The 57,671-nt window shown below is 74.6% G+C and carries 46 protein-coding genes (1 of these 46 running past the window's edge); 26 read left to right on the top strand and 20 right to left on the bottom strand.

Translation table 11 applies throughout. The features are described 5' to 3' along the window. The 7 genes from LG396_RS15975 to LG396_RS15945 form a co-directional block, all read right to left on the bottom strand. Positions 1-1,480, bottom strand: partial view of a PQQ-dependent sugar dehydrogenase gene (locus LG396_RS15975; RefSeq protein WP_225795287.1) — the 5' portion only. 620 nt of this gene lie to the left of the window's left edge; 1,480 of the gene's 2,100 nt are visible here — the first part of the coding sequence; the start codon lies at positions 1,478-1,480; the stop codon falls past the left edge of the window. 330 nt (positions 1,481-1,810) lie between these two features. Further along, positions 1,811-2,896 (bottom strand): mechanosensitive ion channel family protein, encoded by a 1,086-nt coding sequence (locus LG396_RS15970; protein ID WP_018836677.1) that lies wholly within the window; start codon positions 2,894-2,896, stop codon positions 1,811-1,813. A gap of 412 nt (positions 2,897-3,308) precedes the next feature. Next, on the bottom strand, positions 3,309-3,947 hold the full coding sequence (locus LG396_RS15965) for a LuxR C-terminal-related transcriptional regulator (protein ID WP_225795388.1): 639 nt from the start codon (positions 3,945-3,947) through the stop codon (positions 3,309-3,311). Beyond that, positions 3,944-5,692: a sensor histidine kinase gene (locus tag LG396_RS15960; RefSeq protein ID WP_225795286.1), complete on the bottom strand. Its 1,749-nt coding sequence runs from the start codon at positions 5,690-5,692 to the stop codon at positions 3,944-3,946. Before LG396_RS15960 ends, LG396_RS15965 begins: the two co-directional genes overlap by 4 nt. Before the next feature lie 263 nt (positions 5,693-5,955). Further along, positions 5,956-6,447: a transglycosylase SLT domain-containing protein gene (locus LG396_RS15955; protein WP_018836674.1), complete on the bottom strand. Its 492-nt coding sequence runs from the start codon at positions 6,445-6,447 to the stop codon at positions 5,956-5,958. Between the two features lie 327 nt (positions 6,448-6,774). After that, positions 6,775-7,932, bottom strand: a complete 1,158-nt coding sequence (locus tag LG396_RS15950) for a winged helix DNA-binding domain-containing protein (RefSeq protein WP_225795285.1) — start codon at positions 7,930-7,932, stop codon at positions 6,775-6,777. Between the two features lie 110 nt (positions 7,933-8,042). After that, positions 8,043-8,936, bottom strand: coding sequence for a universal stress protein (locus tag LG396_RS15945; RefSeq protein ID WP_078523957.1), 894 nt, complete (start codon positions 8,934-8,936; stop codon positions 8,043-8,045). A 422-nt stretch (positions 8,937-9,358) separates the two neighbouring features. Between LG396_RS15945 and LG396_RS15940 the strand changes: the two genes are divergently transcribed. Next, the gene (locus LG396_RS15940; protein ID WP_037742097.1) at positions 9,359-10,435 is read left to right on the top strand and encodes a S1 family peptidase; all 1,077 of its coding nucleotides are present in this window, start codon (positions 9,359-9,361) and stop codon (positions 10,433-10,435) included. A gap of 103 nt (positions 10,436-10,538) precedes the next feature. Here the strand turns inward: LG396_RS15940 and LG396_RS15935 are convergent, their stop codons facing one another. Then, positions 10,539-11,336: a diacylglycerol/lipid kinase family protein gene (locus LG396_RS15935; protein WP_225795284.1), complete on the bottom strand. Its 798-nt coding sequence runs from the start codon at positions 11,334-11,336 to the stop codon at positions 10,539-10,541. Positions 11,337-11,447: 111 nt separating this feature from the next. Beyond that, positions 11,448-13,055: an FAD-binding oxidoreductase gene (locus tag LG396_RS15930; protein ID WP_225795283.1), complete on the bottom strand. Its 1,608-nt coding sequence runs from the start codon at positions 13,053-13,055 to the stop codon at positions 11,448-11,450. Positions 13,056-13,134: 79 nt separating this feature from the next. Here LG396_RS15930 and LG396_RS15925 point away from each other — a divergent pair, with 79 nt between their 5' ends. Beyond that, positions 13,135-13,734 carry a TetR/AcrR family transcriptional regulator gene (locus LG396_RS15925; protein ID WP_018836668.1) on the top strand — a complete coding sequence of 200 codons (600 nt, stop codon included), beginning with the start codon at positions 13,135-13,137 and terminating at the stop codon, positions 13,732-13,734. Then, complete coding sequence (locus LG396_RS15920) at positions 13,731-15,317, top strand: glycerol-3-phosphate dehydrogenase/oxidase (RefSeq protein ID WP_225795282.1); 1,587 nt, start codon at positions 13,731-13,733, stop codon at positions 15,315-15,317. Before LG396_RS15925 ends, LG396_RS15920 begins: the two co-directional genes overlap by 4 nt. Here the strand turns inward: LG396_RS15920 and LG396_RS15915 are convergent. The 5 genes from LG396_RS15915 to sucC form a co-directional block, all read right to left on the bottom strand. Further along, on the bottom strand, positions 15,301-16,116 hold the full coding sequence (locus tag LG396_RS15915) for an SGNH/GDSL hydrolase family protein (protein WP_225795281.1): 816 nt from the start codon (positions 16,114-16,116) through the stop codon (positions 15,301-15,303). The two genes, LG396_RS15920 and LG396_RS15915, sit on opposite strands and share 17 nt — an antisense overlap. A 124-nt stretch (positions 16,117-16,240) precedes the next feature. Next, entirely contained in the window at positions 16,241-17,776 is a 1,536-nt protein-coding gene (locus LG396_RS15910) for an aldehyde dehydrogenase family protein (RefSeq protein ID WP_225795280.1), read from the bottom strand. After that, on the bottom strand, positions 17,773-18,207 hold the full coding sequence (locus LG396_RS15905) for a carbonic anhydrase (RefSeq protein WP_225795279.1): 435 nt from the start codon (positions 18,205-18,207) through the stop codon (positions 17,773-17,775). Before LG396_RS15905 ends, LG396_RS15910 begins: the two co-directional genes overlap by 4 nt. Continuing rightward, on the bottom strand, positions 18,204-19,079 hold the full coding sequence (gene sucD, locus LG396_RS15900) for a succinate--CoA ligase subunit alpha (protein WP_225795278.1): 876 nt from the start codon (positions 19,077-19,079) through the stop codon (positions 18,204-18,206). Before sucD ends, LG396_RS15905 begins: the two co-directional genes overlap by 4 nt. A 5-nt stretch (positions 19,080-19,084) precedes the next feature. Next, positions 19,085-20,218, bottom strand: a complete 1,134-nt coding sequence (gene sucC / locus LG396_RS15895; protein ID WP_225795277.1) for an ADP-forming succinate--CoA ligase subunit beta — start codon at positions 20,216-20,218, stop codon at positions 19,085-19,087. Positions 20,219-20,383: 165 nt separating this feature from the next. On the opposite strand from sucC, the gene LG396_RS15890 reads away from it, so the two are divergent. The 4 genes from LG396_RS15890 to LG396_RS15875 all read left to right on the top strand — a co-directional run bounded on the left by LG396_RS15890 (position 20,384) and on the right by LG396_RS15875 (position 26,930). Continuing rightward, a complete protein-coding gene (locus LG396_RS15890) occupies positions 20,384-22,093 on the top strand; it encodes a thiamine pyrophosphate-binding protein (protein ID WP_225795276.1) in 1,710 nt (569 codons plus the stop codon). 9 nt (positions 22,094-22,102) lie between these two features. Continuing rightward, positions 22,103-23,332 (top strand): formyl-CoA transferase, encoded by a 1,230-nt coding sequence (frc, locus tag LG396_RS15885; protein WP_018843055.1) that lies wholly within the window; start codon positions 22,103-22,105, stop codon positions 23,330-23,332. Positions 23,333-23,335: 3 nt separating this feature from the next. After that, a complete protein-coding gene (locus tag LG396_RS15880) occupies positions 23,336-25,474 on the top strand; it encodes an acetate--CoA ligase family protein (RefSeq protein WP_225795275.1) in 2,139 nt (712 codons plus the stop codon). A gap of 70 nt (positions 25,475-25,544) precedes the next feature. Next, positions 25,545-26,930: an OFA family MFS transporter gene (locus LG396_RS15875; protein ID WP_225795274.1), complete on the top strand. Its 1,386-nt coding sequence runs from the start codon at positions 25,545-25,547 to the stop codon at positions 26,928-26,930. Between the two features lie 133 nt (positions 26,931-27,063). On the opposite strand, the gene LG396_RS15870 is transcribed toward LG396_RS15875, so the two are convergent. Both LG396_RS15870 and LG396_RS15865 read right to left on the bottom strand, forming a co-directional pair. Next, positions 27,064-27,753: a GntR family transcriptional regulator gene (locus tag LG396_RS15870; RefSeq protein ID WP_018836657.1), complete on the bottom strand. Its 690-nt coding sequence runs from the start codon at positions 27,751-27,753 to the stop codon at positions 27,064-27,066. Between the two features lie 127 nt (positions 27,754-27,880). Continuing rightward, entirely contained in the window at positions 27,881-29,131 is a 1,251-nt protein-coding gene (locus LG396_RS15865; protein ID WP_225795273.1) for a molybdopterin molybdotransferase MoeA, read from the bottom strand. Between the two features lie 150 nt (positions 29,132-29,281). On the opposite strand from LG396_RS15865, the gene LG396_RS15860 reads away from it, so the two are divergent. The 16 genes from LG396_RS15860 (at position 29,282) to LG396_RS15785 (ending at position 50,236) form a co-directional block, all read left to right on the top strand. Next, entirely contained in the window at positions 29,282-30,358 is a 1,077-nt protein-coding gene (locus LG396_RS15860; RefSeq protein WP_225795272.1) for a 2-dehydropantoate 2-reductase, read from the top strand. After that, a complete protein-coding gene (locus LG396_RS15855) occupies positions 30,355-32,307 on the top strand; it encodes a molybdopterin oxidoreductase family protein (RefSeq protein ID WP_225795271.1) in 1,953 nt (650 codons plus the stop codon). The genes LG396_RS15860 and LG396_RS15855 overlap by 4 nt, the downstream gene beginning before the upstream one ends. Next, positions 32,298-34,160, top strand: coding sequence for an NAD(P)H-dependent oxidoreductase subunit E (locus LG396_RS15850; RefSeq protein WP_225795270.1), 1,863 nt, complete (start codon positions 32,298-32,300; stop codon positions 34,158-34,160). Before LG396_RS15855 ends, LG396_RS15850 begins: the two co-directional genes overlap by 10 nt. Next, positions 34,157-35,029 carry a 2Fe-2S iron-sulfur cluster-binding protein gene (locus LG396_RS15845; protein WP_225795269.1) on the top strand — a complete coding sequence of 291 codons (873 nt, stop codon included), beginning with the start codon at positions 34,157-34,159 and terminating at the stop codon, positions 35,027-35,029. Before LG396_RS15850 ends, LG396_RS15845 begins: the two co-directional genes overlap by 4 nt. A gap of 6 nt (positions 35,030-35,035) precedes the next feature. Beyond that, positions 35,036-35,887, top strand: a complete 852-nt coding sequence (gene fdhD, locus LG396_RS15840) for a formate dehydrogenase accessory sulfurtransferase FdhD (RefSeq protein ID WP_225795268.1) — start codon at positions 35,036-35,038, stop codon at positions 35,885-35,887. Between the two features lie 218 nt (positions 35,888-36,105). Beyond that, complete coding sequence (locus LG396_RS15835; protein WP_225795267.1) at positions 36,106-36,732, top strand: TetR/AcrR family transcriptional regulator; 627 nt, start codon at positions 36,106-36,108, stop codon at positions 36,730-36,732. 164 nt (positions 36,733-36,896) lie between these two features. Further along, a complete protein-coding gene (locus tag LG396_RS15830; RefSeq protein WP_037742041.1) occupies positions 36,897-37,814 on the top strand; it encodes a hypothetical protein in 918 nt (305 codons plus the stop codon). Continuing rightward, positions 37,811-38,806: an ATP-dependent sacrificial sulfur transferase LarE gene (gene larE, locus LG396_RS15825; RefSeq protein ID WP_225795266.1), complete on the top strand. Its 996-nt coding sequence runs from the start codon at positions 37,811-37,813 to the stop codon at positions 38,804-38,806. Before LG396_RS15830 ends, larE begins: the two co-directional genes overlap by 4 nt. Further along, a complete protein-coding gene (larB, locus tag LG396_RS15820) occupies positions 38,803-39,552 on the top strand; it encodes a nickel pincer cofactor biosynthesis protein LarB (protein WP_100298296.1) in 750 nt (249 codons plus the stop codon). Before larE ends, larB begins: the two co-directional genes overlap by 4 nt. 140 nt (positions 39,553-39,692) lie before the next feature. Beyond that, positions 39,693-40,949 carry a nickel pincer cofactor biosynthesis protein LarC gene (larC, locus tag LG396_RS15815; RefSeq protein ID WP_225795265.1) on the top strand — a complete coding sequence of 419 codons (1,257 nt, stop codon included), beginning with the start codon at positions 39,693-39,695 and terminating at the stop codon, positions 40,947-40,949. Between the two features lie 61 nt (positions 40,950-41,010). Beyond that, entirely contained in the window at positions 41,011-43,374 is a 2,364-nt protein-coding gene (locus LG396_RS15810; RefSeq protein WP_225795264.1) for an HAD-IB family hydrolase, read from the top strand. Further along, on the top strand, positions 43,371-44,609 hold the full coding sequence (locus LG396_RS15805) for a zinc-dependent alcohol dehydrogenase (protein WP_018836137.1): 1,239 nt from the start codon (positions 43,371-43,373) through the stop codon (positions 44,607-44,609). The genes LG396_RS15810 and LG396_RS15805 overlap by 4 nt, the downstream gene beginning before the upstream one ends. Before the next feature lie 131 nt (positions 44,610-44,740). Beyond that, entirely contained in the window at positions 44,741-46,318 is a 1,578-nt protein-coding gene (gene larAH, locus LG396_RS15800; protein WP_225795263.1) for an NPN-dependent hydroxyacid isomerase, LarAH14/15/16 family, read from the top strand. Then, complete coding sequence (locus LG396_RS15795; RefSeq protein ID WP_018836139.1) at positions 46,315-47,343, top strand: lysophospholipid acyltransferase family protein; 1,029 nt, start codon at positions 46,315-46,317, stop codon at positions 47,341-47,343. The genes larAH and LG396_RS15795 overlap by 4 nt, the downstream gene beginning before the upstream one ends. Before the next feature lie 411 nt (positions 47,344-47,754). Continuing rightward, positions 47,755-49,416 (top strand): bifunctional 3'-5' exonuclease/DNA polymerase, encoded by a 1,662-nt coding sequence (locus LG396_RS15790; protein WP_225795262.1) that lies wholly within the window; start codon positions 47,755-47,757, stop codon positions 49,414-49,416. A 40-nt stretch (positions 49,417-49,456) separates the two neighbouring features. Beyond that, positions 49,457-50,236: a putative protein N(5)-glutamine methyltransferase gene (locus LG396_RS15785; protein ID WP_037742023.1), complete on the top strand. Its 780-nt coding sequence runs from the start codon at positions 49,457-49,459 to the stop codon at positions 50,234-50,236. Between the two features lie 47 nt (positions 50,237-50,283). Here LG396_RS15785 and LG396_RS15780 read toward each other — a convergent pair whose 3' ends face one another. Next, positions 50,284-51,444: a glycoside hydrolase family 183 protein gene (locus tag LG396_RS15780; protein WP_225795261.1), complete on the bottom strand. Its 1,161-nt coding sequence runs from the start codon at positions 51,442-51,444 to the stop codon at positions 50,284-50,286. Between the two features lie 117 nt (positions 51,445-51,561). Next, positions 51,562-52,383 (bottom strand): SAM-dependent methyltransferase, encoded by an 822-nt coding sequence (locus tag LG396_RS15775; protein WP_225795260.1) that lies wholly within the window; start codon positions 52,381-52,383, stop codon positions 51,562-51,564. A gap of 166 nt (positions 52,384-52,549) precedes the next feature. Between LG396_RS15775 and LG396_RS15770 the strand changes: the two genes are divergently transcribed. Together LG396_RS15770 and LG396_RS15765 are read left to right on the top strand one after the other, a co-directional pair. Continuing rightward, entirely contained in the window at positions 52,550-52,972 is a 423-nt protein-coding gene (locus tag LG396_RS15770; RefSeq protein ID WP_225795259.1) for a limonene-1,2-epoxide hydrolase family protein, read from the top strand. Then, on the top strand, positions 52,969-53,757 hold the full coding sequence (locus LG396_RS15765; protein WP_225795258.1) for an SDR family NAD(P)-dependent oxidoreductase: 789 nt from the start codon (positions 52,969-52,971) through the stop codon (positions 53,755-53,757). The genes LG396_RS15770 and LG396_RS15765 overlap by 4 nt, the downstream gene beginning before the upstream one ends. Here the strand turns inward: LG396_RS15765 and LG396_RS15760 are convergent. Further along, positions 53,730-54,740: an ArsR/SmtB family transcription factor gene (locus LG396_RS15760; protein WP_225795257.1), complete on the bottom strand. Its 1,011-nt coding sequence runs from the start codon at positions 54,738-54,740 to the stop codon at positions 53,730-53,732. The genes LG396_RS15765 and LG396_RS15760 overlap by 28 nt on opposite strands. A gap of 60 nt (positions 54,741-54,800) precedes the next feature. Between LG396_RS15760 and LG396_RS15755 the strand changes: the two genes are divergently transcribed. Continuing rightward, complete coding sequence (locus LG396_RS15755; protein WP_225795256.1) at positions 54,801-56,105, top strand: MFS transporter; 1,305 nt, start codon at positions 54,801-54,803, stop codon at positions 56,103-56,105. Here the strand turns inward: LG396_RS15755 and LG396_RS15750 are convergent. After that, on the bottom strand, positions 56,077-57,576 hold the full coding sequence (locus LG396_RS15750; protein ID WP_308190108.1) for a glycoside hydrolase family 30 protein: 1,500 nt from the start codon (positions 57,574-57,576) through the stop codon (positions 56,077-56,079). The genes LG396_RS15755 and LG396_RS15750 overlap by 29 nt on opposite strands. Between the last annotated feature and the right edge of the window lie 95 nt (positions 57,577-57,671).

Here is a 57,671-nt window from a genome sequence, read left to right as displayed (position 1 = left end):
GCGCGTCCGGGTTCTCCGAGAAGTAGCCGTCGCCGTACTCCAGGACGTAGAGGGCGCCGTCCGGGCCGAACTCCAGGTCCATGGGGTTGTCGACGGGCGGCTTCCCGACCCCCTGGGCGACCGGGTTGATCGCTTCCACGGCGCCGGAGCGGTCGAGCCTGAACTCCTTGATGTAGTCCCGGCCCCACTCGGCGAACAGCGGCGTCCCGTCGTAGTACCGCGGCCAGGCCACGGCCCGGTTGCGCACCTCGGTCGACCGCTCGTACTCGTACGCCGGACCGGCCATCGGGGCGATGCCGCCGGTGCCCAGGCCCGGGAACTCGGCGGACTGGCCGTAGGAGTACCAGACCTCCGGCTGCTCCACCTCGGGCAGCTCGGTGCGGCCGGTGTTGTGCGGCGAGGTGTTCACCGGCTCGGCGCAGTCGAAGGGCTCACCGGAGGTCCCGGTGGCGAAGTCGTGGTCGTTGTACGGCATCTTCGCGGTGGCGCAGTACGGCCAGCCGTAGTTGGCCGGCTCGTCGAGCACCAGCCACTTGCCCTGCCCGGCGGGGCCGCGGGAGTCGCTGGCGGCGCGGGCGTCGGGGGAGTAGTCGGCCACGTAGACGTCGTCGGTCTGCGGGTCGATCTCCATCCGGTACGGGTTGCGCAGGCCCATGGCGTAGATCTCCGGCCGGGTCTTCTCCGTCCCCGGCTTGAAGAGGTTGCCCCTGGGTATCGCGTACGAGCCGTCGCCGCGGACCTTGATGCGCAGCACCTTGCCGCGCAGGTCGTTGGTGTTCCCGGAGGTCCGCTGGGCGTCGAACGCCGGGTTGCGCCCGTCCCGTTCGTCGATCGGCGTGAAGCCGTCCGACTCGAACGGGTTGGTGTCGTCACCGGTGGTCAGGTACAGGTTGTCGTTCGAGTCGAAGGCGATGTCGCCGCCGACGTGGCAGCAGATGCCGCGGTCGACCGGGACCTGGAGGATCTTCTGCTCGGTGGCGAGGTCGAGGGTGTCGCCCTTGAGCTTGTACCGGGAGAGCTGCAGGTAGCCCTTGTAGCGGTCCCAGTCCTCCTGCGTGCCCTCGAAGGGCGCGTCGCCCTCGTTGACGGGCGTGTCGGGGTCGTCGACCGGGGTGTCCAGCGGGGGCGAGTAGTAGAGGTAGACCCACTTGTTCTTGCGGAAGTCGGGGTCGATGGCGACGTTCTGCAGGCCCTCCTCGTCGTGCTGGTACACGTCGAGTTCCGCGGCCAGCTTGTTCACGCCGCTGTCCGGGTCGTTGAGCCAGACCTTGCCGGCGCGGGTCACGTGCAGGACCCGCTTGTCCGGCAGGACGGCGAGGTCGAGCGGCTCGCCCGGGCGGTCGTTGAGTGTGATCTTCTCGAAGGCGGAGTCAGGCGGCGGCTGCTCGGCGGCGTCCGGCGCCGCCGCGGTCGCGCCGGGCGCGACCAGCAGCGCGGCGCTTACCGCGCCGGCGGCGAACAGGGCCAGTCTTCGTAGCATTTCCCCTCCCAGGGGCTGGACGACAAGGCGGCTGGACACGCTCCTGGGTGGTCGGCCCGTTCGCGCCGTCCTTGATCGGCCCGCGCGCTGCGGCTCGTGCGCGGCTTCAGGTCCCCCCGCCGGTCACGTCCCGACATGTGACGGCGGCCGGTTGGAGATTAGACCTCTTTCGACGCAACGCCAATGCCTACGACCAGAATCGGCGCCACTTTGTCTTTGAAAAGAGCAAACTAGGGCTCGAGTGCGGACGGTTCGGCCCCGCCGGGCGGGGAGGGATCACCGGGCGGGGCCGTACGGAGGCAGGGGTGGCGGCGCCGCGGACGCCGCGGTTCAGCCGAGGGTCTTGCCCGCGGCGGGGACGTCCGACGCCCCGCGCTGGCGCGGCAGCAGCGCCGGGGCGTCCTGGTGGTGCAGGACGACGTTGCGGACCGGGTGGGCGATCTCGATGCCCTCTTCCCGGTAGCGCAGTTGCAGCCGCTTGATGAACTCGTGCTTGATCCGGAACTGGTCGCTGAACTCGACGGCGCGCAGGACCACGGAGAAGCCGGCGCGGGAGTCGCCGAAGGTGTGGAAGCGGACGACCGGGTCGTGCTCCGGCACGCCGCCCTCGACCGCCGCCATGACCTCCTGCGCCACCTCGACCGTCACCCGCTCGACCAGGTCGAGGTCGCTGGAGAGCGCCACGCCCGCCTGGACGACGATGGACAACTCCTGCTCGGGGCGGTGGTAGTTCGTCATGATGGTGCTGGCGAGCTGGTCGTTGGGGATGACGACGAGGTTGTCCGACTGGGTGCGGATCACGGTGTTGCGCCAGTTGATGTCGGTGACGTAGCCCTCCTCGCCGCTGCTGAGCCGGATGTAGTCGCCGACCTGCACCGTCTTGGACGCCAGGATGTGCACCCCGGCGAAGAGGTTGGCGAGCGTGTCCTGCAGCGCCAGCGCGACCGCCAGGCCGCCGACGCCGAGCGCGGTGAGCAGCGGGGCGATGGAGATGCCCAGGGTCTCCAGCAGGATCAGCAGCCCGATGGCCAGCACGGCGATGCGCGTGATGTTCACCAGGATCGTGGCCGAGCCCACGCCCTGCGAGCGGACCCCCATGAGCTGCGCGACGACGCGGGCGGCGGCGACGGTGACCGTCAGGATGAGCACCGCCACCACGATCTGGTCCACGGTGTGCTCGACCGGGCGCTTCAGCGGCAGCGAGGCGGCGGCGATCGACACGCCGCCGGCCAGCGCGCCCCAGGGGGCCATCGTGCGCAGGGCGCCGACGAGGATGTCGTCGCCGGCCCAGCTCGTCCGCGTCGCGCCCTTGCCCAGCCAGCCCAGCAGCACGCGCAGCAGCAGGCCGGCGCCGATGCCGCCGAGGATCGCGCAGCCGGCGACGACCAGATCGTGCAGAGTGAGGGCTCGGTTCACCTTGATACCTGTCTTCGTTCGGGAACGGGTGCACGTCCGGACGCCTGTGCGATCCGGCGTGCCCGCCATCCTGCCGTATCCGGTGGGGGAGTTGGCCCCGCGGCCGGAGGAAGCGGACGGTCCTGTCCCGGTTGCGGCCGCGCGGGGGTGCCGCGTTGCGGAGGCGGAAGTTCAGGGTCAGCCCTGAGGCCGGGTCCCCGGCGCGCGGCTACGGTGGTCCGCACCGGCTCCGCTCCGCGGCGGGCGCGCGGGGATGCGCGGGGGACGACGGGGGCGCGCGTGGGGGATCGCCGCGGAGCGGCGGCCGGCACCGCGGCCTGTGCGCGGCGCTGCGGCGCGGGCGTACGCGGCCGGGTGCGCCGCCGGTCCGGGGCTGCCGCCGCGGGGGTGCGGCCTGCCCCGGCGGGGGCGTTCAGCCGCGCAGATAGGTCAGGACGGCGAGCACCCGGCGGTGCCCCGCGACGTCCGCGTCCAGGTCCAGCTTGGTGAAGATGTTCCGCACGTGCGTCTCGACGGTCTTGCCGCCGATCACCAGGTCCCGTGCGATGGCCTCGTTGGACCGCCCCTCCGCCATCAGCGCCAGGACGTCCCGCTCCCGGGCCGTCAGCCCGGCCAGCGGCCCGGCCGCGCGCGGCGACCGCATGAGGTGCGTGACCACCCGCGGGTCCACGACGCTCTGGCCGGCGGCCACCCGGCGCAGCGCGCCGGCCAGTTCGTCCGCGTCGGCGACCCGCTCCTTCAGCAGATAGCCGAAGCCCCGCGGGTCCTCGGTGAGCGCGCGCACGACCGCGCCGGTCTCGACGTACTGCGACAGCAGCAGCACCCCCGTGCCCGGGTGCCGGGAGCGGATCGCCGCCGCGGCCCGCAGCCCCTCGTCGGTGTGCGTCGGCGGCATCCGGATGTCGAGCAGCACGGCGTCCGGGCGGTGCCGCTCGACCAGGGCGAGCAGCGGGTCCGCGTCGCCGCACTGCGCGGGGACCGCGATGCCCGCGTCCCCCAGCAGCCGCACGATGCCCTCGCGCAGGATGGCGGAGTCCTCGGCGACGATCACTCGCACGGCAGCTCCGCGACCACGCGCGTGCCTCCGCCCGGCGGGCTGTGCACCGTGAGCACCCCGCCCACCGCCGAGACCCGGTCGGCCAGCCCGCGCAGCCCGCCGCCGAGGTGGTCGTGCCGGGCGCCGCCGACGCCGTCGTCCACGGCCTCCACGACCAGCCGGCCGTCGCGGTGGCGGGCGCTGACGCTGACGGCCCGGGCGCGGGCGTGCTTGGCGGAGTTCGCCAGCGCCTCGCTGACCGTGAAGTACGCGGTGGCCTCGACGTGCGGCGCGAAGCGCCGGTCCTCCGCGGCCACCACCACCGGCAGCTCCGCCCGCCCGGCCAGCTCCCGCAGCGCGGAGGCCAGGCCCTCGCGGGTCAGCACCGCCGGGTGGATGCCGTGCGCGAGGCCGCGCAGCTCCTCGACGGCCAGCCGCAGGCTCCGCTCCACCTCGCCGACGGACCGGCGCAGCTCCTCGTCGGGGTGGTCGGCCAGGCCCTTCTCCACCCGGCGCAGCGTCATCAGCGCGAAGACCAGCCGCGCCTGCGCCCCGTCGTGCAGGTCCCGCTCCAGCCGCCGGCGCTCGCTGTCCGCGGCCTCGACGACGCGGGCGCCCGCCGCCCGGGCCTCGGCCTGGAGCCAGACGTTCTCCAGCGCGAGCCGCAGCGCGGCCACCGCGGAGCGCAGCAGTTCCTCGTCCTCCGCCACCGCCGGGTCGTGGCGCAGCAGCGCCAGCGGGGCGCCGCCGGCCGCGTCGATCCGGGTGCTGCCCGCCGCCGCCTCCTCGACGGGCTCGCCCGCGGCGTCCACGTACGCGCGGGCCTCCGGCCGCCACACCCCGAGCCGCAGCCCCGGGTCGCCGAGCACCGGCACCAGCGCCTCGCGCAGCCGGCCCGGGTCCGGGTCGCCGCCGACCTCCATCACCAGCCCGCCGACCTCCGCGCGCTGCAGCCGCATGCGCAGCAGCCCGACGAGGAAGGCGAGCGGCACCGCGGTCTGGGCCACGTCCGAGAACACGCCCACGGCGCCCTCGACCGGCTCGCCGGCGGGCACGAGCACCACGAGCACGTCCCACAGCAGGAAGGACGTGGCGACGACGACCGCGAGCCAGGCGGGCAGCAGCGCGCGGCGGCGGGCGACGGAGGCGCGCCGCCAGCGCCGTACGACCGCGGCCACCACGGCGAGCGAGACGGCCCAGCCGATGGCGCGGTAGCCGGCGTCGAAGGTGGGGAAGAGGTCGCCGAGCGAGGCGGTGAAGAGCGGGTTCGGGCCGCAGTCGCGGCAGGCGAGGTAGGAGCCGCCGGGGTGGGCCGCAGGGTCGAAGGCCAGGGTCCGCAGCAGGCCGCCGGTGGCCACCAGGCCGTAGCCGAGGAGCACCAGGCGGCGGGCCGCGGGGGAGTCGGTGCGGCCGTCGGGGTAGGCGAGGACGAGGTGGGCGAGGACGGCGATGTTCAGGCCCTCCCACCAGGCGCCGACGGCGAAGAGCGCCGGGACGGTGGTGCCCTGCAGGTTGCCGAGGAACCAGGTGACGCCCACGGCGGTCATGAGCGCCCCGGTCGCGTTGGCGGGGCGCCGCCACCAGGCGGCCAGCCCGGCGCCCGCGTAGGCCCAGCCGACGGCGAGGTCGCGCAGGAGGTCGGCGCCGGTGGCGCCGGTCCCGGCGTACGCCCACGCGCCGACGCCGCCGGAGACGACGGCGACCACGGCGGCCGCCACCGTCCAGCAGCGCATCACCTGCGTGGGTTCCCTGTTGTGCACGGGCCAACGCTAAGCCATGCGGAGGGGTGGATGCCGCCGCGAGACGGCCGGGCGCCGGCCGCTGCGGGCCTTCTGACCTGGGGCGGGAACCCGGCGAAGACGGGGCGGACTAACGGAGGGGTGAATTCCGGTCGCGGGTGTGACGGGCGCACGGCAGGCCGGGACCCCGTCGTCCGGCGGGGGGAGAGAGAGTGCCGGACGGCGGGGTCCCGGGGCTCACGTGCGCGCGGGGAAGGCCGCGAGGGGGACGGAGCGCGGCGGGCTCAGTAGGCGCCGAAGACGTTGTCGATCGTGCCGTACCTGTCGGCGGCGTAGTTGCACGCGGCGACGATGTTGGCGACCGGGTCGGTGATGTTCGTCGAGGTGCCGGCCACGTGGTAGGCGGCGAACGTGGGCGGGATCACCTGGAGCAGGCCCTGCGAGGGGACGCCGTTGACGGCGTTGATGTCCCAGTTGTTGATGGCGTGCGGGTTGCCGCTGGACTCCCGCAGGATGTTGCGGTGGATCCCGTCGTACGTGCCGGGGATGCCGTTGCGCTCCATGACGACGAGCGCCTCGTTGATCCACTCGTCCAGGGTCGTGCCGACCGTCGCGGGCGCGGCGACGGGGGCCGCGGGGGCGGCGCTGCGCGGTTCGGCGGCGGCCTGCGGGGCTATCGCGACGGTGAGGGCTACGGCCGCGGCGGCCCAGCCGCCTGCGGCCAGCAGTCGTCGACGGGCGGGGAGCGCGGGGCGCTGAATGGCGGAAGCAGACATGTGAGCGGTTCTCATTTCCGTGTGCCGGAGGGGGACGGCCGCCGGAGTCGGCAAAACCGAGCGACTCGGGAAGTTTTAACGGACATAAACCGGGAATGCACGCACCCCAGTTACTACCGCGCATAGTGCGACAAGCCGCCGGGGCCGCCCCTCCGCTGGGGCGTCCAAGCCTCCCCGCGCCGGGGGCGACGTACGACCGCGCTTCGTATGTGACGCAGCCCATGTGCCCGAGGTCACAAGTGGAAACAGACTTCTACTGACAAAACGGACATTGCTTGTCCTTTACCTGTCCGCACCCTCGGTGAAGGGGGTGCCCGGAGCGGCGCATCAGCCGGTCAGCTCCTTGCTCATGGGCGCCGGGAAGCTGACCACGAGCCCCTCGGCCGCGAGCCAGCCCTCCAGCCGCTCCGCCTCCTCCGCGACGGCCCGCCGGGCCTCGGCCCCGCGGTCCGCCAGCAGCCGGTGCACGACGGCGCCGTCACGGCGCTGCGCCCAGGCCCCGACGATCTCGCCCCGCCACCAGACGGTGGGCCCGGCGTTCCCGGCGCTGTCGAAGAGCCGGGTGCGGTGGGCCGGGTCCGTGTACCAGTCGCGGTCGCGCCAGCCCATCGTGGCCGGGTCGAGGCCGGGCAGCAGCGCCGCCCACGGGCCCGGGTCCGGGTCCTCAACGAGATCGTCCGGCAGTACGTACCCGACGCCCCCGTCGAGCGCCACCTCCGCCGCCGCCAGCTCCGCCAGCGCGGCGCGGACCTGGCCCAGCGGCAGCCCGGTCCACCACTTGACGTCCGCGAGCGTGCCCGGGCCGAACGCCGCCAGCCAGCGCCGCACCAGCTCCGCGCGCGCCCGCGCCGGCTCCACCGGCGCCACCGGCGGTGCCACCGCGAAGCGGAACTGCCCCGACGTCCAGCCGCCGAGCGGCCTGGTGCGCCGGATCCGGCCCTCCATGCCCAGCACCCGCATGACCCCGCTGCCGGCCCGGTGGCGCGACTCGTACGACTTCCCCGGATAGAGGGTGTACGTCACCCCCAGCTCCGGCACCGCCGCCGTGACCTCGGCCGCGCTCGCCTCGCCCAGCTCCGCGAGCGCGGCCAGCGCGCGGTCCTGCGCGGCGGCCAGCCATGCGTCGTCGTACTGCGGCCCGGCGGTGGCGAGCTGCTTCAGCAGCAGCGCGCGCTCGCGCGCGGCGACGGTCTCGGCGACGGCGAAGCGGAACACGGGCACGAGGTCCGTGGGCACCACCCACAGCGTGCGCCGCATGGCGTGCATCCGCTGCAGCGACACCTCTTCATACAGTGCACGGTCCAGCGCGGCGAGCGACGGCTCGCGCAGCCGGGCACGCGCGGACAGCGCGACGGTCGGCGAGTCGGTCGCGTGCAGCCCCGCGAGCGCCTCGGCGACCTCCTCGGGCCGGGTGCCGCGGGCGGAGCCGACGAGCAGCTGCCGCCGTGCGAGCCGGGCGCGGCGGTGCGCGGTAGTGATCACCATGCCGCCACCCTACGAAGGGGGTCGGACACGGGGGGACCGCTCTGGCCACTCCAGGGTCTGTCGTTTGGGTCCAGCCGCCGCGAGCCCGGCGAAGATCCAAACGGCAGAGCCTAGTTCTCCCTGATCACCGCGACGGGGCACGGTGCCAGGTGCAGCACCCCGTGGCTGACCGGGCCCAGCTGTATACCCGTCGCCCCCGCGCCCGCCGTCGCGTCCACGAGCGGGGTGCGGCGGGCGCCGAGGACCACCAGGTCCGCCCCGGCGGCCGCGGCCAGCAGCGTGTCGCGCGGCAGGCCCTCCGGCGACTGCCGCTCCAGCGGGACGTCCGGGTGCCGCTCCACCGCCGCGCGCACCGCGCGGCCCAGCGCCCACTCGGCCTCCCGCATCCGCGGGTCCGGCGCCCCGCCCAGGGTGTGCGCGTGCGTCGCCACGCCCCGCTCCGGCGAGCGCCAGGAGTGCACCGCCGTCACCGCGCAGCCGCGGGCCTGCGCCGCCCGGAACGCGAAGTCCACCGCCGCCGGCTCCGCCCCGTCGTTCCCGGTGCCGAGGACGACCCGGCCGAACTCGCCGCGCCGCGCCGCCTCTTCGCCCCGTACCACCACCACCGGGCAGGCCGCCCGCGCCGCCACCGTCAGCGCCACGGAGCCCAGCGGCAGCGCGTCGTGCCCGCCGCGGCCCCGGTCGCCGACGACCAGCACCGTGCCCTTGTCCGCCTCGCGCAGCAGCGCCGGCACCGGGTCGCCGGAGAGCAGCTCCGCCTCGACGGCCACTCCCCGCGCCTGCGCGCGGGCGCGCTCGCCCGCGGTCGCGAGGACGTGCTCCGCCACGCTCCGGCCCCGCGGCCGGTCGGCGGTGAACTCCGGCCACGTGCGCTCGTACGGCTCCCACAGCGGCGCGTACACGATCCGCAGCTCCGCGCCGTGCCGCACCGCCTCGGCCGCCGCCCAGTCGAGCGCCGCGAGGCTCGCGTCCGAGCCGTCCACCCCTGCCACCAGCTTTCTCATGACCCCGAGGCTTGCACACCGCGCCCGGCGCGGGCGAGGGGGCGCACCCGGCGGTACGGGTCGGGGCGCGCCGGTCGGGCGCCGTCTCCCGCCGTCGCCGCCGGGGCTCCGGAGTCCGCGGGGGAGCACGGTGCGGACCGCGCGCCCTGTGTGCGCCCGGCAACGGCGCCTGTGCCGGGGCCCGTCGGAGCCTCCCGCGGGCGTCCCCGGGGATGAGCACTTGGACGCGTTCTGTTGCCCCGGCCTCAAGTGATCTGGCACACAAGGGGCGTGGCCTTGTGTGCTACTCACGGGTTAGTCATACTCGGCGAGTTGTCTGGCAGTGATAAATCCGTTCGCTGCTTGGCATGCGCATGTCCAACTAAATCCTCCAGAGTCCACCCGTCACCGGGCGGATCCAACCCCCCATAGGAGGCAGCACGTTGAGGTATCGAGCCATATCCAAGAGCCGGTACGCCATCGCGGGCGTCGGCGCTGCCGCGCTGATCGCCGGCAGTCTGACGCTCGCCACCGCCAACGCCACCCCGAGTGAGCCCGTCGCCGACACGCTGTCGTCGACCGCGGCGAGCGAACTCGCCGGCACCCTCGTCCAGGACCTCAAGGGCGGGGCCGCAGGGGCGTACTACGACGCCCAGGCGAAGGAACTCGTCGTCAACGTCGTGAACGACGAGGCAGCCGAGCAGGCAGAGGCGGCCGGCGCGCGGGCCCGTACCGTCGACAACACCACGAAGGAGCTCAGGGCCGCGAAGGCGGACCTCACCCAGGGCGCCACCGCCGGCACGTCGCGCGCACTCGACCCGGTCACCAACCAGGTCGTCGTCACCGCCGACAGCACGGTCAAGGGCGCCGCACTGGCCCAGCTGAAGAAGGAGGTCGCGGCGCAGGACGGCAAGGCCGTGCTCAAGCGCAGCGAGGGCACGTTCAAGCCGTACATCTCCGGCGGCGACGCCATCTACACCGGCGGCTCCCGCTGCTCGCTCGGCTTCAACGTGACCAAGGGCGGGGAGCCGTACTTCCTGACCGCCGGTCACTGCGTCGAGCTCGGCGGCAGCTCCTGGTCGGAGACCTCGGGCGGGCCCGTCATCGGCGAGGCCGAGGGCGCGACCTTCCCGGGCAACGACCGCGCGCTGGTCAAGTACACGGCGGACGTCGAGCACCCGAGCGAGGTCAACACCTACGACGGCAGCGCCCAGGAGATCACCGGCGCGCGTGAGGCCACGGTCGGCGAGACCGTGCAGCGCAGCGGCAGCACCACGCAGCTCCACGACGGCACCGTCGTCGCGCTCGACGTGTCGGTGACGTACCCGGAGGGCACGGTCGACGGTCTGATCCAGACCGACGTCTGCGCCGAGCCCGGCGACAGCGGCGGCTCGCTCTTCGCGGGCAGTGACGCGCTCGGCCTGACCTCGGGCGGCAGCGGTGACTGCACCAACGGCGGCGAGACGTTCTTCGAGCCGGTGGTCGCGGCCCTCGACGAGTACGGGGCCACCATCCCGTAACCGGAGCGGTCCACGCACCGGAGCACCGCGCAGCACGCACGACGCATGACGCACGACGTACGACCCGGGCCCCCGGCACCGCACGGTGCCGGGGGCCCGGCCGTCACCGCAGCACCCGCAGCGCCGCCGGCAGCACGTGCGCGGTCAGCGGCAGGGCGGGCGCGGGGATGCCGTCGAGCGTGTACGGCAGCGGGCGGTCGGCCTCGACCAGCACGCTCTGCCCGCGCAGCGGCTCGCCGCGCGGCCGCGTCCGCCGCCCCGGGCCGCCGCCGAGCACGGCGACGTCCAGCGCGCCGTCGTCGAGCCGGATCCCGGGAGCGGCGGCGGAGGGCGCCGGAGCGCCGGGGCAGGGGGCGTTGGCGACGACGGCGGTGTGGCCGCGCAACTCGTACGGCGTGCCGTCCACCGTGATCCGGAAGAGCGCCGAGCGCCGCGCGGCCAGCGTGCGGCCGGGCGCCGTGCGGGCCGCGCCGGCGCCGATCCACACCGCGCCGAGAGCCACGTCCGGGGGCCGCTCGGCGCCCTCGACCCGCAGCACGTCCACCGGCCGCGGCTCGCCGCGCAGCAGCAGCTCCGCCAGCTCCTCGGACCCCCGCGGCAGCCCCAGCGCCCGCGCGACGGCGTTGCGCCCGACCGCCCCGGGCACCAGCCCGCACACCGCGTCGGTCCCCGCGAGCGCCCCGGCCACGGTCCCGGCCATCCCGTCGCCGCCGACCGCGAGCAAGGTACGGCCCGACTCGGCGGCGCGCCGGGCGAGTTCGGCGGCGTGCCCGAACCCGCGGCTGTACTCCGCCTCGACCTGCGCCCCCGCGCCCCGCAGCGCCCGGGCGAGCGGAATGAGCGCCGCCGCCCCGGCGGCCCGGCCGGCGGCGGGATTGACGATGGCGGTGAAGCGGCGCATGGCGGCCTCCGGTTCTGGGGTGCGTACAACGGTCAGGAGGTCACCCGGGGTCCGGGGGAGGGCGGCGCAACGTGGCGCCCCCGGGGCGGGCCCGGGGGCCCGGCGCCCCGCTCACTCGTCCGCCCGCGGCAGCAGCACCCCCGGGTTGAGGATGCCCGCCGGGTCCAGCGTCGACTTGACCGCCCGCAGCGCCGCCACGCCCAGCGGGCCGATCTCCCGGGCGTACCACGGGCGGTGGTCGGTGCCCACGCCGTGGTGGTGCGTGATCGTGCCGCCGCACTCCAGGATCGCGTCGCTCGCCGCCCGCTTGGCGCGCTCCCACGCACCCAGCGGGTCGTCGCCGCGGGCGCCGACCACCGTGAAGTACAGCGACGCGCCCGTCTCGTACACGTGCGAGATGTGGCACATCACCAGTGGCGGCGTCCCGGCCGCCGTCAGCGTCTCCGTCAGCGCCCCGCGCACCGCCTCGTACAGCCGGGGCAGCGCCGGCCAGAAGCCCGCGGTCTCCAGCGTCTCCGCGAAGGCACCGGCGTCCAGCAGGGCGTCGCGCAGGTACGGGGCCCGGTAGCGGCCCTCGGCCCAGGCCGCGCCCGGCTCCTCGCCCAGCAGCTCCCCGCCCGCCGCCCGCAGGGCGACCCGTGCACCGGCGCGGCGGTCCGCCGCCTCGCCCGCCGCGCCCTCGTAGCCGGTGACGACGAGGCACCCGCCGGACCGGGCCCCGCCCGCCGCGCCGATGTCCTCGGGGCGGGCCAGGCCCACCATCGTCTCGGTCTCGTCGGACAGCCGCAGCACCGTCGGCAGCGGCCCGTCCTGCGCCAGCGCGCGCAGCGCCGCCGCGCCCTGCTCGAAGGAGCCGAACCGCCAGCCCTCGTACGCCCGCACCTGCGGCAGCGGCCGCACCCGTACGGTCACCGAGGTGATCACCCCGAACGCGCCCTCGGACCCCAGCACCAGCTGCCGCAGATCCGGCCCCGCCGCCGAGCGCGGCGCCCGGCCCAGCCGCATCGGGCCCGCCGGCGTCGCCACCGTCAGGCCGACGACCATCTCGTCGAACCGCCCGTAGCCCGCGGACGCCTGCCCGCTGCCGCGCGTCGCGGCGAAGCCGCCGATCGTCGCCCACTCGAACGACTGGGGGAAGTGCCCGAGGGTGAACCCCCGCTCGCCGAGCAGCCGTTCGGCCTCCGGCGCGCGCAGCCCGGCGTCGAGGTCCGCGGTGCGGGCGACCTCGTCGAGCGCCGTCAGCCGGTCCAGGCGCCGCAGGTCGAGGGCCACCACACCGGAGAAGCCGCTTCCGTCCGCGTACGGCGCGAGGCCGCCCGTCACCGACGTGCCGCCGCCGAACGGCACCACCGCCACCCGCCGCTCGGCGCAGGCCCGCAGCACCGCCAGCACCTCGTCGTGTCCGCCCGGCAGCACCACCGCGTCAGGCGCGTCCGCGACCTCGCCGGCGCGGATGCGCAGCAGGTCGGGCGTGGACTTGCCGCGGGTGTGCCGCACCCGGCTCGCCGCGTCGGTGCGCACGTGCTCCGCGCCGCCCGCCGCCCGCGCGAGCGCGTCGAGGACGTCCGCGCCGAGCCGCGGCGCCGGCACGCCGAGGTCCGCGAGGGCCGCCGGCGGCGTGTCCGCCGGGCGCACCCCCAGCAGGTCGCGCAGCAGGTCGCGGACGCCGTCGGGGAGCGGCGCCGCCTGCGCGGGGTCGCCCCACCCGTTCCACCGCATGTCCAACGCGAACCTCCCGTACGGGTGCACCCCGGCCGGAGGGGTTTCCTCCGCCGCCATCCTCGTTACACTGTGACAGGTGAAGTCGAAACGTCACAAGCCCTCGCTGGACGACCTCGCGCTCGACGCGCTGCGGGACTGCGTCCTGGCCGTGGGCGTGCGCCGCACCACGCTCACGGACGTGGCCCGCCGCGCGGGCGTGTCGCGGATGACGCTGTACCGCCGCTGGCCCGACGTGCAGTCGCTGGTCGGCGATCTCATGACGCGCGAGTGGATCGACGTCGCGCGCGGGGCGCTCCCCGCCGCGGACGGCGCGGCGAACGCGCGCGAGACGCTCGTCGCGGGGCTCACGGAGGGCTCGCGCGCGCTCCGCGCGCACCCGCTCTTCCGCAAGATCCTCGACGTGGACCCCGAACTGCTGCTGCCGTACATGCTCGACCGCCGCGGCGCCAGCCAGGACGTCCTGCTTGACCTGATCGCCGACGACGTGCGCAAGGGGCACGCCGACGGCTCCGTGCGCGAGGGGCACGCGGTGCGGCAGGCCAGGGCCGCGCTGCTCGTCGTGCAGTCCTTCACCTTCTCGATGCGCACCATGACCGACGAGGACGACCCCGACCTCGGCACCGCCGCGTTCGAGCGCGAGCTGCGCGGGGTGCTGGAGAGGATGCTCTCGCCATGACCGTGCAGGACACCGGACGCGCCCCCCGGGACTTCTCCCTCAACGCCCCCCGCCGCGCCCGCGAGCTGGCCGGGCTGGCCGCCGGCGAGCGGGTCGACCTGCTGGTCGTCGGGCTCGGCGCCACCGGCGCCGGGGTCGCGCTGGACGCCGCCGCGCGCGGGCTCTCCGTCGCCGCGATCGACGCGCACGACCTGGCGTTCGGCACGTCGCGCTGGAGCAGCAAGCTCATCCACGGCGGGCTGCGCTACCTGGCCTCGGGGCAGGTCGGCATCGCCCGCGAGTGCGCGGTGGAGCGCGGCGCGCTGCTGGAGCGCATCGCGCCGCACCTCGTGCACGCCCAGCCGTTCGTCATCCCGCTCACCCCGCTGACCTCCCGCGCCCAGGCCGCCGTCGCCTGGGCCGGGCTGCGCTCCGGCGACCTGCTGCGCGCCGCCGCGCGCACCTCGCGCGCCGCGCTGCCCGCGCCCCGCCGGCTCTCCGCGGTGGAGACCGGCCAACTCGTGCCCGGACTGCGGCGGTACGGGCTGCGCGGCGGGCTGCTGTCCTGGGACGGGCAGCTGTCCGACGACGCCCGGCTGGTGACGGCCGTGGCGCGGACGGCCGCGGGGTACGGCGCCCGGGTGCTGACCCGGGTGCGGGCGGTGGAGCTGACCGGCTCCGGCGCGGTCGTCCGCGACGGGACGACGGGGGAGGGGCTGCGAATCCGGGCCCGCGCGGTGGTCAACGCGGCCGGGGTGTGGGCCGGTTCGCTGGTGCCCGGCGTGCGGCTGCGCCCGTCGCGCGGTACGCACCTGGTGCTGCGCGCCGAGGCGCTGGGGATGGGGCGCCAGCCCGGCGGGGCCGGGGTGCACATCCCGATCCCCGGGGCGACCGGCCGGTTCGCGCTGGTGCTGCCGCAGGACGACGGCCGGGTGTACGTGGGGCTGACCGACGAGCCGGTCGACGGCGAGGTGCCGGACGTGCCGGCGGCGCCGGAGACGGACGTGGGCTTCCTGCTGGACGTCCTGGACTCCGCGCTCGACGTGCCGGTGCGCAGGTCGGACGTCGTCGGCGCGTTCGCCGGGCTGCGCCCGCTGCTGGAGAGCGGCGGCAGCACCGCAGACCTCTCCCGCCGGCACGCGGTCCTCACCTCGCCGGACGGCGTGGTCACCGTCGTCGGCGGCAAGTTGACGACGTACCGGCGGATGGCCGAGGACGCCGTCGACTCGGCCGTGGCCGGTGCGGGGCTGACGGCGGGTCCCTGCCGCACCGCCCGGCTGCCGCTCGTCGGCGCCGCGCCCGCGGCGGAACTGGCCGGGCTCGACGCGCCGCGCCGGCTGGTGCAGCGCTACGGGACGGAGGCGCCGGCGGTGCAGGCGCTGGCCGCCGCCGAGCCGGCGCTCGCCGCGCCGGTCGTCCCGGGGTACCCGGTCACCGGCGCCGAGCTGGCCTGGGCCGTACGCCACGAAGGCGCCCTCGACGAGGGCGACCTGCTGGACCGGCGCACCCGGCTGGGGCTGGTCGCGGCGGAGCGGGCGGCCGCGGTGGCGGCCGCCCGCGAGGTGCTCTCCGCGGTGCCAGGGGCGGTCAGCCCAGGGCGTTGAACACGGGGTAGTAGCCGCCGGACTGGCCGGCCGCCGTCGGGTGGTACGAGTCACCGATGGGGAAGGTGACGCTGTGCAGCCACTCGCTGTCCGAGCAGATCTCGTGCCCGGAGAACGTCGGCCGGACGTCGCCGTACGCGAAGCCGTGGTCGGCCGCGCGCTTGGCGGTGACGTCGCTCAGCAGGTCCGAGGCGCCGTTGATGGCGGTCCGGGAGCGCTCGCTGAGGCCGAAGATGCAGCCGCCGTTGAGCTTGTACATCCGCGGGTAGCCGAGCACGACGACCTGCGCGTTGGGAGCGCGGGCGGAGATCGCGTCGTACGCCGCGTCCAGCCGTCCGGGCAGGGTGCCTGAGATATAGGTGCGCGCCTGGTTGATGCGGTTGATACAGGCCGACTCGCCCTGGAGCACACAGGTGGTCATGGCATCGGCGAAGCCCGCGTCGTTGCCGCCGATGCTGATGGAAACGAGGGAGGTGGAGGAGTTGAGCGGGCCGAGCTGGTTGTTGATGACGTCGCCCGTACGGGCGCCGGAGCAGGCGGTGAAGGAGAAGGACGCCGGGGCGTGCGCGTTCTTCCACAGCACCGGGTAGGCGTTGTTGCTGCGCTTGCAGTCGCCGCTGCCGGAGTCGTACGAGCCGGCGCCCACGCCGGAGGCGTAGGAGTCGCCGAGCGCGACGTAGTTCTCGGCGGCGGCGGCGTTCGCGGGTTCACCGGCATGGGCCGGCACGCTGCCGAGCAGCGCCACGGTGGTGGCGACGAGGAAGCCCAGCAGGAGCCGCAAGGGCCGGGCAGTTCTCATGGAACCCCCTGGGGGTGAGGTTGTACCGAGTGGTAACCACACCCTGCCCCCTGAAACCCATGTCCATGCCAAGTTGCAACTGCGCGCCTGTGATGAGCCGTTCAATCCGTGTTACGCGCGTTCATCAGGGCATGAGCTGATAATCGGGGAAGTTGCCCGGCGGCCGTTCGGCCGCCGCGCCCTCGCTGAACGCGTGCACCAGAAGGTGCCCGCCGACGAACGCGCCGCGCCACGAGGCGCCGGCGCCGCCGAACAGCTCGGCCCGGTCCCCGCGCGAACGCGGCGCGTTGCGGCCGGTCTTGAACGCCCGTATCTGCGGCGCCACCCGGTCGTAGAACTCGGGGTCGTCGCAGGAGAGGGTGGCGACCAGAGCGCCGTTGGAGGCGTTCATCGCCGCCAGCAGCTCCGCCTCGGTGTCCACCGGCACGATCGAGTCGACCGGGCCGAACGGCTCCGCGTGGTGCAGCGGCGAGGCGGCCGGCGGGTCGAGCAGGGTCACCGGCGCGAGATACGCGGAGGTGTCCTGGCCCGGCAGCAGGTGCGCGTCCGCGAGCCGCCCCCGGTGGAGCGGCACCGCGCCCCGGTCCACCGCGTGCGCCACGAGGTCCGCCAGCTCCTTGGCCTTGGCGGCGTTGATCAGCGGCCCGAAGTCCAGCTCCGGCAGCGGGTCGCCGGGCCGGGCCACGGCCAGCGGGTGGCCGACGCGCACGGAGGCGACCGCCGGCAGGTACGCCGCCAGGAAGTCGGCGAAGGCGGCGCGCTGGACGACGAACCGGGGGTAGGCGGTGCAGCGCTGCTTGGCGTAGTCGAAGGTCCTGCGCACCTGTGCGGTGAGCGCCGGCCAGTCCGAGTAGTTCCACACCCCCCAGCAGTTCAGCCCCTCCTGCTCCAGCACGTGCGGCTTGTCCAGGCCGGCCAGCGCGGCGGCCACCCGGCCGCCGGTGTCGCGCCCGCCGACGAAGGACACGCAGCCCAGCTCCGGTGCCCGCACCAGCGCCCCGGACAGCTCGCCGCCGCCGCCCGAGACCAGCGTCAGCGGCAGGCCCGCGCGTACCGCGAGCGCGCAGGCCAGGGTCAGGCACGCCACCCCGCCGTCGCTCGGGGTCTTGGCGATCGCCGCGTTGCCCGCCAGGGTGCTGACGAGCATGGCGTGCATCAGCACGCTCATCGGGTAGTTCCAGCTCGCGATGTTGCTCACCGGCCCCGGCAGGGGAGTGCGGCCGGCGAGCATGCCGTCGATCTCCCCGACGTACCAGCGCACGCCGTCCACGGCGCGGTCCACGTCGGCCGTGGCCAGCCGCCAGGGCTTGCCGATCTCCCAGACGAGGAGCAGCGCGAGCAGGTCGCGGTGCTCCTCGATGGCGTCCAGCGCCGCCGACACCCGCGCCTTGCGCTCCGCGAGCCGCACGTGCCGCCAGCTCCGGTGCGCGTCCAGAGCGGTGCGTACCGCGGCGTGCGCGGTGGCCGCGTCCAGCCGGGGCGGTCCGGCGATCGGGGTGCCGTCCACCGGCGACGTGGCCGGCAGCGGGCGGCCGTCGGCCGTCCAGACGCCGTTCCACAGGTTCAGCACGCGCTCGTCGCCGAACGCCTCGGGCGCCGCCGCGCGGCAGCGCGCCCAGGCGTCCGGCCAGGCCGTGCCGGGCTTGAGGATGAGGGTCACGAGGGTGTCTCCGCTCGTCGGGGGCGGACTTCGCGCAGTTCGCCGCCGCGCGTGTAGAGGAAGCCGCGCACCACGTCCCTGTGGGGCAGCCGGGGGCTCTCCGCGAGCAGTTCGAGGCAGCGCACGAGGTCGCCGGCCGGGTCGTCGAGCGCCGCGCAGTCCTCGTGGTGCACGAGCACCACCTCGCGGGTGCCGCCGCGCAGTTGGCTCAGCCGCAGGGAGTCGAGTGCGTCGGGGGTGACGCAGCCGCCCGCGTTGCGGATGACGTGGGCGTCGCCCGGCCGCAGCGCGAACATGGCCTCCACGCCCAGCCGGGCGTCCATGCAGGCGAGTACGGCGACCCCGCTGGCCGGCGACCTGGCGCCCGGATCGAGGGGGACGCGGGCCGCCGCGCCCCGCCGCCGGGCGAGGAGGTCCTCGGTGCCGGTCACCCGAGGGCCTCGCGGGCCAGCCGCGCCGTCTCCGACGGGGTGGTGCCGACCTTCACGCCCGCGGCCTCCAGCGCTTCCTTCTTCGCCTGGGCCGTGCCCGTCGAGCCGGAGACGATGGCGCCGGCGTGGCCCATGGTCCTGCCCTCGGGGGCGGTGAAGCCGGCGACGTAGCCGACGACCGGCTTGGTCACGTTGGCCTTGATGAAGTCGGCGGCCCGCTCCTCGGCGTCGCCGCCGATCTCGCCGATCATCACGACGAGTTCGGTCTCCGGGTCGGCCTCGAAGGCGCGCAGGCAGTCGATGTGGGTGGTGCCGACGACCGGGTCGCCGCCGATGCCGACGCAGGTGGAGAAGCCGAGGTCGCGCAGCTCGTACATCAGCTGGTAGGTGAGCGTGCCGGACTTCGACACCAGCCCGATCCGGCCGGGCCCCGTGATGTCGGCGGGGATGATGCCCGCGTTGGACAGGCCTGGGGAGATCAGCCCGGGACAGTTGGGGCCGACGAGCCGTACGCCCGCGGCCTCGGCGCGGGCCCGGAAGGCGACGGTGTCGTGGACGGGGACGCCCTCGGTGATGACGACGACCAGCCCGAGCCCGGCGTCGACCGCCTCGCCGACGGCGTCCTTGACGTACGGCGGCGGTACGAAGACGACCGAGACGTCCGCGCCGGTGGCGGCGACGGCCTCCTTGACGGAGCCGTGGACCGGGACCTCCCGGCCGTCGAACGCCAGACTCGTGCCCGCCTTGCGCGGGTTGACGCCGCCGACGACGGCGGTGCCGGACGCCAGCATCCGCCGGGTGTGCCTGCGGCCCTCGGCGCCGGTCATGCCCTGGACCACGACCTTGCTCGCCGCGGTGAGGAAGACTGCCATGCGGATCAGCTCCTTGCCGGGACGGACGCGGCCCGCGCGGCGGCGCCGTCCATCGTGTCCAGTTGGGTGACCAGGGGGTGCCCGGCGGCGGCGAGGATCCGCCGGCCGCGCTCGGCGCTGTTGCCGTCGAGCCGGACCACCAGCGGCCGGGTCAGCTCGATCCGCTCCAGCGCCTGCACGATGCCGTCGGCGACCGCGTCGCAGGCGGTGATGCCGCCGAAGACGTTGACGAAGACGGACGCCACGTCCGGGTCGGCGAGGATCACGCCGAGGCCGTCGGCCATGACGTCCGCGGAGGCGCCGCCGCCGATGTCGAGGAAGTTGGCGGGCGCGGCGCCGTTCCTGGCGACCACGTCGAGGGTCGACATGACGAGCCCCGCGCCGTTGCCGACGATGCCCACCCGGCCGTCGAGCTTGACGTAGTTGAGACCCTTCGCACGGGCGGCGGCCTCCAGCGAGCCGCCCTCCTCCGGCTCGTCGTACGCCGCGTGCTCCGGGTGCCGGAAGCGGGCGCCGTCGTCCAGCGTCACCTTGCCGTCCAGCGCCAGGACGGCGCCGTCGGCGGTCGTGACCAGCGGGTTGACCTCGACCAGCAGCGCGTCCTCGGCCGTGCACACCTCCCAGAGCGCCACCAGCACGGGCACGGCCGCCGCGGGCAGCCCGCCCGCGGCGGCGATCCGCCGCGCCACGGCCTCGGTGACGCCCTCCCCGGGGTCCACCGGGATCCGGGCCAGCGCCTCGGGCCGCAACGCCGCGACCTCCTCGACGTCCATGCCGCCCTCGGCCGAGGCCATCGCCAGGAACGTGCCCGCGGCGCGGTCCAGCAGGTACGCGACGTAGAACTCCCGGGCGACGTCGGCGGTCTTCGCGACCATCACCCTGCCCACCCGGTGGCCCTTGACGTCCATGCCGAGGATGTCCCGCGCCGCGGCCTCGGCCGCCGCGGGGTCGGCGGCGAGCCGCACTCCGCCCGCCTTGCCCCTGCCACCCGTCTTCACCTGGGCCTTGACCACCGTCCCGCCCCCCAGCACCCGGGCCGCCGCCCGGACGCCCGCCGGGTCGGAGGCCACCGCCGCGTCGGGCACGGGGACGCCGTGCCGGCGGAACAACTCCCGCGCCTGGTACTCGAACAGATCCATCTCAAGGGCACCTTCCCTTGGTCGCAGCCGACTTGGAGATTTCCGGTGCACGCCCCCTGGACATCGACTCACCGATGCGGGATAACCGTCTGCATACAGTATTCGTGTCCTGTATGCAATGTACAGAGTGACAGCGAACGCACCGGTGAAGGGACTGAACTCCCCATGTCCGACGGCACATCCGGCACCCCCGGCACCCCCGGAGACCCCGACCACATCTCCGGCGGCCACCTCGTGGCCAAGGCGCTCAAGTCAGAGGGCGTCGAGGTCATCTACACGCTCTGCGGCGGCCACATCATCGACATCTACGACGGCTGCGTCGACGAGGGCATCGAGGTCGTCGACGTACGGCACGAACAGGTGGCCGCGCACGCCGCCGACGGGTACGCCCGGCTCACCGGCAGGCCCGGCTGCGCGGTCGTCACGGCGGGCCCCGGCACCACCGACGCGGTCACCGGCGTGGCCAACGCCCTGCGCGCCGAGAGCCCCATGCTGCTCATCGGCGGCCAAGGGGCCCTGACCCAGCACAAGATGGGCTCGCTGCAGGACCTCCCGCACGTGGACATGATGGCGCCGATCACCAAGTTCGCCGCCACCGTCCCGCACACCGCGCGCGTCGCGGACATGGTCTCCATGGCCTTCCGGGAGTGCTACCACGGCGCCCCCGGGCCCTCGTTCCTGGAGATCCCGCGCGACGTACTCGACGCCAAGGTCCCCGCGGACACCGCGCGCATACCCCGCGCCGGCCACTACCGCGCCTCCACCCGCAGCGCCGGCGACCCCGCGGCCGTCGAGCGGCTCGCCGACCTCCTCGTGCACGCAGAGAAGCCGGCCGTGCTGCTCGGCAGCCAGGTCTGGACGACCCGCGGCACCGCCGCCGCCGTCGACTTCGTCCGCGCCCTCAACGTGCCCGCGTACATGAACGGCGCCGGCCGCGGCACCCTGCCGCCCGGCGACCCGCACCACTTCCAGCTCTCCCGCCGCTACGCCTTCACCGAGGCCGACCTCATCGTCATCGTCGGCACGCCCTTCGACTTCCGGATGGGCTACGGCAGGCGGCTCTCCCCGACCGCGACCGTCGTGCAGGTCGACCTCGACTACCGCACCGTCGGCAAGAACCGCGACATCGACCTCGGCATCGTCGGCGACGCCGGACTCGTCCTCGCCGCCACCGCGCAGGCCGCGTCCGGCCGCCTCAACGGCGGCGCGGCCAAGCGCAAGGAGTGGCTGGAGGAACTGCGCGCGGTCGAGGAGAAGGCGCGCGCCAAGCGGCTGCCGCAGCTCACCTCGGACGCCTCGCCCATCCATCCGTACCGGCTGGTCAGCGAGATCAACGACTTCCTTACGGAGGACTCCATCTACATCGGCGACGGCGGCGACATCGTCACCTTCTCCGGCCAGGTCGTCCAGCCCCGCAGCCCCGGCCACTGGATGGACCCCGGGCCGCTGGGCACCCTCGGCGTCGGCGTGCCCTTCGTGCTCGCCGCCAAGCAGGCCAGGCCCGACAAGGAGGTCGTCACCCTCTTCGGCGACGGCGCCTTCTCGCTCACCGGCTGGGACTTCGAGACCCTCGTCCGCTACGACCTGCCGTTCGTCGGCATCGTCGGCAACAACTCCTCGATGAACCAGATCCGCTACGGCCAGGCCGCCAAGTACGGCGTCGAGCGGGAGCGCGTCGGCAACACCCTCGGCGACGTCCCGTACGACGAGTTCGCGCGCATGCTCGGCGGCCACGGCGAAGAGGTCCGCGACCCCGCCGACATCGGCCCCGCGCTGCGCCGCGCCCGCGAGTCCGGCAAGCCGTCGCTCGTCAACGTCTGGGTCGACCCGGACGCGTACGCCCCCGGAACCATGAACCAGACCATGTACAAGTGAGGTGACCCCATGACGAAGGCCCTCCAGGGCGTCCGCGTCCTCGACATGACCCACGTCCAGTCCGGGCCCTCCGCCACCCAGCTGCTCGCCTGGCTCGGCGCCGACGTGATCAAGCTGGAGGCGCCCGCGGGCGACATCACCCGCAGGCAGCTGCGCGACCTCCCGGACGTCGACAGCCTCTACTTCACGATGCTCAACGGCAACAAGCGCAGCATCACCCTCAACACCAAGACCCCGCGCGGCAAGGAGCTGCTGACCGAGCTGCTGCGCCGCAGCGACGTCCTGGTGGAGAACTTCGGCCCCGGCGCCGTCGACCGCATGGGCTTCACCTGGGAGCGGATCCAGGAGATCAACCCGCGCCTCGTCTACGCCTCCATCAAGGGCTTCGGCGACGGCCCGTACACGGCCTTCAAGGCGTACGAGGTCGTCGCGCAGGCCATGGGCGGCTCCATGGCCACCACCGGCTTCGAGGAGGGCCCGCCGCTGGCCACCGGCGCGCAGATCGGCGACTCCGGCACCGGCGTGCACACCGTCGCCGGCATCCTCGCCGCGCTCTACCAGCGCACCCGCACCGGCCGCGGCCAGCGCGTCAACGTCGCCATGCAGCACGCCGTGCTCAACCTCTGCCGGGTCAAGCTCCGCGACCAGCAGCGCCTCGCGCACGGCCCGCTCGCCGAGTACCCCAACGAGGACTTCGGCGACGAGGTCCCACGCTCCGGCAACGCCTCCGGCGGCGGCCAGCCGGGCTGGGCCGTACGCTGCGCGCCCGGCGGTCCCAACGACTACGTGTACGTCATCGTCCAGCCCGTCGGCTGGCAGCCGCTCACCGAGCTGATCGGCCGCCCCGAGCTGGCCGGTGACCCCGAGTGGGCCACGCCGGAGGCGCGGCTGCCCAAGCTCGGCAAGATGTTCCAGCTCATCGAGGAGTGGTCGAGCACCCTGCCCAAGTGGGAGGTGCTGGAGAAGCTCAACGCGCACAACATCCCGTGCGGCCCCATCCTCTCCACCAAGGAGATCATCGAGGACGCCAGCCTCCGCGACAACGGGATCGTCGTCGAGGTCGAGCACCCCGAGCGCGGCACGTACGTCACCGTCGGCAGCCCGCTGCGGCTCTCCGACTCACCCGCGGCCATCCGCCGCTCCCCGCTCCTCGGCGAGCACAACCACGACATCTACGGCAGCGAACTGGGCCTGACCGCCGAGGACATGGCCGGCCTGAAGACGGACGGAGTGATCTGAGAGATGGACGGTGCCAAGGACACCGCCGCGGTCCGCGAGCTGCTCGCGGAGGTGCGCGCCGAGGGCCGCACCGCGCTCACCGCCCCCGAGGCGAAGCGGGTCGCGGACGCGTACGGCATCGCCGTGCCCGGCGAGGGGCTGGCCGGAGACGTGGAGGAGGCCGTGGCGCTGGCCGCCGGCTTCGACGGGCCGGTCGTGCTGAAGATCGTCTCGCCGGACATCGTGCACAAGACCGACGCCGGGGGAGTGGAGGTCGGCCTCGACGGCGCCCCCGCGGTGCGGGCGGCGTTCCGGCGGATCGTCGCCAACGCCCGCGCGTACGACCCGGCCGCCCGGATCGACGGCGTGCAGGTCCAGCAGCAGCTGCCGGCGGGCCGCGAGGTCATCGTCGGGGCCGTCACCGACCCCACGTTCGGCAAGGTCGTCGCGTTCGGCCTCGGCGGGGTGCTCGTCGAGGTGCTGAAGGACGTCACCTTCCGGCTGGCGCCGGTGACCGCGGACGAGGCCGCGGGCATGCTCGACTCCATCCGCGCCGCCGAGGTGCTGCGCGGGGTGCGCGGCGAGCCCAGCGTCGACCGGCGGGCGGTGGCCGACCAGATCCGCCGGGTCTCCGAACTCGCCGCGGACTTCCCCGAGATCGCCGAGGTCGACCTCAACCCCGTGATCGCCACCCCCGACGGCGCGCTCGCCGCCGACGTGCGGATCCTGCTCGGCGAGGGGGAGCCCGCAGCGCGCCCGAAGTTCGGCCGCGAGGAGATCCTCACGGCGATGAACCGGCTGATGAAGCCGCGCTCGGTGGCCGTCATCGGGGCCTCCAACGAGACCGGCAAGATCGGCAACTCGGTGATGCGCAACCTCGTCGACGGCGGCTTCCCCGGCGACATCCACCCCGTCAACCCGAAGGCCGACGACATCCTGGGCCGCAAGGCGTACCGGTCCGTCGCCGACGTGCCGGGCGAGGTCGACGTCGCCGTCTTCGCCATCCCGGCGGCGTACGTCCCGGCCGCCCTGGAGGAGGTCGGCCGCAAGGGCGTCCCCAACGCCGTGCTCATCCCCTCCGGCTTCGCCGAGACCGGCGAGCACGAACTCCAGCGCCGGATCACGGACATCGCCGCCGAGTACGGCGTCCGCGTCCTCGGGCCCAACATCTACGGCTACTACTCCACCTGGCAGGACCTCTGCGCCACCTTCTGCACGCCGTACGACGTGAAGGGCGGCGTGGCGCTGACCTCCCAGTCCGGCGGCATCGGCATGGCCATCCTCGGCTTCGCCAGGACCACGAGGACCGGCGTCTCCGCGATCGTCGGCCTCGGCAACAAGTCCGACGTGGACGAGGACGACCTGCTCACCTACTTCGGCGAGGACGACAACACCACGTGCATCGCGATGCACCTGGAGGACCTGAAGGACGGCCGCGCCTTCGTCGAGGCCGCCCGCGCCACCGTGCCGAAGAAGCCCGTCGTCGTCCTCAAGGCCGGCCGCACCAGCGCCGGCGCGAAGGCCGCGGGCTCCCACACCGGGGCGCTGGCGGGCGACGACGCGGTCTACGACGACGTGCTCCGCCAGGCCGGCGTGATCCGTGCGCCGGGGCTGAACGACATGCTGGAGTACGCCCGCGCGCTGCCCGTGCTGCCCACCCCGCAGGGCGACGACATCGTCGTCATCACCGGCGCGGGCGGCTCGGGGGTGCTGCTCTCCGACGCCGTCGTCGACAACGGGCTGCGGCTGATGGAGATCCCGGCCGACCTGGACGAGGCGTTCATGCGCTTCATCCCGCCGTTCGGCGCGGCGGGCAACCCCATCGACATCACCGGCGGCGAGCCGCCGGCCACGTACGAGGCGACGATCCGGCTGGGCCTGACGGACCCGCGCATCCACGCGCTGGTCCTCGGCTACTGGCACACGATCGTCACCCCGCCCATGGTCTTCGCCGAACTCGCCGCCCGCGTGGTGGCCGAGGAGCGGGCCAGGGGCAACGTCAAGCCTGTCGTGGCGTCCCTCGCGGGCGACACGGAGGTCGAGGAGGCGAGCGCGTACCTCTTCGAGCGCGGGGTCGTCGCGTACCCGTACACGACCGAGAAGCCGGTCGCGGTACTGGGCGCGAAGTACCGCTGGGCGAGAGCGGCGGGGCTGCTCGCCTGACCCACCCGCACCACCGCAGAGATCAGGACAGGGGGCGCTGACCGGAATCTCGATACAAGGGGTGCAACCCATGACGACAACCGAAGACCGGTCGGTCCTCCCCTACCGGGAGGTGACCGACAGAAACGGCAGGACCTATCGGATAGGCGAGTCCGACGTCGACATCATGGGCCGCAAGCGGAAGTGGATGGTGATCCTTCCGTGGGTGGGCATGATGGGCATCAGCTCGGCGGAGTACGCGTTCGCCTCCGCCGAGGACACGCTCCACACCGCGCACAACTGGGCCAGCGGGCACATCTTCTGGATGATGACCGTCTGGGTGTTCTTCCAGGCCGCGGTCGCGTTCCCGGCCGGGAAGCTGCGCGAGACCGGCCGGCTGCCGGCCCGCTTCGCGATGATGCTGGGCGCGACCGGCACGCTGCTGGGCTACCTGTCACTGGCGTACGCGCCGCACGTGGTCGTCGCGTACATCGGCTTCAGCATGTTCAGCGGCATGGGCGCCGGCATGGTCTACGCGACCTGCGTCAACATGGTCGGCAAGTGGTACCCGGAGCGTAAGGGCGGCAAGACCGGCTTCGTCAACGGCGGCTTCGCCTACGGCTCGGTGCCGTTCGTGTTCCTCTTCACCGGCTACATGGACCTGACCAACTTCCGCTGGGTGCTGGTCTCGGTCGGGCTCCTCCTCGCGCTGATGGTCGGTACGGCGGGGTTCTTCTTCAAGGACCCGCCGAAGAACTGGTGGCCCGCCGACATCGACCCGCTCAACCCGCCGAAGGACCCGCGGGCGGCCCGCTCGCTGAAGATGAACCCGCCCGCGGTCAAGCAGTACACCCCTCGGGAGGCGTGGGCGACGGGCCGCGTGACGCTGATGTGGTTCTGCCTGGCGTGCACGTCGGGCGTGAACATCTTCGGCATCGCCTTCCAGGTGGACATCGGGGAGGATGCCGGCTTCGCCGGCGGCGTCGTGGCGACCGCGATGTCGCTCAAAGCGGTGGTCAACGGCACCGGCCGGGGCGTCATCGGCTGGCTGTCCGACCTCTACGGCCGCAAGCGCTGCCTGATCGTGGTGTGCATCGTGCTCGGCCTGTCCCAGTACGGCATCCTGTGGTCGGCCGACATGAAGAACCTGCCGCTGTTCCTGATCTTCTCGTCGATCTCCGGCTTCGGCGGCGGCGCGATCTTCCCGATGTTCGCGGCGCTGACCGCGGACTACTTCGGCGAGAACAACAACGCCTCCAACTACGGCATGGTCTACAGCGCCAAGCTCGTCTCCGGTCTGGGCGCGGGCATGGGCTCCGTGGTCGTCGGCGCGTGGGGGCACTCCGGCGCCTTCCTGCTGGCGGGCTCCATCTCCCTCTTCGCCGGCTTCATGGCGCTGTTCCTCACCCCGCCGGGCCGGCCGCGGCTGAAGGACATCAAGCCCAACCCGCGGCCGATCAGCAGAGAGACGGACTAGCGGGTCCCGGTCCCGACCCGGCGGTTCCGCCGCCCGGGTTCCGCTCCGGCGGGAGCGGAACCCGCAAGGAGCGGGACCCGCACGAACGAGGCGCACGGACGAGGCCCCGGCCGACCGCTACCCGGCCGGGGCCTCAGCCGGTCCGGTCCTCGTGCTGGCGCTGGTGGTACGAGCGTCGGGTGTGCTCGGTGTGGGCGCGCATGACCTCCTGCGCGCGGGCCTCGTCGCGGTCGTGCACGGCGGCGATCAGCTCGCGGTGCTCGATCCAGGACTGGGCGCCGCGCTGCCGGGCCACCGGTGTGTAGTACCAGCGGACGCGGCGCTCGACCTGGGCGGCCAGCTCGGCCAGCACGGCGTTCCCGGCCAGCTCCATGACGTACGCGTGGAAGGCGAGGTTCGCGGCGACGACGGCCTCCAGGTCGTCCGCCTCGACGGCGCGCTCGCCGGTCGCGCACAGCTCCTCCAGCCGGGCGATGCCCTGCCCGGAGGCGTTGGCGGCGGCGAGCCTGGCGGCCTCGGTCTCCAGCAGCGCGCGGACGACGAGGAGCTGGTCGGCCTCGGCGTCGGTCGGCTCGTGCACGAACGCGCCCTGGGCGGGGCGCAGATCGACCCAGCCCTCGGTGTTGAGCCGCTGGAGCGCCTCGCGCACGGGCTGGCGGGAGACGCCGAGGTGGCCGGCCAGCTCGGTCTCGACCAGGTGCTGTCCCGGCGGGAGGGTGCGCGTGATGATCAGCTCTAGGAGGGCCTCGTAGACCCGCTCGCGCAGCGGGCCGGGCCGCTCCAGCCGCGGCATCGCCCCCTGGGGCAGTCCCTGGGACAGCATCGATCTCCCCACCCTCTGCCGCCCCCGGCGACAGGTGAATTGGCTTTTGTCTACAGTCTACCGAGAGCGGGTGTGAACGATGAGTGGCCCCCGTGGTGAGGAAGTTCACACCATTTGTCGCGCGGGGTCAGCGGGGCAGCCGGAGCAACTCCACCTCCACGTCCACGTCCGCTGCCGACTCCGGTGCGCCGCCCGGCGGCAGCACCGCCACGGCGTCCGCCGCCGCGGCGCCCCAGAGCAGCCCGGGGCGGTCGTGGCCGACGGGGACGGCGCGGGTGCCGTCGAGCGCCACCGGGACGAGCCGGGTGTCGCGCGGGTGCCGGGCCCGGGCGCGGCGGGCGGCGCGGGCGGCGTCCGGAGCCGGGGCCAGCCGGGCGCGCCAGGGCGGCGGGGGTGTGCGGCCCGCCAGCCGTTCCAGGAGCGGTACGAGCAGCGTCAGGCAGGCGGCGAACGCGGCGTACGGGTTGCCCGGCAGGCCGACGACCGGCGGCCCGCCGCCGGGCAGCCGGGCAAGCAGCTGCGGATGCCCGGGCCGGCAGGCCACCCCGTCGACGAGCACCTCGGCGCCCAAGTCCGCCAGTGCCGGGCGCAGATGGTCGGCCGGCCCGCGGGACGAGGCGCCGCACACCGCGACGGCGTCGGCCCCGGCCGCCGCCCGGGTCAGCGCGGCGGCCAGCGGGGGGCGGCCGTCGGGCAGGTACGTCACGGGCTGCGCCGCGCCGCCGGCCGAGGCGACGACACCGGGCAGCAGCGGGCCGACCGCGTCGCGGACCCGGCCGGGCGGCGGGGTGCCGCGGCGCACCAGTTCGTCGCCGGTCACCAGGAGCGCGACCCGGGGGCGGCGGTGCACGGCGACGCGGTCGTACCCGAGGCTCGCGGCGAGCCCCAGCGCCGCCGGGGTCAGCACGGCGCCGGGCGGCAGCACCTCGGCGCCGGCCGGGCACTCCTCGCCGCGCCGCCGGACGTGCCGGCCGGGCCGCACGGCGCCGGCCACCGAGGCGCCGGTGCGCAGGGCGTCCTCGTACGGCAGCACCGCCCCGGTGCCGGCGGGCACCCGGGCGCCGGTGGCGACCTCCAGCGCCCGCCCGTCCGCGAGCCGCGCCACGGGCGGCTCCTGCCCGGCCAGTACCCGCCCGGCGACGGTCCAGGGCCCCGGTCCCGCCACCGCGTAGCCGTCCATCGCGGCGGTGTCGAACGCCGGCAGCGGCGCGCGGGCCGTCAACGGCCGGGCGAGCGCCCGCCCGTGGGCCCGGCGCAGCGGGATGTCGCGGACGGCGAGCGGGCCGGCCGCGGCCGCTGCGGCGGCGCGCGCCTCGGGCCAGCTCAGCGCGGCGGCGGGCGCGGTACGGGGCGGGGGAGTGGTTCCGAGCGTCGTCATCAGCGGCCTCCCGCGGTTGCGGTGCGGCCCAACGGGCCGCCGTAGAAGGGGTGCACGACCCTTGACCTCCGTGAAAAGCATACTGTAGACAATATTCTGTCGACTAGGAAAGAGCCCCCGCGATCGCATCGCACGCAAGGGAGCCCGCCAGTGAAAGTCGCAGTTGTCGGCGCCGGAGCGATCGGCGCCTATGTCGGAGCCGCGCTCCACCGCGCCGGCGCCGACGTCCATCTCATCGCCCGCGGACCCCATCTGGCCGCCATGCGCCGCGCAGGCGTCAGCGTGCTGAGCCCGCGCGGCGACTTCACCGCCCGCCCGAAGGCGACGGACGACCCGGCGGCCGTGGGCCCCGTCGACTACGTCTTCCTCGGGCTGAAGGCGAACTCGTACGCCACCAGCGGCCCGCTCGTCCACCCGCTGCTGCACGACGGGACCGCGGTCGTCGCGGCCCAGAACGGCATCCCCTGGTGGTACTTCCACGGCCTGCCGGGACCGTACGCGGGACAGCGCATCGAAAGCGTCGACCCGGGCGGCGCCGTCACCCGCACGCTGCCGCCCGAGCGCGCCATCGGCTGCGTCGTCTACGCCGCCACCGAACTGGCCGCCCCCGGCGTCGTACGCCACCTGGAGGGCACCCGCTTCTCCATCGGCGAACCCGGCGGCACCGTCAGCGCGCGCTGCCTCGACTTCAGCGACGCCATGGTGGCCGGCGGGCTCAAGTGCCCGGTCGAGACCGACCTGCGCAACGACATCTGGATCAAGCTGCTCGGCAACATCTCGTTCAACCCGATCAGCGCGCTCACCCGCGCCACCATGGGCGAGATCGCCGGGCACACCGGCACCCGCGAGCTGGTCACGGCCATGATGCGGGAGACCCTGGAGGTCGCCGCCCGGCTCGGCAGCCGGCCCGGGATCTCCATCGAGCGGCGGCTCGACGGCGCCGCGCGCGTCGGCGACCACAAGACCTCCACGCTCCAGGACCTGGAGCGCGGCAAGCCGCTCGAACTCGACGTGCTGCTCGCCGCCGTGGTCGAACTGGCCGGCCTGACCGGCGTCCCGGTGCCGACCGTGCGCGCGATCGCGGCCGTGGCGGGCCTGCTGGCCGAGACGACGGCGCGTACCCCGGCGGAAGAACGCCGGAACGCCCCGAGAACCGGCGGCACCAGCACCGAGCAGCGCAGCCCGAGGGACCCCAGCAGCCAGGACACCGCCAGGAGCACCCCATGAAGGACCGCAACCGCAACCGGACCCCGAAGCAGTACCCGCGGCTCACCCACCCGCTCGTCCGCGGCGCGGACGGCGAGCTGCACCGTGCGACCTGGGAGGAGGCCCTCGACGCCGCCGCGCGCGGCTTCGCCGCGACCACGGACGCGCACGGCCCCGACGCCTTCGGCATGTTCTCCTGCGCCCGCTCCACGAACGAGATGAACTACGTCGCGCAGAAGTTCGCCCGCGTCGTCATCGGCACCAACAACGTCGACTCGTGCAACCGCACCTGCCACGCCCCCAGCGTCGCGGGCCTGTCGGCCGTCTTCGGCTCCGGCGGCGGCACGTCCTCGTACGCGGAGGTCGAGGAGACCGACCTGATCGTGATGTGGGGCTCCAACGCCCGCTTCGCGCACCCGATCTTCTTCCAGCACGTGCTGAAGGGCATCCGGGGCGGCGCCCGGATGTTCGCCGTCGACCCGCGCCGCACCGGCACCGCCGAGTGGGCCGACCGCTGGCTCGGCCTCGACGTCGGCACCGACATCCCGCTCGCCCACGCCGTCGCCCGCGAGATCATCCACGCCGGCCTCGCCAACACCGCGTTCGTCGAACGGGCCACCAGCGGCTACGAGGAGTACGCCGCCGCCGTCGAGCCCTGGACGCTCGCCGCCGCCGAGCAGGTCACCGGCGTCCCCGCCGAGGCGATCCGCGAACTGGCGCACGCGTACGCCACGGCGGAGCGCGCCCAGCTGTGCTGGACCCTCGGCATCACCGAGCACCACAACGCCACCGACAACGTCCGCGCCCTGATCAACCTCGCGCTCCTCACCGGGCACGTCGGCCGGCACGGCAGCGGGCTGCAGCCGCTGCGCGGCCAGAACAACGTCCAGGGCGGCGGCGACATGGGCGCCATCCCCAACCGGCTGCCCGGCTTCCAGGACATCCTCCAGCCGGCCGTGCGGGAGCGCTTCGAGACCGCCTGGGACGCCGTCATCCAGCCCCGCTACGGCCTGAACCTCACCGAGATGCTCGACGGCATCGAGCGCGGCACGCTGAAGGCGGTCTACTGCATCGGCGAGAACCCCGCGCAGTCCGAGGCCGACAACGAGCACACCGTGCAGCGGCTGCGCGCCCTCGACCACCTCGTCGTCCAGGACATCTTCCTGACGAAGACCGCCCTGCTCGCCGACGTCGTGCTGCCCGCCTCCGCCGCCTGGTGCGAGACCGAGGGCACCACGACCAACAGCGAGCGGCGCGTCCAGCGCGTCCGCAAGGCCGTCCGCCCGCCCGGCGAGGCGCGCGACGACATCGACATCCTCTGCGACCTGGCACGCCGCCTGGGCCACGACTGGAAGTACGGCCAGGCGCAGGAGGTCTGGGACGAGCTGCGCGCGGTCTCGCCGGACCACGCGGGCATGACGTACGCGCGCCTCGAGGAGCACCAGGGCATCCAGTGGCCCTGCCCCAGCGAGGACCGGCTGGAGCCGACGTACCTGCACGGCCGGCTCTGGGAGGCCGACCCGGAACGCCGCGGCATGCGCGCGGCGTTCGGCCCGGTCCTGCACTCCCCGCCGGTGGACCTGCTGGACGACGACTACCCGCTGCGGCTCACCACCGGCCGGCGGCTCGACTCGTACAACACGGGTGTGCAGTCGAGCGGCTTCGCCTCGCCGCTGCGGCGCGGCGAGAACATCGAGCTGTCCCCGGAGGACGCGGCTGCCTACGGCGTCGCCCACGGCGAGGAGGTCCGCGTCACCTCGCGCCGCGGCTCGGTCACCGCCCCGGTGTGGATCGACGCGGGGCTGCGGCCGGGTCTCGCGTTCATGACGCTGCACTTCCCGGACGAGGTCGACACCAACCAGCTGACGATCGAGGCGACCTGCCCGATCGCGGGCACGGCGGAGTACAAGGCCGCGGCCGTACGCATCGACAAGCTCGCCGACCGGCAGGCGGTGCCGTCGTGGACCTGAAGTACACCGACGCCAAGCCCTCCGACGCCGAACGCGCCGCCGTCGACGAGCTGCTGGGCCCGGCCCCGACGGGCTGGGAGGGCGGCGAGCGCGACGTGGCGGACCTGCGCTGGGCGAAGGGCGGCCACGAGGCCCGCGACCGCCGGGACCTGCTGCTCCCGGCCCTGCACGCGGTCAACGACCGGGTGGGCTGGCTCAGCGAGGGCGCGCTGGACTACATCTGCCGCCGCCTGACGGTCCCCCCGGCGGAGGCGTACGGGGTCGCCACCTTCTACGCGATGTTCTCCCTCCGCCCACGCCCGGCGACGGTGCTCCACGTCTGCACCGACATCGCGTGCGCGGCGAGGGGTTCGAAGCGCGTGACGGAGTCCCTGACCTCCCGCCTGGGCCCGGCGGGCACCCCCGCGGGCGGCGCGGTATGGCAGGAGAGCCCGTGCCTGGGCCTGTGCGAACGGGCCCCGGCGGCGCTGGTGATCCGGGCGGGGGAGGTGCCGGAGGGGGGCGCGGGCACCACCCCCACCGCCGCCGTGGTCGCCCCCGCCACTCCCGACGCGCTCCTCCTCGCCGTCCGCGACCCCGGCCGCGCCGCTCCCGAACCCCCGCCCGTCGCCGCCGTCCCCCAGGCCGGGCGTCCCGGGCTCGTCCTCCTCCGCCGCGTCGGCACCGCCGACCCGTCCGACCTCGACGACTACCGCGCCCACGGCGGCTACACCGCCCTGCGCAACGCGTTCGCCCTCGGCCCCGCCGGCGTCATCCGCGAGGTCAGCGACTCCGGCCTCCTCGGCCGCGGCGGCGCCGCCTTCCCCACCGGGCGCAAGTGGCAGGCCACCGCCTCCCAGCCCGTCCGCACCCGCTACCTCGTGTGCAACGCCGACGAGTCCGAGCCCGGCACCTTCAAGGACCGCGTCCTCATGGAGGGCGACCCGTACGCCCTCATCGAGGCCATGACCATCGCCGGCTACGCCGTCGGCGCCCACCGCGGCTACCTCTACCTCCGCGGCGAGTACCCCCGCGCCCTCGCCCGCCTCACCCACGCCGCGGAGCGCGCCCGCACCCGCGGCCTCCTCGGCGACGACGTCCTCGGCCACGGCTACGCGTTCGACATCGAGATCCGCCGCGGCGCCGGCGCGTACATCTGCGGCGAGGAGACCGCGATCTTCAACTCCATCGAGGGCCACCGCGGCGAGCCGCGCACCAAGCCCCCGTTCCCCGTCGAGCAGGGCCTCTTCGGCAGACCCACCGCCGTCAACAACGTCGAGACCCTGGTCAACGTCCTGCCCGTCCTCGAACACGGCGCCGCCGCCTACGCCGCCACCGGCACCCCGTCCTCCACCGGCACCAAGCTCTTCTGCGTCGCCGGGACCGTCGGAAGACCCGGCGTCTTCGAGGTCCCCTTCGGCGCCACCCTCCGCGACCTCCTCGACCTCGCCGGGGGAGTCCCGCCCGGCCTGCGCGCCGTCCTGCTCGGCGGCGCCGCCGGCGGCTTCCTGCGGCCCGACGAGCTGGACGTGCCGCTGACCTTCGAGGGCGCCCGCGCCGCCGGCGCCACCCTCGGCTCCGGCGTCGTCCTCGTGCTCGACGACACCGTCGACCTGCCCCGCATCCTCATCCGCGTCGCGGAGTTCTTCCGCGACGAGTCCTGCGGCCAGTGCGTCCCGTGCCGCGTCGGCACCGTGCGGCAGGAGGAGGCCCTGCACCGCATCGCCGACCTGCGCGGCGCCGCCGCCGCGGCCGACGTCGCGCTGCTGCGCGAGGTGGGCCAGGTCATGCGGGACGCCTCCATCTGCGGCCTCGGCCAGACCGCCTGGAACGCCGTGGAGTCCGCCATCGACCGCCTGGGAGCCTACGAATGACCAGCGTCCCGCTCGGCCTGCCGCGCCGCCGCGTCGAGTTCGAACTCGACGGCGAGACCGTCCACGTCCTGGAGGGCGACACGATCCTCGACGCCTGCACCGCCGCGGGCAAGGACATCCCGACCCTCTGCTACGGCGACACGCTCACGCCGAAGAACGCCTGCCGCGTCTGCGTCGTGGAGGTCGAGGGCGCCCGCACCCTCGCGCCCGCGTGCTCCCGCCGCGCGGAGCCGGGCATGAAGGTCCGTACGGGCAGCGAGCGCGCGCGGCACAGCCGCAGGCTGGTCCTCGAACTCCTCGCCTCCTCGACCGACTTGTCGACAACCCCGCATGTCGCCGGCTGGATCGAGGAGTACGGCGCGGAGCCGGCCCGCTTCGGCCCGGACGCGGCGACCGTGGCCGGCCGCGGCGCGAAGGTGGACAACGACCTCTACGTGCGCGAGTACGGCAAGTGCATCATGTGCTACAAGTGCGTCGACGCCTGCGGCGACCAGTGGCAGAACACCTTCGCCATCGCCGTCGCGGGCCGGGGTTTCGACACGACGATCGCCGTGGAGCACGACGGGCCGCTGCCCGACTCGGCCTGCGTCTACTGCGGCAACTGCATCGAGGTCTGTCCCACGGGAGCGCTGAGCTTCCGGAGCGAGTACGAGATGCGCGCGGCCGGCACGTGGGACGAGGACGCGCAGACGGAGACGACGACGATATGCGCGTACTGCGGGGTGGGCTGCAACCTCACGCTGCACGTGCAGGACAACCGGATCGTCAAGGTCGGCTCGCCGCACGACAACCCCATCACGCGGGGCAACCTGTGTATCAAGGGCCGGTTCGGCTACCAGCACGTCCAGAACGTCCAGGGTACGGAGTGATCTTCGATGGGTCGGGTGACGGTGCGGCGTCCGGTGGTGCGGGTGCGCGGGGGCCGGGTGGACCGGCGGGCGGACACGCTGGTGGCGGAGGAGCCGCTGGAGATCCGGCTGGGCGGCCGGGCGCTGGCGATCACGATGCGGACGCCGGGGGACGACTTCGCGCTCGCAGCGGGGTTCCTGGTCAGCGAGGGCGTGCTGGCACGGGGCGAGGACCTGGCGTCGGTGACCTACTGCGCGGGGGCGGTGGACGGCACGGAGGGCGGGAACACGTACAACATCGTGGACGTGCGCCTCGCCCCGGGTGTGCCCGTACCGGACATCACACTGGAGCGGAACGTCTACACGACGTCGTCGTGCGGGCTGTGCGGGAAGGCGAGCCTGGACGCGGTCCGTACGGCGACCCGCTGGCCCCTCGCCGAGGGTGACATGAATCTCACGAGCGAGGTGCTGGCGGCGCTGCCGGACCGGCTGCGGGCCGGGCAGCGGGTCTTCGACCGCACCGGCGGCCTGCACGCCGCCGCCCTGTTCACGCCCGACGGCGAGCTGATCGACCTGCGCGAGGACGTCGGCCGCCACAACGCCGTCGACAAACTCGTCGGCCGCGCCCTCCAACAGGACAGCCTCCCCCTGCACGACACCGTCCTGATGGTCTCCGGCCGCGCCTCCTTCGAACTCGCCCAGAAGGCCGCGATGGCCGCAATCCCCGTCCTGGCCGCGGTCTCCGCCCCCTCCTCCCTGGCCGTGGACCTCGCCGCCGAAACCGGCATGACACTGATCGGCTTCCTGCGCGGCGACACCATGAACGTGTACGCGGGCGAACACCGCATCGCCCCGCGCCGTACGGTCGCGGGCGTCTGATCGGCCCCGTCGCGTGCGCGGGCGCGGGGCCGGCCGGCGGGGTGCGCCCCCTGCGCCGGCCGGCCCCCGACGCCCGCGCGCCGTGCCGCGGGCCGGTCGCGCGGGCATGCCCTCTTGACCATGGCTTTGGCCCGTCCCTCTTGTCCCGGCCGGTCGTTCACCGAAGACTTGACGCAATGAGCAAAATGCACACCTGCGTTGGAGCGTGAGCGACCACCGTGACCGGGAAGAGAACCCTGGGCCCTCGGGTGCGGCCACTCGGGCCCCGCCCCGGCCGTCCGGACACCAGGGCGGACATCATCCGCGCCGCCAAGCGCATGTTCGCCCGCGGCTACGGCTCCTGCAGCCTGCGCGCCGTCGCGCGCGAGGCCGGCGTCGACCCGTCCCTTCTCGTCCAGTTCTTCGGCAGCAAGGAAGGGCTGTACCTGGCCGCCATCGCCGACGTGATGCGCCCCGACGACGTGCTCGGGGGGATCCTCGGCGACACCTCCGACGGGCTCGGCGGGCGGCTCGCCGCGTATTACTTCGATCTGTGGGACGACGCCGAGACCAGGTGGCCCTTTCAGGCGATCCTGCTCTCCGCCGCCTCATACCAGCCGGCCGCCGCCGTGCTGCGCGACTTCATCACCCGTGAACTGGTCGCCCGCGTCGCCGCCCGCGCCGTCAAGGACCGCGCGGAGCTGCGCGCCGGCCTCGCGGGCTCCCACCTCGTGGGCACGGCCCTGGTGCGCTATGTGGTGCGCTTCGGTCCGCTCGCCGAGTTGCCGCGCCCGGAACTGGCCGAGATCGTGGGCCGCACCATCGACGGCTACCTCTTCGGCCCCCTCCCGGCCGCCGCGCATTAGCGGGCCGAGTCAACCTCACGGGTCTCTTCTGCGTCAGGGGTGGGGGCAGTGGCGTGCGGGACCGGCAGCGATCTAGAATCCCGAGCTAACTCAACAGATGTTGATAAAGGGCTTCGTGCCGTGATGGACTCGGCGCAATCGGCGCACCTGCCGGAGGGAGAGCAATGGCCTTCGACATACCGGGCTACATCAACACGGCCGGACGCGTCCAGGTCGACGATCTGGACCTCGACGCGTTCGCCGAGCGCCCGCTGTCCGCGGAGGCGCTGCGCTGTCTGCGCTACATGTCGGACGTGGAGAGCCACACGGTCTGCTACCTGCGGGACGTGCTGGTCACCCCGTCCCACCGCGACCCGGACGTGACGGCGTTCATGTCGATGTGGGCCTTCGAGGAGTTCTGGCACGGCGAGGCGATCGACTCCGTGCTGCGCGCCCACGGGCAGAAGGCCGACTACGACCACATCCGCGAGGTGCGCGAGGCACAGGGCCTCAAGGACCGGCTGGCGCCGATCTACCAGTCCATCGCGGCCAACGCGATCGGCGACGACTTCGTCGCCGTGCACATGACGTGGGGGGCCATAAACGAGTGGTCCGCCCACGCCGCGTACGGCAGCCTCATCGAGAAGGAGCAGCACCCCGAGTTGACCAAGCTGCTCGGCCGCATACAGCGCCAGGAGTCGCGCCACCTCGCGTTCTACGCGAGCCAGGCGAAGGAGCGCCTGGAGCGCTCCCAACGCGCGCGTTCGCTGGCCCGCTGGGTGACCGAACGCTTCTGGCAGCCCGTCGGCTCCACCATCCAGCCGGTGGAGGAGACCCGGTTCGTGCTCCGGCACCTGCTGGGTGACGACGCGGGCGCCGCCGCCGTGCGCAAGATCGATGAGAAGGTGCACAAGCTTCCCGGCATGGAGGGGCTCAACCTGGTCCAGCGCGGCGTCGCCGACTTCGGCGCCGGCGTGCCCGTGGCCGACACGGGCGCCGGCCGGCGCGGCTCCCGCAAGCGGCTGATCGCCGGCGCCGCGGTGGTCGCGGGCGCCGCGGGGATCGCCGCCGTACGACGTCGATCGGCGGGCTCGCAGGCATGACGGACGCCGGCCCAGCCGCGCACCACGGCCCCGCCGCCCCCGCCGCGGGGCCGGCCGCCGCGGTGCCCGGTGCCGCGGACCCGGGCCCGGCGCGGGACACCGCCGCAGACGGTGCCGACGCCGCGGACGCCGCGGACACCGAAGCGGCGGCCGCCGCGCTGCTGGCGGAAGTCGGAGGACTCGGCAGCGTCGCGGTGGCATACTCCGGTGGCGTGGATTCCACGGTCGTCCTCGCCGCGGCCGTACGCGCCCTCGGCCCCGGCCGGGCCGTCGCCGTCATCGCCGACTCGCCCGCCCTGGCCCGCGGCGAGCTGGCGCTCGCCCGCGCCACGGCGGCGGACCTCGGCGCCGAACTCGTCGTGCTGGACACCGACGAGCTGTCCGTCGCGGGCTACCGCGCCAACGCCGGCGACCGCTGCTACTTCTGCAAGCAGACCGTCCTCGGCCGGGTCGCCGGCTACGCGGCGGAGAACGGCTTCGCGCACGTCGCCACCGGCACCCACCTCGACGACCGCCGCGCCGCCCACCGCCCCGGGCTGCGGGCCGCCAAGGAACTCGCCGCCGCCGAGCCGCTCGCCGCCGCGGGCCTCGGCAAGGCCGCCGTGCGCGCGGTCGCGCGCGCGTGGGGGCTGCCGGTCGCGGAGAAGCCCGGCATGCCGTGCCTGGCGTCCCGGATCGCGGTGGGGATCACGGTCTCCAAGGACCGGCTGCACCTGGTCGAACGGGCCGAGGAGCGGGTCCGCGAGACGCTGGACGAGCACCGGGTGGGCGCCCGCGACGTCCGCGTACGCCTGCTGAAGCAAGGATTCCGGATCGAGTTGGACGCGCCCGCGCACCGCGAGGTCGCCGCCGCCCAGGGCCTCGGCGACACGCTGCTGCGCGAGGTCGCCGCGGTCGGCCCGCTCGGCGAGGGCAGCCTCGCCCCGTACCGTACGGGCGCCGTCAGCACCGCCGCCCGCACCGTCTCTTCCGATGGGGCGCCGACGCGATGAGCGAGCCGCGCGGCAGCGCCCTCGACGCCACCGGCACCCCGTCGGAAACGGCGGCCCTGCTGACCGGCGGCGTCGCGGAGGTCGGGGACTTCGCCCGCCTCGACGTCGGCCGGCGCCGCCGCACCGGCGTGCCCGAAGTCGTCTACGCGGACGGCAAGACCCCGCAGCAGACGCTCCAACTCCTCGCCGAACTCCGCGTCCGGACACCGGAGTCCCCGGCGCTTGCCACCCGCTGCCCCGACGAGGTGCTGCGGCAGGCGCCCGACGCCTTCGCGGGCGAGCCGGTACGGGTCGACAGCAGCGCCCGCACCGTCACCGTGGGCGAGCTGCCGGCCCCGCGCGGCACCGTCGCCGTGCTCACCGCCGGCACCAGCGACCTGCCCGTGGCCCGCGAGGCCGTCGCCACCCTCGACGCCCTCGGCACCGGCTCCCGGCTCTACGCCGACGTCGGGGTCGCCGGGCTGTCCCGGCTGCTCTCGGTGCTCGGCGACGTGCGCGCCGCCGACTGCGCGATCGTCGTCGCCGGCATGGACGGCGCCCTCCCGAGCGTCGTCACCGGCCTGCTCACCGCCCCCGTCGTCGGCGTCCCCACCAGCGTCGGCTACGGCTTCGCCGACGCCGGCCGCGCCGCCGCCGGCGCGATGCTCGCCTCGTGCGCCCCCGGGCTCACGGTCGTCAACATCGACAACGGCTTCGGCGCCGCCGTGCACGCCGCCAAGATCGTGGGGGTACGCGCCGGTGACTGAACAGCGCAGCGCACGCCCCGCCTTCGCGTACGACGTCGCTCACACGAGGGAGGCCCCCCGGGGCGCCGGTGTGGCGGGGGAGACGTACGGGAAGGGCTCTCCCAGTGATCATGAACGGGACCCGGCGGGGGTGGTACAGGGTGGCTGAGGGGACGGCCGCGGCCCATCTCGACTGCACCGCGGGAGTGGCCGGGGACATGCTGCTCGGCGCGCTGCTCGACGCCGGCGCGCGCCTCGCCGCCGTACGCGACGCGGTCGCGGCGCTCAAGGTCGACGGCCTCGACGTGTCCGTGGCGCGCGAGCGCCGCGGCGGCTTCGGGTGCAACCGCGTCACCGTCCACCGCCCCGCCGTACCCGACCGCCACCGCCACCTCGCCGACGTCCTCGCCGACATCGACCGCGCCGCCGGCTCCGGACTCGCCCCGGCCGCGGCGGACTTCGCCGCCCGCGTCTTCCGGCTGCTCGCCGAGGCCGAGGGCAAGGCGCACGGCACCGGCGCGGAGGAGGTCCACTTCCACGAGGTCGGCGCCTTCGACGCCCTCGCCGACGTCGTCGGCTGCGCCGCCGCGCTGGCCGACCTCGGCCTGCTCGCCCCCGGCGCCGCGGTCACCACCTCGCCGCTCGCCGCGGGCAGCGGGGAAGTCGACTGCGCGCACGGCCGGATGCCCGTCCCCGTACCCGCCGTGCTGCACCTGGCCGCCGCCGGCGGCCTCGCGCTGACCGGCGGCGGCCTCGCCGGCGAGCGCACCACGCCCACCGGCGCCGCGCTCGTCGCCGCCCTCGCCGCCCCGGGGCCGCTGCCGGACATGGCGGTACGGGCCGTCGGCACCGGCGGCGGCCGCCGCGACACCCCCGACCGCCCCAACATCACCCGCGTCGTCGTCGGCACCCGCACCGCCCCCGCGGCCGGCGGGCCCGCCGAGGGCGAGGTCACCGTCGTGGAGAGCACCGTCGACGACCTCGACCCGCGGCTGTGGCCCTCGGTCCTCGCCGCCCTGCGCGCCGCCGGCGCGTGGGACTGCTGGACCACCGAGACCGTCGGCAGGCACGGCCGCCCCGGCCGCGTCGTCACCGCGCTGTGCGCGGCGGAGGTGCGGCCCGCCGTCGCCGACGCGCTGTTCCGCCACACCACCACGCTCGGCGTCCGCTGGTCCGCCCACCGGCGCCTGATGCTGCCCCGGCGCAGTGCCGTGGTGGCCGTGGGCCCGCCCGGCGCCGAGCAGCAGGTCACCGTCAAGGTCGCCGAAGGACCCGGCGGCGCGCTGACCGTACAGCCGGAGCTGGCCGAGGCGGAGGCCGCCGCGGCCGCGCTGGGCTGGCCCGTACGCGCGGTGTGCGAAGCTGCCGCAGTCCACTACCGGGGCGACCTGGCGGTGCCGCGGCCCGCCACCGGTTGACGCCGGTCCGCAACAGAAACAGAGACCGGCATATGCAAGACCAGACCAGGGGAGGGCACGAGTGACGGGGACTTACCGCATCGGGCGACTCGACGACGCGCACGTCCTGCTGACCGGGGCCACCGGCTTCATCGGGCAGGCGCTGCTGGAGCGGCTGCTGTCCGGCCATCCCGGCACGCGCGTCTCGATCGTCGTCCGCCCGCGGGGCAACGGCGGCGCCGCCGACCGCTTCCGCCGCCTGCTGCGCAAGGACGTCTTCCGCACCTGGCGCGAACAGGTCGGCGACGAGGCCGCGTTCGCCGAGGCCGAGCGGCGCGTCACCGTCATCGAGGGCGCGCTCGACCGGCTGGCGGACGTCGAGTTCCCCGACGACATCGACGTCGCCATCCACTGCGCCTCGTCCGTCTCCTTCGACCCGCCCATCGACGAGGCGTTCAGCAGCAACGTCTCCGGCGCGGTCGCGCTGTACGAGAAGCTGGGCCGGCAGCAGCGCCCGCCGCACATCGTGCACATCTCCACCGCCTACGTCTCCAGCGGCGGCCAGGGCCTCGTCCGCGAGGGCCGGCTCACCCACGACGTCGACTGGCGCGGCGAGCTGGCCCAGGGCCTGGCCGCCCGCGACGACGTCGAGCGCGCCTCCCGCCGGCCCGAGGTGCTGCGCAAGGCGCTGGAGAAGGCCGGCCGCGACCACGGCAAGGCGGGCCCGCAGATCGCCGCCAAGGACGCCGAGGACGCGCGCCGCGCATGGGTCGAGGAGCGGCTCGTCGAACACGGCGCCACCCGCGCCGAGATCCTCGGCTTCTCCGACGTCTACACCTTCACCAAGGCGATGTCCGAGCGCGCCGTCGAGGAACTGTGGGCGGACCGGCCGCTGTCGATCGTGCGGCCCGCGATCGTGGAGAGCGCGCTGCGCCACCCGTACCCCGGCTGGATCGACGGCTTCAAGATGGCCGACCCGCTGATCATCGCGTACGGCAGCGGGCTGCTGCGCGACATGCCGGGCCAGCCGGACACCGTGATGGACGTCGTCCCCGTCGACCTCGTCGTCAACGCCACCCTCGCCGCCGCGGCCGCCCCGCCCGAGGAGGGCGCCGGGCCGCACTACTTCCACGTCGGCTCCGGCGCCACCAACCCCCTCACGCTGCGCGACCTGTACAAGCACGTGCACTCCTACTTCCGCCGGGACCCGCTGCCGGAGAGCAGCGGCCGCGGCCACGTCCGGCCGCCGCAGTGGACCTTCCCCGGCGCCTCCCGGGTCGAGTTCGCGCTCGGCGCCGGCGAGCGCGCCGCGAACTTCGCGGACAAGCTCCTGGGCCAGCTCCCCGGCACCGAGCGCACCCAGGAGTGGGCGAGCAGGCTGCACAAGGAGAAGCGCTCCCTGGAGACGCTGCGCCGCTACTCCGACCTGTACGGCGTCTACACCCGCACCGCCGTCGTCTACGACGACCGCGAGCTGCGCGCGCTCAACGCCGCGCTGCCCGCCGACCGCGCCGCGGACCACGGCTTCGACCCCGCCGAGATCGACTGGTACACGTACCTCGAAGAGGTCCACTGCCCCAAGGTCACCGCGCCGCTGCGGGCCAGGACCGGCGGCGGCCGCAGGACCCGCAGGACCGACCCCGCCGCGCTCCCGCCCGGCGGCGACGCCGCCGGCAGCACGGCTGCCGTCTTCGACCTGGACGGCACGATCATCGCCTCCGACATCGTCGAGTCCTACGTCTGGACCCGGCTGGCGTCGCTGCCCCGCGGGCGCTGGGCCCCCGAGCTGTTCGACCTCGCCCGCAACGCGCCCCGCTACCTGCTGGCCGAGCGGCGCGACCGCGGCGACGTCATGCGCTCGTTCTTCCGCCGCTACGAGGGCGCGCACGCCGAGGAGTTGCGCGCCCTGGTCGCCGAGCAGGTCGGCGACGCGCTGCTGCACCGCGTGATGCCCGAGGCCGTACGCCGGCTGCGCGCTCACCGCGCCGCCGGCCACCGCACCGTCCTCATCACCGGGAGCCTCGACGTCCTCGTGGAGCCGCTGCGGCCGCTCTTCGACGACATCGAGGCCACCCGCCTCGCCGAGCACGACGGCATCCTCACGGGCTTCCTGCGCACCCCGCCGATCGTCGGTGAGGGCCGCGCGGCATGGCTGCACACCCACGCCTGCGAGCAGGAGATCGACCTCGGCGCCAGCTTCGGCTACGCCGACAGCTACTCGGACCGGCCGCTGCTGGAGGCCGTGGGCAGGCCGCACGCGGTCAACCCCGACACCCGGCTGTTCCGGCACGCCAAGCGCCACCGCTGGGAGATCGCCCGCTGGGGGACGCACACCGCGAGCCGCTGGGACGCGCTCGCGGGCACCGTGATCAGCCACACCCGGCCGCGTCCCGTACGGGCCCTGCCCGCGGCCGGCCGCACCGCATCCGACGGAGAGGCCCGATGAGCCTGGCGCTTCAGTACCACCGTTCGCCCGCGCGCTTCCTGGCCGCCCGCGGGCTCAGCCGCACCCGCAGCCGGGCCGCCGGCTCGCTGGCCGGCTCGCTCGCGCCGCTGCGGCTCACCCGCGACCGGCGCGAACTGCCCAAGGGCGACGGCTGGACCCGGCTGGCGCCCAGCCTGTCCGGCATCTGCGGCTCGGACCTCGGGATGCTCAACGGCACCGTGTCGCCGTACCTGGCGGCGCTGACGTCCACGCCGTTCGTCCCGGGGCACGAGGTCGTCGGCACCACCGTGGACGACCTGCCGACCATCCCGCGCGGCACCCGCGTCGTGCTCGACCCGGTGCTGTCCTGCGCGGTACGCGGCCTGCCCGAGTGCGACGCCTGCCGCGCCGGCCACACCAACCGCTGCGACCACATCACCTCCGGGCACCTCGCGCCCGGCATGCAGACCGGCTACTGCGCCGACACCGGCGGCGGCTGGGCCCAGCGCATGGTCGCGCACGAGCACCAGCTCCGCCCGGTGCCCGACGACCTGCCGGACGAGCGCGCGGTGCTCGTCGAGCCGCTGGCCTGCGCGATCCATTCGGTGCGCCGCGTGCCGATCGAGCCGGGCGCCTCGGTGCTGGTCATCGGGGCCGGCACCGTGGGCCTCTTCACCGTGCTGGCGCTGCGGCAGCTCACCGAGGCCGGCACCATCCACGTCGTCGCCAAGCACGGCCACCAGCGTGAACGGGCCCTGGCACTGGGTGCGGACGAGGCCGTCGAACCGGACCGCGCGCTGCGCGCCGTCCGCCGGATGACCTCGGCGCTCGCCCAGCGCCCCGAGATGGGCTCGGAGTTCCTGCTCGGCGGGGCGGACATCGCCTTCGAGTGCACCGGCGGCGGCGCCGGCCTCGACACCGCGCTGCGCACCGTACGGGCCGGGGGCACGGTCGTGGTGTCCGGCATTCCGGGGGGCGCCGACCTGACCCCGCTGTGGTACCGGGAGCTGAGCCTCGTGGGCGCGTACACGACCAGACGCCGCGAGGACGTCTCCGCGGACGACCCCGACGCGGGCCCCGACGGCCGCGCCGGCACCGACTTCGACAAGGCGGTGCAGCTCGCCGCCACCGCGCCCCTGGACGGTTACGTCGAGCGCTACGCGCTCCAGCAGTGGCGCCCCGCGCTGGAGCACGCGTTCGCGGCCGGCTCAGCGGGCTCCGTCAAGATCGCCTTTGACCCGACCCTGGACGGCTGACCGGGCACGAATGGCAGGGTAGGGGCCGACACCGGAGTCGGCCGCCCCCCACCGCCGTACGCAGCCGCCGGGCACCCGACGCCCGCACCGCCGCCCGCTGCAGGCGCCGGCGACCACACTGAGGAGAGAGCGTGAGCAGACCAGGCTTCGTGCTGGAAGTCGACGAACGAACCCCGCCCCTGCTGGTGCACGAGGGCGAGAATTTCCGGCTGGAGCGGCTGCCCCACGGCACCCGGGTGATCTACCCGCCCGACTCGCTGCCCGGCATCCGCGACCTCGACGGGGTCATCCGCCGCGCGCTGCTCGAACCGCACGGCAGCGAGCCCCTGCCCGAGCTGCTGTTCGCCGGCATGCGGCTGACGATCGTCTTCGACGACCTGTCGCTGCCCCTGCCGCCGATGCGCCGCCCGGACGTGCGCCAGCGGATCATCGAGCAGGTGCTGGAGATGGCGGCGGCCAAGGGCGTCGACGACGTCGAGCTGATCGCCGCCAACGCCCTGCACCGGCGCATGACCCCGGCGGAGCTGCAGCACGTCGTGGGCGACCGGGTGTTCCGGTCGTTCTTCCCGCAGCACCTCACCAACCACGACGCCGAGGACCGCGACAACCTCGTACACCTCGGCGACACCGCGGAGGGCGAGGAGGTCGAGATCAACCGGCGGGCGGCCGAGAGCGACCTCGTCGTGTACGTGAACATCACGTCGACGGCGATGAGCGGCGGGCCCAAGTCGGTGTCGGTCGGCCTGGCCAGCTACCGCAGCATCCGCCACCACCACAACGTGCACACGCTGCGGCACTCCCGGTCGTTCAACGACCCGCCGAAGTCGGCCATGCACCACTCGTACAACCGGATGCACGACCTGATCGGCGGCCAGGTCAAGGTGTTCACCGTCGAGACGACGCTGAACAACGACACCTTCCCGTCCGCCACCCGCTTCCTCAACAAGCGGGAGTGGGAGTGGAACTACGGCGACCAGGCCGCCTACCTCGCTTCCCGGCGCGGCAACTCGCTGATGACGCCGTCGATGCGGCGCCGGCTCTGGCACAAGACGGAGGCGCCGTACGGGGTCACCGGCGTCAACGCCGGCGCGCCGAGCGAGGTGCACCCGATCACCCTGCGCAACGTCCACCGCCAGCAGCTCACCGAGGTGCAGGGGCAGGCGGACGTCGCGGTCTACGGGCTGCCGTACATCTGCCCGTACAACGTCAACTCGGTGATGAACCCGATCCTGACGATGTGCCTGGGCCTCGGCTACTTCTTCAACCTCTACCTGAACAAGCCGATCGTGCGGGAGGGCGGCGTCGGGATCTTCTACCACCCGATGCCGAACGAGTTCCACCCCGTGCACCACCCCAGCTACATCGACTTCTACGAAGAGGTGCTGGCCGAGACGACCGACCCGGCGGTCATCGAGGCCAAGTTCGAGAAGCAGTTCGCCACCGACCCGTGGTACACGCACCTCTACCGCAAGAGCTACGCCTACCACGGCGTGCACCCCTTCTACATGTGGTACTGGGGTGCGCACGCGATGCAGCACCTGGGCCAGGTCATCTTCGTCGGCGCCGACCGCAGCGCGGCATCGCGGCTCGGCGTGCAGTCGGCGTCGACCCTGAACGACGCGCTGCAGCTGGCCTCGCAGACGGTGGGCACCAGCCCCTCGATCACGTACCAGCACATGCCGCCGCTCACCCTGGCGTCCGTCCGATGAGCGGCGCGAAGGGCCGCGGGAAGGGCGGCAAGGCGGGGAAGGGCAGCCTGCGCGGCGACCTCGCGATGGTCCGGTCGGGCCGCGACTGGCGCGGCCGGGCCCTGGCCCCCCGCGGCTACCGCACCCCGGGCGGCAGCGCGGCGGGCTTCGGCGCGGGGAAGGTGGAGCAGAAGACCTTCCCCACCGCGTGGGCGCGCACCCCCGCGGCGCGCGCCGTGCGCAACGTGCTCCAGCGCGGGGTGCTCAAACAGTACGCCTGGGCCAAGACCCGCCCGCAGATCGAGGGCCTGGACCTGCTGGAGTCGCTGCGCGGTCCGGCGATCTTCGTCGCCAACCACTCCAGCCACCTCGACACCCCGCTGATCCTCGGCTCGCTGCCCCGGCGCATCTCCGACCGCACGGCGGTCGGCGCGGCGGCGGACTACTTCTTCACCTCGACGGCGGTCAGCATCACCACCGCCCTGATGTTCAACGCCTTCCCCGTGGACCGCTACGGCTCGCGCCGCGGCGGGGTGTCGCTGCCGGCGGAGCTGATCGACGACGGCTGGAGCCTGCTGCTGTACCCGGAGGGCACGCGGTCGCACGACGGCTGGATGAGCTCGTTCAAGATGGGCGCATCGCGCCTCTGCGTGAACATGGGCATCCCGGTGGTCCCGGTCGCGGTCCGCGGCACGTTCGCGGCCATGCCCCGCGGCAAGGCCCTCCCGACCCGTACGGGCACGCGGCTGGTGGTCCGCTACGGCCGCCCCCTGCCCCCGCAGGAGGGCGAGTCGGTCACGGACTTCCGCGCCCGCATGCTCCGGCACATCGCGGCGCTGTGGGCGGAGGAGGACCTGGGCTGGTACCAGTCCCTCCGCGCGGCGGAAGAAGGCCGCCTGACCCTCCCGGAAGGCCGCACGACGGCGCTCCCGCTGACGTCGACGCCGGTGGAGCAGGGCAAGCCGGTGGCGGAGTGGCGACGGGTCTGGGAGGCGACGAGACCGTCCCTGGGCGACGGCCGCCGGAAGGTGTGGCGGGACGACTGACCAGCGGCCCCCCGCCAGGGGGCATGTATCAGAGCCCTCGTGGGGCCCGGGGGTCAGCCCTTCAGCGGCGCGCCGGGGGCGTAGCCCTTCGGCCGCGCCCGGGTTCTGCCGCCGTCGGAGGCGTAACTGCGGGGTCAGGGGCGGAGCCCCTCGGGGTTCGGGGGCGGAGCCCCCGGGCGGCCGCGCCGCGGGCGCGAAGGGGGTCCGGGGCGCAGCCCTGGTTTCGGGAAGGGGCGGGGCCGGGGAACAACCCCACCCACCCGCCGCCGACAGCCGGCCCCACCCGGGCACCGCACCAGCCCCGACCCCGCCACTGCTCCCGGTACCGCCACCGCTACGGCACCACCAACCGGTACCGGCCCGCGAGCCGCCGCCGGGGCGTTGTCAGTGGTCGGTGGCAGACTCGGCCGCATGCACTGGGCCATGGCCGACGGACCTCACGGCGGAGTCACCGTCCGCCCCGTCGACCCCGACGGCACCCCCGCCGGCCCCCCGCACACCTACCCCCACCCCGCCGACGCCCTCCGCCACCACCCCACCGCCGACCGCTGGATCTGGCCCTCCACGGCCGCGTTCTACCCCCGCCTCCTCGACGCCGGCATCACCGTCCCCCGCTGCCACGACATCGAGGCCGGCGAGGCCATCCTCCTCGGCCACGAGGGGATGTGGGGCCTGCCCCGCTCCCTCGCCGCCGCCTGCGCCAGACTCCGCGGGCTCCCCGTGCCCGACGACCCGCCGCCCCGCTCCTTCGGCGGCGAGCCCGAGTCCACCCTCTTCGACCCCGAACCGGCCACCCCCCACGGCATCGACGACGTCCTCGCCGTCCACGCCGCGCAGCGCGACCGCATCGCCGCCTCCGCCGCGCCGCACCGGCTGCGCCTCCTCCTCGCCGCCGAGTCCGCCGGCATGCTCGTCGCCGCCGAGATGCACCGCGCGGGACTCCCGTGGCGCGCCGACGTGCACGACGCCCTGCTCACCGAGCTGCTCGGCGGCCGGTACCCCGGCGGCCTGGAGCCGCCCCGCCTCGCCGAGCTCGCCGACGACGTCTCCCGCGCGTTCGGCGAGCGGGTCCGCCCGGACCTGCCCGCGGAGGTCGTCCGCGCGTTCCGCAAGGCCGGCGTCCGGGTCACCTCCACCCGCAAGTGGGAGCTCCAGGACGTCGACCACCCCGCCGTCGCCCCGCTGCTGGAGTACAAGAAGCTCTACCGGCTGCACACCGCCCACGGCTGGTCCTGGCTGCAGACCTGGGTGCACGACGGCCGGTTCCGCCCCGAGTACCTGCCGGGCGGCGCCATGTCCGGCCGCTGGACCACGCACGGCGGCGGCGCGCTGCAGATCCCGCGCGTCGTGCGCCGCGCGGTCGTCGCGGACGAGGGCTGGCGCCTGGTGGTCGCGGACGCGGACCAGATGGAGCCGCGCGTGCTGGCCGCGGTCTCCGGCGACCCGGGGCTGATGGCAGCGGCGGACGGCACCCGGGACCTGTACGAGGCGCTGGCGGACCGGGCGTTCGCGGGCGGCCGCGCGGAGGCGAAGCTCGCGCTGCTGGGCGCGATCTACGGGCAGACCTCCGGCGACGCGCTGAAGTACCTGGCGGATCTGCGCCGCCGCTTCCCCGCCGCCGTGGCGTACGTGGACGAGGCGGCCCGCGCCGGCGAGGAGGGCCGGCTCGTACGCAGCCATCTGGGCCGTACGTGCGCGCCGTCGGAGGCGGCGGACGACGGTGAGGCGGGGCTGCCGCAGGAGGACGACGGCGGCGGCGCGAGCGCGCGTGGCGGTGCCGCGGCGCGGGCGCGGGGCCGGTTCGCGCGCAACTTCGTGGTGCAGGCGAGCGCGGCGGAGTGGGCGCTGTGCCTGCTGGCGGCGCTGCGGCAGGAACTGGCCGGGATGCGGGCGGAGCTGGTGTTCTTCCAGCACGACGAGGTGATCGTGCACTGCCCGCGGGAGGAGGCGCCGGCGGTGGCGAAGGCGCTGACGGCGGCGTCGGCGCGGGCGGGGGAGGTGATGTTCGGGGACACGCCGGTGGTGTTCTCGTTCACGACGGCGGTAGTGGAGTGCTACGCGGACGCGAAATAAGGATGGGCGGAGGGCGGGGGACACAAGGTAGAACGGGTACGTGCCAGAAACCCTCGTCGCCCGCCTCCGCGCCGCCGGCTGCGTCTTCGCCGAGGACGAGGCCCGCCTCCTTGAGGCCGCCGCCCCCACTCCCGCGGAGCTGGACGCCCTCGTGGCCCGCCGCGTCGCGGGGTGGCCGCTGGAACAGGTCCTCGGCCGGGCGGAGTTCTGCGGGCTGGAGATCGCCGTCGAGCCCGGCGTGTTCGTACCCCGCAGGCGCAGCGAGTTCCTGGTGCGCCGCGCCGCGCGGGCGGCCGGGGCCGCCGCCCGCCCCGTCGTGCTCGACCTGTGCTGCGGCTCCGGCGCCATCGGCGCCGCCGTCGCCGCCGCGGTGCCCGGCGCCGAACTGCACGCCGCCGACGTCGACCCGGCCGCGGTCCGCTGCGCCCGGCGCAACGTGGAGCCCGCCGGCGGCACCGTCCACGAGGGCGACCTGTACGCGCCGCTGCCCGCCCGCCTCCGCGGCCGCGTCGACGTGCTCGTCGCCAACGCCCCGTACGTGCCCACCGCCGAGGTCCCGCTCCTGCCGGCCGAGGCCCGCGACCACGAGCCGCTCACCGCGCTCGACGGCGGCGCCGACGGGCTCGACGTCCAGCGCCGCGTGATCGCGGAGGCCCCGCGGTGGCTGGCGCCCGGCGGGCTGCTGCTGGTGGAGACCAGCGAGCGGCAGGAGCCCCGCACCCGCGCGGCGGTCGCCGCCGCCGGTCTTGCGGCGTCCACGGAGACGTGTGCGGACCTGGCGGCGACGGTGGTCACCGGCCGGGCGGGTCCGCGGCGGTAGCCGGCGGCGTACGAGGACGCCGGCCACCGCCGCGGACACCACGCCGCCTACACGAATCCCCGCACCCGGTGCTGCATCACGCGGTACGGCCATCCCGCGTCCGTGTTCCACTGGCTCACCGCCAGATGCAGGTTGTCCGGTGTCGACCCCGGGATCACGTACCCGCCGTACAGCTGCGCCACGTGCGAGTCGTCCTCGTTGCCCCACTGCCCGCCCCACACCAGCGTCTGCCGGTGCGCCTCGTAGAGGTTCGAGGTGGGGGTGTCCATGAGGATGCCGTCGATGCGGTAGTCGGCCTCGTTGAACCACGTGAGGATCCACTTGCCCGCCATCGGCCGCAGGCACATCTCGCCGAACCGCCCCTCCAGCACGGGCGTCGGCGGATTGCCCCACGCCCAGGCACCGTTGCGGTAGCCCCACGGCTCGTACGCGCCGGGGTCGGCGATCCGGGCCGAGGGCACCCGCTGGAGGATCATCGGCTTGCTGCGGGTGAACTCGGTGGAGAAGACGTAGACGAAGCCGTCGTTCCCCTCTCCCCAGGTGAGCAGCTGGAAGAGCCCGCCGTGCAGGTCGGGGGCGAACTTCGCGCCGGTGTGCACCCAGGTGGCGCCGTTGTCGTCGGAGCGCCAGATCTCCGTCCAGACGACGTTGCCGAGGCCCTTGTTGACCATGGCGTGCAGATACATCGTCGAGCCGATGGTGATCACGTCGGACGGCAGGACGGTGGAGAAGACGGGGTTGTCGTGCTCGTACGCCCACAGTTGCTGCGCCGCCGCCCCGCCCACCGCGCCGGACCAGGTCACGCCGGCGTCGAGGTCCGTCGTGGTGGAGTACAGCGCGACGGGCGAGCGCCACCAGCCGCCGCCGACGCGCGCCTCCTCGAAGGTGTCGCCGAAGACGAAGAGCATCCGGCCGTCCGGCGTGCGCACGGGGATGCCCAGATCGGTGGCCTCCATCCGGTACGCGGTGGTGAGGCCGGGCCCGGTGAGATCCCGGATCTTCGTCACCTCCGGCGCCGCCGCCCCGCGCCCGCCGCGAGCCGCACCGGCCGCCGCGCCCGCCGCAGCCTGATCCGCTGATCCCGCCGCGGCCTGCCCGGTCCCCAGCAGCACCCCGCCGCCGACCGCGGCACCGGCCGCAGTTCTCAGGAACCGCGCCCTGCTCATCGGCGCGCGGCGCCCGTCCCCGTCCTCGCGATGACTGCGCATGGGCCCTCCCGAAGGTCCCGAGAAATCGATTTCACGAGCTCGGGAAGAGAGCCTCCCATCGCACCCTGACGCCGTCAACAACCCCGGAACACGCGCCCGATGGCCCGGCCCGCCGGGTCAGGGCTTGCGGCCGACGCCTCCGGCCATCAGGCGCTCGAAGAGCTGCAGGTCCGTGCGGACCGGCTTGTCCGGGCGCCAGTGCGGCAGCGAGACCACGCCGGGCTCCAGCAGGTCGAGGCCGGTGAAGTACGACTCGATCTCGGCCACGGTGCGGAACCGGCCGGTGCCGAGGAACGACAGGAAGGTGTCCTGGAGGGCCTGCGCCTCCTCGCCGACGTCGCAGAAGTGCGTGATCACCAGGTGGCTGCCGGAGGGGACCGCGTCCATGTACGCGTCCACGATGCCCTGCGGGTCCTCGTCGTCGTGGAGGTGGTGGAGGATGCCGACGAGCAGGATCGCCACCGGGCGGGAGAAGTCGATCAGCCGGCGCACGTCGGGGTGCTCCAGGATCTCCCGCGGCCGGCGCAGGTCGGCGGTGATGACGAAGGTGTCGTCGTTCTCCTGCAGCAGGGCCCGGCCGTGGGCGAGGACGATCGGGTCGTTGTCGACGTAGACGACGCGCGCGCCCGGCAGGTGGCGCTGGGCGACCTGGTGGGTGTTCTCCATGGTCGGGAGCCCGGCGCCGAGGTCGATGAGCTGGTCGATGCCCGCCTCTGCGGTCAGGTGGCGCACCGTGCGGCCCAGGGCCTCGCGGTTGAGCCACGCCAGGTCGTCGATGTGCGGCATGGTCTGGCGCAGTTGGTCGGCGACGGCGCGGTCGACCTTGTAGTTGTCCTTGCCGCCGAGCACCACGTCGTAGGCCCGGGCGATGCTGGGCTTGGTGGTGTCGATGCTGCCCGGTCCGGGTTTGGCCGCCCGCCCGTTGCCCTCGTCCTGCACAACAATCCCTCTCTGCCCGCCCGGTGACGTGGGGGCCGAGCCTAGCCCGTCTGCCCCGGGCCCCGCATCCGGGACCAACGACCTTGAGCCATGGGGCAGTTGGGGGTGGCGAGAAAGGCGGGTCCGCCTTGACGGGCGCCGCGGGCGCTCAATAGCGTTCCGGGGCATGCCAGCCCCGAACGAACCCGCCACCGAGCAAGAAGCCCTCGTCGTGCAGTTCTTCGCCGACATGGGCAGCACCTACGCCGAGATGGTGCCGGCCTTCCGCCGCCATCTGGCCGACGACTGCGTCTGGGACAACCAGGGGCTGCCGGAGGTCCGCGGCACGGAGCAGATCCTGGGCTTCCTCCAGCAGCTCCGCCACCAGACGGGACTGGAGAGCGTCGGGGGAGAGGTGCTGCGGATCGCGAGCCGGGGCGGCACCGTGCTCACCCAGCGCCACGAGCACTGGACGGGCAAGGACGGCGCCGTCCTGGTCGAGTCGCTGCCGGTGATGGGCACCTTCGAGGTCGCCGACGGCAGGATCACGTCCTGGCGCGACTACTACGACTCCGCGCTCCTGGCCCACCTGATGGCGGGCGACGCGTGACCGCGGGGGCCGGGGACCGCCCGGCGGGGCGGTTCGCGGGCAGGACCGCCGTCGTCGCGGGCGCCAGCGAGGGCATCGGGCTGGCCGTCGCCGCCGGACTCGTCGAGGGCGGCGCCAACGTCGTCCTGGTGGCCCGGCGCGAGGACGTGCTCGACGAGGCCGTCGGCAAGCTCGGCCCCGCCGCCTCCGGCATCGCCGGCGACGTGGCCGACGAGACGACCGCCGCCCGCGCGGTCGCCCACGCCGTCGACACCCACGGCGGCCTGGACCTGCTGCACTTCAACGCCGGCACGCTCCTGCCCGGCGACATCGCGGGACAGCCGCTCGAGCACGTCGACCGCATGCTCGCGGTCAACCTGCGCGGCCCGATCGTCTTCGTACGCGCAGCCGCGCCGGCCCTGGCGAAGCGGCCCGGCGCGGCGGTGACCCTCACGTCGTCGGCCACCGGCCGGCTCCCCGTGCCCGGCCTCGGCGTCTACGGAGCCACCAAGGCTGCCCTGCACTACCTGGTGTCCACGTGGGCCATCGAGCTGGCGCCCAGCGGCATCCGCGTCAACGCCCTCTGCCCCGGCGGCACGTACACGCCGTCGATGTATGCGGCGGCGCAGGCCATTCCGGGCCTGGAGGAGAACACCATCGCCACCAACCTCGTCAAGCGGATGGCCACCCCGGAGGAGATCGCCCGGCCGGCCCTGACCCTGCTGGACAGCGAGGAGAGCGGGTACGTCACCGGGGCCGTCTGGGACATCGACGGCGGCTACCAGCGCGACCGTTCGGCCGGCTGAGCACTCCCCGCACCGCCGTCCCGCTGCGCCGCTACGAGCACCTCGCCCGCCGCTGTGCGGTAGTACAGCACCGACCGCCCCGCCCGCCGCCGGCCCACGAGCCGGGCGTTGAGCAGCACCCGCAGGTGCCGCCCGACCGAGCCGAGGCCCTGCCCGGTGAGCGCCACCAGCTGCGTGGTGCTCTTCGGGGTGTCGAGCAGCACCAGCACCGACGCGCGCGCCGGGCCGAGGAGCCGGCCCAGCGACTCCGGCGGCGGGGCGGAACCGGTGTCGGCGAGGGCGCCGGTGCACGGGTAGACGACGGCGTAGTGCCGCGGCGCCTCCCAGCAGACCCAGCCGGTGCGCGGCACGACGGGCACGAAGAGCAGTTCCGCGCCGGAGAGGTCCTGCGGCGGGTAGTCCCGCACGTTGATCTGCAGCCGGCTCTCGCCCAGCCACCGCGTCCCCGGCCGCAGCGCGTCCAGCACCGCCGCCCAGCCGCCCTGTCCCACCTGCGCGGTGCGCGCGACGATGTCCGCCTCGATGACCCGCCGGCGCCGCGGCCAGTCCGGCAGCACCGTCTCGCGCCACACCCACTCCAGGATCTCCGCCGCCCGCCGCGGCAGGTCGTCCCGGCGCAGCCGCTCCGGCAGCCGGCCGTCGAGGGAGACGGCGACGTCGGCGCGGGCGGCGTCCGGTGGCGTGGCCCGCAGCACCGCCAGCTCCTCCTCGAACGAGACGCCGGGCGCGCCCGTGGGCGTCGGCGTGAAGAAGTCCGCGTTCCACGGCCGCAGCAGCCCCGCCCGGACCAGCTCGTCGGTCACCGGGTCCGCGGCCTGCCGCTCGCGGTACGCCGGCAGGTGGGTGTCGAGCCAGGCGCGTTCGCCGGGGTGCGAGGGGGCGCCCCGTGCGAGCGTCTTCAGGCACGCGAGCGCCTCGGCGAGCGGCGAGACGACGAACCGGCTGCACGCCAGCGTGTCCGCGTCGACCTGCCACCACCCCATGTGTTTCGCCTCCCGGCGAAACTCTACTCCCGCGCCGCGCTCTGCCCGAGGCTGCCTGACATGCGCACGTACCGCGAGCTGTTCCGCGTCCCGGAGTTCACGCCCCTCTTCACCTCCTCGTCCCTCCAGTTCGCCGGGCTCACGATCAGCGGCCTGGCGCTCGGCACGCACATCTACGAGCAGACCGGCTCCCCGCTGCTGTCGGCCCTGGCCATGTTCGGCCCCCAGCTCGCCCAGGTCCTCGGCGCGACCCTGCTGCTCTCCGCGGCGGACCGGCTGCCGCCGCGCGGCGCGATGACCGCGCTGGCCCTCGTCTACGCCGCCGCCACCGCCGCGCAGGCCGTGCCGGGCATGCCGGTGTGGGGCGCGTTCGCGATCCTGGTCTGCCTCGGCCTGCTCGCCTCCGTCGGCGGCGGGGTGCGCTTCGGACTGCTCAACGAGATCCTGCCGCGTGACGGCTACCTGCTCGGCCGCTCCGTGGTCAACATGTCCGCCGGTGCCATGCAGATCGGCGGCTTCGCCGTCGGCGGCGTGCTCGTGGCCGCGCTCTCCCCCCGCGGCACGCTCCTCATCGCCGCCGCGGCGTTCGTCCTGTGCGCCGTCCTCAGCCGCGCCGGGCTCGGGGCCCGGGCGCCGCGCGTGGCCGGCCGGCCCTCGGTCGCGGAGACCTGGCGCGTCAACGGGCTGCTGTGGTCCTCGCGGCACCGCCGCGTCCTCTACCTCGCGCTCTGGCTGCCCAACGGCCTCGTCGTCGGCGCGGAGTCGCAGTTCGTGCCGTACGACCCGGGTCGCGCAGGTCTGCTGCTGGCGCTCGCCGCGCTGGGCATGCTCACCGGCGACGTGCTGGCCGGCCGGGTGCTGCCGCCGGCCTGGCGGCCCCGGCTCGGGGTGCCGCTGCTCCTGCTGCTGGCCGCCCCGTACCTGGTCTTCCTGGCGCGCCCGCCGCTCGCGGTGGCCGCGGTCGCGGTCACCGTCGCCTCGGCGGGGTTCGCGGCCAGCCTCGTCCAGCAGGACCGTCTGATGGCGCTCACCCCGGACGAGCTGAGCGGCCAGGCCCTCGGGCTGCACACCTCAGGGATGCTCACCATGCAGGGCGTGTCCGCCGCCGTGGCCGGCGGGATCGCGGAGCTGACCTCGCCGGGGACGGCGATGGCCGCGATGGGCGCGCTCTCGGTCGCCACCACGCTGGCCCTGATGCCGGGCCTGCGAGCCGCCGGTACCGCGGCCGCGGACCCCGCCCATGACCCGGCCCCGCGCCCGCCCGGTGGCGGGGGCGGGGGCGGGGCGCGGGGCCGGGAGCCGGGGACGGAGCCGGCGAAGGCCGGCCCCGCGGAGGTCAGGCCGCGGGCGCCCCGGGCCAGGTGAAGGTGGCGACCGCGCCCGCCGGCAGCTCGTACGTCAGCGACGCGCCGTTCTCCGTCACCGAGAACGTCCGTGCCCCGCCGGTGGCGTTGAGCACGACCGCTGCGCGGGATCCGTCGGGGTTCTCGAAGACCACGTTCTGCACCCCGCCGGGCTCCTCGGTGGTCGAGCCGACGCGTACGGCGCCGCGGTCGACGAACTTCGAGACGTGGCCCAGCAGGTAGTACTCCGCGTTCTTCGTGACCGTACCGCCGTCGACCTCGACCACGCCGTTGCAGCGGGTGCCGCAGTGCCCGAAGTGCGGCCCGCCCCCGGAGTCGAGGGCGAGGTTCCAGATCACCACCGTCTCCGAGCCCGCGCGCAGGCTGCGGATGACGAGGTTCTCCGTCTGCCACTTCAGCGTGTCGGCGAACGTCCGCGAGGCGTCGTCGCTGTCGGTGCCCGAGCACTCGGTGAAGAACACCCGGTGGCCCGCGTCGCGCACCTGCTGCTGCGCCTCGGGCGAGCCGCCGTAGCAGTGGAACGCCGCGCCCTGCACGCGGTCCAGGTCGCCGGTGGCGTCCAGCACCTCCAGCGGGTAGTCGGGGCGGTCCCAGTTGTGGTCGTAGACGAAGAGCTGCGTGCCGAGCCCGGCCGCGGCGAGCCTGCCGTCCAGTACGCGCAGGAAGTCGGCCTGCTCGGCCGCCGACATGCCCATCGAGGGGTACGAGGTCTCGAAGAGCGGCTCGTTCGCCACCGTCAGGTCGTCGACCGGCACGCCCGCCTCCGCGTACGCGTCCAGCGCCTTGACCAGGTAGTCGGCGTAGTCGCCGTAGTGCTCGGGCGCGAGGCCGCCGCCCTCCAGCTTCCCGGAGTCCTTCATCCAGCCGGGCGCCGACCAGGGCGTGGCCATGACCCGGATGTCGCCGTTCACGCCGAGCGCCTGGTTCAGCAGCGGCAGGATCTCGGCGCGGTCGCGGTCGACGGAGAAGGAGCCCTGCTGGTCCTCGTACGAGTAGTACGGCAGCTCGGCGACGAAGTCGGTGCCGCCGAAGGGCTGGCGCAGGTAGTCGAGCCCGATGCCGGCGCCGGAGCCGAACAGGTCGGTCATCAGCGAGTCCCGGGTGCCCTGCGGCAGATCGGAGATCAGCCGCGCGGACGCCTCGGTGACCGACGCGCCCGCGCCGGTGAACTCCTGCGCGCGTTCGCCGGTGTCGACGGCGATGTCGGTCTGCTGCGGCGAGCCGTCGAAGGCGGCGCCGGCGGCCGGGGCGAGCTTGCTGCTGCCGTCCGCCGTGGTGATCCAGACCTCGGCGGTGGTCTCCGCGGCCTGCGCCGGCCCGGCGAGTCCGTACCCGCCGGCGGCGAGCAGCAGCGCGCCGGCCGCGGCGACCGCCTTGGCGGTGCGCGACCGCGGCAGCCGGAGGGCGTGCGCGGGCCGTGACCGGCGCGGGAGTCGGCGCGCGCGCCGGGGTGGTCCCTGTGCGTCGTGCATGGTGCGGCTCCTTCGGTGTGGGGGGTGAACCGCCCGGGCGCGCCGTCGTGGGGGGGGGGGGGGGGGGGGGGGGGTTGGGGGGGGGGGGGCGGGGG

Origin of the sequence: Streptomyces aculeolatus (genome assembly GCF_020400605.1) — a bacterium.
Lineage (GTDB): Bacteria > Actinomycetota > Actinomycetes > Streptomycetales > Streptomycetaceae > Streptomyces > Streptomyces aculeolatus.
This window is presented reverse-complemented; position numbering and strand designations above follow the sequence as displayed.

Coding starts and splice junctions, on each gene's coding strand:
- LG396_RS15865 (WP_225795273.1), bottom strand. CDS start 29,131: ATGACGACGCTCGGAACCACTCCCCCGCCCCGTACCGCGCCCGCCGCC.
- sucC (WP_225795277.1), bottom strand. CDS start 20,218: ATGGATCTGTTCGAGTACCAGGCGCGGGAGTTGTTCCGCCGGCACGGC.
- LG396_RS15855 (WP_225795271.1), top strand. CDS start 30,355: ATGAAGGACCGCAACCGCAACCGGACCCCGAAGCAGTACCCGCGGCTC.
- LG396_RS15790 (WP_225795262.1), top strand. CDS start 47,755: ATGCACTGGGCCATGGCCGACGGACCTCACGGCGGAGTCACCGTCCGC.
- LG396_RS15795 (WP_018836139.1), top strand. CDS start 46,315: ATGAGCGGCGCGAAGGGCCGCGGGAAGGGCGGCAAGGCGGGGAAGGGC.
- LG396_RS15805 (WP_018836137.1), top strand. CDS start 43,371: ATGAGCCTGGCGCTTCAGTACCACCGTTCGCCCGCGCGCTTCCTGGCC.
- LG396_RS15760 (WP_225795257.1), bottom strand. CDS start 54,740: ATGGGGTGGTGGCAGGTCGACGCGGACACGCTGGCGTGCAGCCGGTTC.
- LG396_RS15780 (WP_225795261.1), bottom strand. CDS start 51,444: ATGCGCAGTCATCGCGAGGACGGGGACGGGCGCCGCGCGCCGATGAGC.
- LG396_RS15950 (WP_225795285.1), bottom strand. CDS start 7,932: ATGGTGATCACTACCGCGCACCGCCGCGCCCGGCTCGCACGGCGGCAG.
- LG396_RS15845 (WP_225795269.1), top strand. CDS start 34,157: ATGACCAGCGTCCCGCTCGGCCTGCCGCGCCGCCGCGTCGAGTTCGAA.
- LG396_RS15920 (WP_225795282.1), top strand. CDS start 13,731: ATGACCGTGCAGGACACCGGACGCGCCCCCCGGGACTTCTCCCTCAAC.
- LG396_RS15915 (WP_225795281.1), bottom strand. CDS start 16,116: ATGAGAACTGCCCGGCCCTTGCGGCTCCTGCTGGGCTTCCTCGTCGCC.
- LG396_RS15870 (WP_018836657.1), bottom strand. CDS start 27,753: ATGCTGTCCCAGGGACTGCCCCAGGGGGCGATGCCGCGGCTGGAGCGG.
- LG396_RS15830 (WP_037742041.1), top strand. CDS start 36,897: ATGGCCTTCGACATACCGGGCTACATCAACACGGCCGGACGCGTCCAG.
- LG396_RS15945 (WP_078523957.1), bottom strand. CDS start 8,936: ATGAGAAAGCTGGTGGCAGGGGTGGACGGCTCGGACGCGAGCCTCGCG.
- LG396_RS15935 (WP_225795284.1), bottom strand. CDS start 11,336: ATGCGCCGCTTCACCGCCATCGTCAATCCCGCCGCCGGCCGGGCCGCC.
- larE (WP_225795266.1), top strand. CDS start 37,811: ATGACGGACGCCGGCCCAGCCGCGCACCACGGCCCCGCCGCCCCCGCC.
- LG396_RS15890 (WP_225795276.1), top strand. CDS start 20,384: ATGTCCGACGGCACATCCGGCACCCCCGGCACCCCCGGAGACCCCGAC.
- LG396_RS15750 (WP_308190108.1), bottom strand. CDS start 57,576: ATGCACGACGCACAGGGACCACCCCGGCGCGCGCGCCGACTCCCGCGC.
- LG396_RS15770 (WP_225795259.1), top strand. CDS start 52,550: ATGCCAGCCCCGAACGAACCCGCCACCGAGCAAGAAGCCCTCGTCGTG.
- LG396_RS15880 (WP_225795275.1), top strand. CDS start 23,336: ATGGACGGTGCCAAGGACACCGCCGCGGTCCGCGAGCTGCTCGCGGAG.
- LG396_RS15875 (WP_225795274.1), top strand. CDS start 25,545: ATGACGACAACCGAAGACCGGTCGGTCCTCCCCTACCGGGAGGTGACC.
- fdhD (WP_225795268.1), top strand. CDS start 35,036: ATGGGTCGGGTGACGGTGCGGCGTCCGGTGGTGCGGGTGCGCGGGGGC.
- LG396_RS15755 (WP_225795256.1), top strand. CDS start 54,801: ATGCGCACGTACCGCGAGCTGTTCCGCGTCCCGGAGTTCACGCCCCTC.
- larB (WP_100298296.1), top strand. CDS start 38,803: ATGAGCGAGCCGCGCGGCAGCGCCCTCGACGCCACCGGCACCCCGTCG.
- frc (WP_018843055.1), top strand. CDS start 22,103: ATGACGAAGGCCCTCCAGGGCGTCCGCGTCCTCGACATGACCCACGTC.
- LG396_RS15955 (WP_018836674.1), bottom strand. CDS start 6,447: ATGTCTGCTTCCGCCATTCAGCGCCCCGCGCTCCCCGCCCGTCGACGA.
- sucD (WP_225795278.1), bottom strand. CDS start 19,079: ATGGCAGTCTTCCTCACCGCGGCGAGCAAGGTCGTGGTCCAGGGCATG.
- LG396_RS15930 (WP_225795283.1), bottom strand. CDS start 13,055: ATGCGGTGGAACGGGTGGGGCGACCCCGCGCAGGCGGCGCCGCTCCCC.